Origin of the sequence: Frondihabitans sp. Leaf304 (assembly GCF_001423105.1) — a bacterium.
Lineage (GTDB): Bacteria > Actinomycetota > Actinomycetes > Actinomycetales > Microbacteriaceae > Frondihabitans.
This window is the reverse complement of record NZ_LMNV01000002.1, coordinates 447,758-505,428: the sequence shown is the minus strand read 5'-3', so window position 1 is coordinate 505,428 and position 57,671 is coordinate 447,758. Positions and strand designations below refer to the sequence as shown.

General features: G+C 68.7%; 46 protein-coding genes and 3 tRNA genes (1 of these 49 cut by a window edge). 37 read left to right on the top strand and 12 right to left on the bottom strand.

Features of this window, described 5'->3' with window-relative positions:
- The 5 genes in view from ASF54_RS02230 to ASF54_RS02210 are tightly spaced (at most 7 nt apart) and all read left to right on the top strand, a layout consistent with a single transcriptional unit that may run on beyond the window.
- Nucleotides 1-881: the 3' portion of an ABC transporter permease gene (locus ASF54_RS02230; RefSeq protein ID WP_423263762.1), read on the top strand. 202 nt of this gene lie to the left of the window's left edge; only the last 881 of its 1,083 coding nucleotides appear in the window; the start codon falls outside the window, past its left edge; the stop codon is at nt 879-881.
- 2 nt (nt 882-883) lie between these two features.
- Nucleotides 884-1,927, top strand: coding sequence for an ABC transporter permease (locus ASF54_RS02225; protein ID WP_055958293.1), 1,044 nt, complete (start codon nt 884-886; stop codon nt 1,925-1,927).
- Nucleotides 1,924-3,594 carry a dipeptide ABC transporter ATP-binding protein gene (locus tag ASF54_RS02220; protein WP_055958290.1) on the top strand — a complete coding sequence of 557 codons (1,671 nt, stop codon included), beginning with the start codon at nt 1,924-1,926 and terminating at the stop codon, nt 3,592-3,594. Before ASF54_RS02225 ends, ASF54_RS02220 begins: the two co-directional genes overlap by 4 nt.
- A 2-nt stretch (nt 3,595-3,596) precedes the next feature.
- A complete protein-coding gene (locus ASF54_RS02215; protein ID WP_055958287.1) occupies nt 3,597-4,451 on the top strand; it encodes an ATP-binding cassette domain-containing protein in 855 nt (284 codons plus the stop codon).
- 7 nt (nt 4,452-4,458) lie between these two features.
- Nucleotides 4,459-5,478, top strand: coding sequence for a D-isomer specific 2-hydroxyacid dehydrogenase family protein (locus ASF54_RS02210; protein WP_055958284.1), 1,020 nt, complete (start codon nt 4,459-4,461; stop codon nt 5,476-5,478).
- 179 nt (nt 5,479-5,657) lie between these two features.
- Here the strand turns inward: ASF54_RS02210 and ASF54_RS02205 are convergent.
- Nucleotides 5,658-5,730: transfer RNA gene (locus ASF54_RS02205), tRNA-Asn, on the bottom strand.
- 74 nt (nt 5,731-5,804) lie between these two features.
- Nucleotides 5,805-6,371 carry a peptide deformylase gene (gene def, locus ASF54_RS02200; RefSeq protein ID WP_055958281.1) on the bottom strand — a complete coding sequence of 189 codons (567 nt, stop codon included), beginning with the start codon at nt 6,369-6,371 and terminating at the stop codon, nt 5,805-5,807.
- Nucleotides 6,372-6,423: 52 nt separating this feature from the next.
- Here def and ASF54_RS02195 point away from each other — a divergent pair, with 52 nt between their 5' ends.
- The 10 genes from ASF54_RS02195 (at nt 6,424) to ASF54_RS02150 (ending at nt 22,254) form a co-directional block, all read left to right on the top strand.
- Nucleotides 6,424-7,338, top strand: coding sequence for a DMT family transporter (locus ASF54_RS02195; RefSeq protein ID WP_370275191.1), 915 nt, complete (start codon nt 6,424-6,426; stop codon nt 7,336-7,338).
- Nucleotides 7,339-7,454: 116 nt separating this feature from the next.
- The gene (locus ASF54_RS15990) at nt 7,455-8,756 is read left to right on the top strand and encodes a glycosyltransferase (protein ID WP_084816115.1); all 1,302 of its coding nucleotides are present in this window, start codon (nt 7,455-7,457) and stop codon (nt 8,754-8,756) included.
- A tRNA-Ile gene (locus ASF54_RS02185) sits at nt 8,747-8,820 on the top strand. Before ASF54_RS15990 ends, ASF54_RS02185 begins: the two co-directional genes overlap by 10 nt.
- Nucleotides 8,821-9,016: 196 nt before the next feature.
- Nucleotides 9,017-9,898 (top strand): hypothetical protein, encoded by an 882-nt coding sequence (locus ASF54_RS02180; RefSeq protein ID WP_157509984.1) that lies wholly within the window; start codon nt 9,017-9,019, stop codon nt 9,896-9,898.
- A complete protein-coding gene (locus ASF54_RS02175; protein WP_162237087.1) occupies nt 9,888-11,408 on the top strand; it encodes a serine/threonine-protein kinase in 1,521 nt (506 codons plus the stop codon). The genes ASF54_RS02180 and ASF54_RS02175 overlap by 11 nt, the downstream gene beginning before the upstream one ends.
- Nucleotides 11,409-11,410: 2 nt before the next feature.
- Nucleotides 11,411-17,170, top strand: a complete 5,760-nt coding sequence (locus ASF54_RS02170; protein ID WP_055958269.1) for an Ig-like domain-containing protein — start codon at nt 11,411-11,413, stop codon at nt 17,168-17,170.
- Between the two features lie 59 nt (nt 17,171-17,229).
- The gene (locus ASF54_RS02165; RefSeq protein WP_055958266.1) at nt 17,230-18,222 is read left to right on the top strand and encodes an AAA family ATPase; all 993 of its coding nucleotides are present in this window, start codon (nt 17,230-17,232) and stop codon (nt 18,220-18,222) included.
- Nucleotides 18,219-19,598, top strand: coding sequence for a DUF58 domain-containing protein (locus tag ASF54_RS02160; RefSeq protein WP_055958263.1), 1,380 nt, complete (start codon nt 18,219-18,221; stop codon nt 19,596-19,598). The genes ASF54_RS02165 and ASF54_RS02160 overlap by 4 nt, the downstream gene beginning before the upstream one ends.
- Nucleotides 19,490-21,916, top strand: a complete 2,427-nt coding sequence (locus ASF54_RS02155) for a transglutaminase-like domain-containing protein (protein WP_326934237.1) — start codon at nt 19,490-19,492, stop codon at nt 21,914-21,916. The genes ASF54_RS02160 and ASF54_RS02155 overlap by 109 nt, the downstream gene beginning before the upstream one ends.
- Entirely contained in the window at nt 21,913-22,254 is a 342-nt protein-coding gene (locus tag ASF54_RS02150; protein WP_055958257.1) for an FHA domain-containing protein, read from the top strand. The genes ASF54_RS02155 and ASF54_RS02150 overlap by 4 nt, the downstream gene beginning before the upstream one ends.
- Before the next feature lie 304 nt (nt 22,255-22,558).
- On the opposite strand, the gene ASF54_RS02145 is transcribed toward ASF54_RS02150, so the two are convergent.
- Both ASF54_RS02145 and ASF54_RS02140 read right to left on the bottom strand, forming a co-directional pair.
- Nucleotides 22,559-27,013, bottom strand: a complete 4,455-nt coding sequence (locus ASF54_RS02145; RefSeq protein ID WP_055958254.1) for an FtsK/SpoIIIE domain-containing protein — start codon at nt 27,011-27,013, stop codon at nt 22,559-22,561.
- Nucleotides 27,014-27,017: 4 nt separating this feature from the next.
- Nucleotides 27,018-27,995 carry an Ig-like domain-containing protein gene (locus tag ASF54_RS02140; RefSeq protein WP_162237086.1) on the bottom strand — a complete coding sequence of 326 codons (978 nt, stop codon included), beginning with the start codon at nt 27,993-27,995 and terminating at the stop codon, nt 27,018-27,020.
- Between the two features lie 195 nt (nt 27,996-28,190).
- Between ASF54_RS02140 and ASF54_RS02135 the strand changes: the two genes are divergently transcribed.
- The 5 genes from ASF54_RS02135 to ASF54_RS02115 all read left to right on the top strand — a co-directional run bounded on the left by ASF54_RS02135 (nt 28,191) and on the right by ASF54_RS02115 (nt 32,238).
- Nucleotides 28,191-29,090 carry a hypothetical protein gene (locus ASF54_RS02135; RefSeq protein ID WP_157509982.1) on the top strand — a complete coding sequence of 300 codons (900 nt, stop codon included), beginning with the start codon at nt 28,191-28,193 and terminating at the stop codon, nt 29,088-29,090.
- 416 nt (nt 29,091-29,506) lie between these two features.
- On the top strand, nt 29,507-30,886 hold the full coding sequence (locus ASF54_RS02130; protein WP_055958244.1) for an MFS transporter: 1,380 nt from the start codon (nt 29,507-29,509) through the stop codon (nt 30,884-30,886).
- 270 nt (nt 30,887-31,156) lie between these two features.
- Complete coding sequence (locus ASF54_RS02125; protein ID WP_055958241.1) at nt 31,157-31,447, top strand: WXG100 family type VII secretion target; 291 nt, start codon at nt 31,157-31,159, stop codon at nt 31,445-31,447.
- A 99-nt stretch (nt 31,448-31,546) separates the two neighbouring features.
- Nucleotides 31,547-31,951 (top strand): WXG100 family type VII secretion target, encoded by a 405-nt coding sequence (locus ASF54_RS02120; protein WP_084815876.1) that lies wholly within the window; start codon nt 31,547-31,549, stop codon nt 31,949-31,951.
- Nucleotides 31,951-32,238, top strand: a complete 288-nt coding sequence (locus tag ASF54_RS02115; RefSeq protein WP_055958235.1) for a WXG100 family type VII secretion target — start codon at nt 31,951-31,953, stop codon at nt 32,236-32,238. Before ASF54_RS02120 ends, ASF54_RS02115 begins: the two co-directional genes overlap by 1 nt.
- Before the next feature lie 100 nt (nt 32,239-32,338).
- On the opposite strand, the gene ASF54_RS16590 is transcribed toward ASF54_RS02115, so the two are convergent.
- The gene (locus tag ASF54_RS16590) at nt 32,339-32,494 is read right to left on the bottom strand and encodes a hypothetical protein (protein ID WP_162237085.1); all 156 of its coding nucleotides are present in this window, start codon (nt 32,492-32,494) and stop codon (nt 32,339-32,341) included.
- Nucleotides 32,495-32,561: 67 nt separating this feature from the next.
- Between ASF54_RS16590 and ASF54_RS02110 the strand changes: the two genes are divergently transcribed.
- From ASF54_RS02110 to ASF54_RS02060, 10 genes are all read left to right on the top strand, one after another.
- Entirely contained in the window at nt 32,562-33,908 is a 1,347-nt protein-coding gene (locus ASF54_RS02110) for a glycohydrolase toxin TNT-related protein (RefSeq protein WP_162237084.1), read from the top strand.
- Nucleotides 33,908-34,252 carry a hypothetical protein gene (locus ASF54_RS02105; protein ID WP_055958229.1) on the top strand — a complete coding sequence of 115 codons (345 nt, stop codon included), beginning with the start codon at nt 33,908-33,910 and terminating at the stop codon, nt 34,250-34,252. Before ASF54_RS02110 ends, ASF54_RS02105 begins: the two co-directional genes overlap by 1 nt.
- A gap of 215 nt (nt 34,253-34,467) precedes the next feature.
- Complete coding sequence (locus ASF54_RS02100; RefSeq protein WP_055958227.1) at nt 34,468-34,779, top strand: hypothetical protein; 312 nt, start codon at nt 34,468-34,470, stop codon at nt 34,777-34,779.
- A 527-nt stretch (nt 34,780-35,306) separates the two neighbouring features.
- Entirely contained in the window at nt 35,307-35,612 is a 306-nt protein-coding gene (locus ASF54_RS02090; RefSeq protein ID WP_055958223.1) for a hypothetical protein, read from the top strand.
- 80 nt (nt 35,613-35,692) lie between these two features.
- Complete coding sequence (locus ASF54_RS15985; protein ID WP_084815875.1) at nt 35,693-36,088, top strand: excalibur calcium-binding domain-containing protein; 396 nt, start codon at nt 35,693-35,695, stop codon at nt 36,086-36,088.
- Nucleotides 36,089-36,335: 247 nt separating this feature from the next.
- Nucleotides 36,336-37,433, top strand: a complete 1,098-nt coding sequence (locus tag ASF54_RS02080; protein WP_055961869.1) for an LLM class flavin-dependent oxidoreductase — start codon at nt 36,336-36,338, stop codon at nt 37,431-37,433.
- A 19-nt stretch (nt 37,434-37,452) separates the two neighbouring features.
- Nucleotides 37,453-38,079, top strand: a complete 627-nt coding sequence (locus ASF54_RS02075; protein ID WP_055958220.1) for an FMN reductase — start codon at nt 37,453-37,455, stop codon at nt 38,077-38,079.
- A gap of 152 nt (nt 38,080-38,231) precedes the next feature.
- Complete coding sequence (locus ASF54_RS02070) at nt 38,232-39,101, top strand: DUF1684 domain-containing protein (protein WP_055958217.1); 870 nt, start codon at nt 38,232-38,234, stop codon at nt 39,099-39,101.
- 35 nt (nt 39,102-39,136) lie between these two features.
- Nucleotides 39,137-40,783 (top strand): bifunctional 3'-5' exonuclease/DNA polymerase, encoded by a 1,647-nt coding sequence (locus ASF54_RS02065; RefSeq protein ID WP_055958216.1) that lies wholly within the window; start codon nt 39,137-39,139, stop codon nt 40,781-40,783.
- Nucleotides 40,784-41,178: 395 nt separating this feature from the next.
- On the top strand, nt 41,179-41,694 hold the full coding sequence (locus ASF54_RS02060) for a DUF3145 domain-containing protein (RefSeq protein WP_233573134.1): 516 nt from the start codon (nt 41,179-41,181) through the stop codon (nt 41,692-41,694).
- 120 nt (nt 41,695-41,814) lie between these two features.
- On the opposite strand, the gene ASF54_RS02055 is transcribed toward ASF54_RS02060, so the two are convergent.
- The 6 genes from ASF54_RS02055 to aceE form a co-directional block, all read right to left on the bottom strand.
- On the bottom strand, nt 41,815-43,074 hold the full coding sequence (locus ASF54_RS02055; protein WP_055958213.1) for a beta-ketoacyl-[acyl-carrier-protein] synthase family protein: 1,260 nt from the start codon (nt 43,072-43,074) through the stop codon (nt 41,815-41,817).
- Between the two features lie 88 nt (nt 43,075-43,162).
- Nucleotides 43,163-43,411, bottom strand: a complete 249-nt coding sequence (locus ASF54_RS02050) for an acyl carrier protein (RefSeq protein ID WP_055958210.1) — start codon at nt 43,409-43,411, stop codon at nt 43,163-43,165.
- Between the two features lie 117 nt (nt 43,412-43,528).
- A complete protein-coding gene (locus tag ASF54_RS02045; RefSeq protein WP_055958208.1) occupies nt 43,529-44,545 on the bottom strand; it encodes a beta-ketoacyl-ACP synthase III in 1,017 nt (338 codons plus the stop codon).
- Nucleotides 44,542-45,480, bottom strand: coding sequence for an ACP S-malonyltransferase (locus tag ASF54_RS02040; RefSeq protein WP_055958205.1), 939 nt, complete (start codon nt 45,478-45,480; stop codon nt 44,542-44,544). Before ASF54_RS02040 ends, ASF54_RS02045 begins: the two co-directional genes overlap by 4 nt.
- 97 nt (nt 45,481-45,577) lie before the next feature.
- Nucleotides 45,578-46,867 (bottom strand): PucR family transcriptional regulator, encoded by a 1,290-nt coding sequence (locus ASF54_RS02035; RefSeq protein WP_055958201.1) that lies wholly within the window; start codon nt 46,865-46,867, stop codon nt 45,578-45,580.
- 7 nt (nt 46,868-46,874) lie between these two features.
- Nucleotides 46,875-49,619 carry a pyruvate dehydrogenase (acetyl-transferring), homodimeric type gene (aceE, locus tag ASF54_RS02030; RefSeq protein WP_055958198.1) on the bottom strand — a complete coding sequence of 915 codons (2,745 nt, stop codon included), beginning with the start codon at nt 49,617-49,619 and terminating at the stop codon, nt 46,875-46,877.
- Nucleotides 49,620-49,899: 280 nt separating this feature from the next.
- Here aceE and ASF54_RS02025 point away from each other — a divergent pair, with 280 nt between their 5' ends.
- From ASF54_RS02025 to ASF54_RS02005, 5 genes are all read left to right on the top strand, one after another.
- On the top strand, nt 49,900-50,373 hold the full coding sequence (locus ASF54_RS02025; protein WP_055958195.1) for a peroxiredoxin: 474 nt from the start codon (nt 49,900-49,902) through the stop codon (nt 50,371-50,373).
- Between the two features lie 156 nt (nt 50,374-50,529).
- Nucleotides 50,530-50,602 (top strand) — tRNA-Val (locus ASF54_RS02020).
- A gap of 247 nt (nt 50,603-50,849) precedes the next feature.
- Nucleotides 50,850-51,428 carry a hypothetical protein gene (locus tag ASF54_RS02015; RefSeq protein ID WP_055958192.1) on the top strand — a complete coding sequence of 193 codons (579 nt, stop codon included), beginning with the start codon at nt 50,850-50,852 and terminating at the stop codon, nt 51,426-51,428.
- A gap of 57 nt (nt 51,429-51,485) precedes the next feature.
- Nucleotides 51,486-52,418 (top strand): alpha/beta hydrolase fold domain-containing protein, encoded by a 933-nt coding sequence (locus ASF54_RS02010; RefSeq protein ID WP_055958190.1) that lies wholly within the window; start codon nt 51,486-51,488, stop codon nt 52,416-52,418.
- 134 nt (nt 52,419-52,552) lie between these two features.
- Nucleotides 52,553-53,188, top strand: a complete 636-nt coding sequence (locus ASF54_RS02005; RefSeq protein ID WP_084815874.1) for a ScbR family autoregulator-binding transcription factor — start codon at nt 52,553-52,555, stop codon at nt 53,186-53,188.
- A 324-nt stretch (nt 53,189-53,512) separates the two neighbouring features.
- On the opposite strand, the gene ASF54_RS02000 is transcribed toward ASF54_RS02005, so the two are convergent.
- Nucleotides 53,513-55,129, bottom strand: a complete 1,617-nt coding sequence (locus tag ASF54_RS02000) for a GH25 family lysozyme (RefSeq protein ID WP_055958184.1) — start codon at nt 55,127-55,129, stop codon at nt 53,513-53,515.
- Between the two features lie 283 nt (nt 55,130-55,412).
- On the opposite strand from ASF54_RS02000, the gene ASF54_RS01995 reads away from it, so the two are divergent.
- Nucleotides 55,413-56,777 (top strand): hypothetical protein, encoded by a 1,365-nt coding sequence (locus tag ASF54_RS01995; protein ID WP_157509980.1) that lies wholly within the window; start codon nt 55,413-55,415, stop codon nt 56,775-56,777.
- A gap of 25 nt (nt 56,778-56,802) precedes the next feature.
- Nucleotides 56,803-57,627, top strand: coding sequence for a Nif3-like dinuclear metal center hexameric protein (locus ASF54_RS01990; RefSeq protein WP_055958178.1), 825 nt, complete (start codon nt 56,803-56,805; stop codon nt 57,625-57,627).
- Nucleotides 57,628-57,671: the final 44 nt, after the last annotated feature.

The window sequence follows — 57,671 nt, the reverse complement described above, 5'->3', positions numbered from 1 at the left end:
CTCAGCTCCAGGAGCGCCTGCACGCTGCCGGTTACGACCGTCCGATCATCGTGCAGTACGGCGAGTACCTCGGGCAGCTGCTGCGCGGTGACTTCGGCACGACGCTGACCGATCACCGCAAGATCAGCGACATCCTGCTGACTTACGGTGGCGCCACGGTCGAGCTCGTCTTCTACGCGCTCATCATCGCTCTGCTCATCGGCATTCCGCTCGGAATGCTCGCCGCATACCTCCGCGACCGCTGGCCCGACGTGATCCTCCGCGTCTTCGCGATCTTCACCTACGCCACCCCCGTCTTCTTCGCCGGGCTTCTCCTGAAGCTCGTCTTCTCCGTCTGGCTCGGCTGGTTGCCCCTCGGCGGCAGGGCGAGCACCCGCATCGAGCTCGCCCTCGGAACCGTGCCGAACCCGACCGGCATCTACCTGATCGACGCCCTCCGCACCGGCAACTCGATCATCATCAGCGACGTACTGCTGCATGCGGTCATGCCGGCCCTGGCCCTCGGCCTCATCACCGGTGGCATCTTCCTTCGTCTGGTCCGCACGAACGTCATCGGCACGCTGGGCTCGGAGTACGTCGACGCGGCCCGCTCGCGCGGTGTCTCCGAGGTCCGCCTGGTGCGCACCCATGCTTTCAAGCCTGCTTTGATCCCGATCATCACCGTCATGGGTCTGCAGATCGCGATGCTTCTCGGTGGTTCTGTGCTCACCGAGACCACCTTCGGCTGGCGCGGCCTCGGCTTCGAGCTGCAGCAGTATCTCTCGGCCCGCGACTTCGTGGCCGTCCAGGGCATCGTGGCCCTGCTGGCCGTCATCGTGGCGGTCACCAACTTCATCGTCGACATCGTCGCGGCGTTCATCGACCCGCGCGTGAGGTACTGATCATGACGACCACTCTCGCCGCCGCCAAAGACCGGCGCGCCCCCTGGTTCTCACGCCTTCCCATCGTCGCGCAGCTCCGACGCAGCGTCGGCCTCCAGCGCGGAATGCTCATCACCGGCATCGTCATCTGCCTGGTGTTCCTCCTCGGTGCGATCTTCGCCCCGATCATCGCGCCCTACGGGTTCGGTCAGCTGAGCGACGACGCCGGATCCTTCCCCCGCCAGGCCCCGCCCTCGTCCGACCACATCTGGGGCACGACCGTCGGCGGCTACGACGTCTTCAGTCGTGTCGTCTGGGGTGCGCAGACCGCCATCGCCGTCGTAATCGTGGCCGTCATCCTGTCGGTGCTGATCGGCGTGACGCTCGGCCTCGTGTCGGGCTACCTCGGTGGGTGGCTCGACCGGATCCTCGTCGTCATCGCCGACGCGGTCTACGCGTTCCCGTCGCTCCTGCTCGCGATCGTCGTCTCGATCGTGATCTCGGGAGGCCAGTCCAGTCTCGTCGGCGGAATCGTCGCCGCGGGCATCTCGATCACCGTGGTGTTCGTGCCGCAGTACTTCCGCGTCGTCCGCGCCGAGGCGGTCCGCCTCAAGTCGGAGGCCTTCGTCGAGTCGTCGAAGGTCGTCGGCTCGTCGACCGCCCGCATCATGTTCAAGCACGTGCTGCGCAACGCCACGCGCAGTCTCCCGCTGATCCTGACCCTCAACGCGTCCGAGGCGATCCTGACGCTCGCGTCGCTCGGCTTCCTCGGCTTCGGCATCGGGCCAACGGCGGCGGCCGAGTGGGGCTACGACCTCAACCGGGCACTTTCCGACACCGCCAGTGGCATCTGGTGGACGGGTGTGTTCCCCGGAGCCGCGATCGTCCTGCTCGTGCTCGGCGTCACGCTCGTCGGCGAGAGCCTCAACGACCTCGCCGACCCGCGCCTGCGCACGCGCCGGCGGGCCAAGCGCCGCAAGGCCGTAACTAGCGCCTCCAGCGACCCCGCCGTCGGCGACGACAAGACCCCCGGCAGCACCACCGCCCCCGAAGGAGGACGCGCATGAGCGACATCGTCCGCGATGACCGTCACACGGCCGTCGACATCAAGAACCTCGAGGTCACCTTCGCCACCGACGGCGGCGATGTCAATGCCGTGCAGGGCGTCAGCCTGACGGTCCGGTCGGGTGAGGTGCTCGCGATCGTCGGAGAATCAGGATCCGGCAAGACCGTCACCGCCAAGACGATCCTCGGCCTGCTCCCCGAGACCGCCGTCGCCTCCGGCGCCGTGCTCCTCACCGGCGAAGACGTGCTGACCGTCGGGCCGAAGCGCGTCCGCGAGCTCCGCGGCACCGACGTCGCCATGGTCTTCCAGGAGCCCTCGACGGCGCTGAACCCGGTCTTCACGGTCGGGTGGCAGATCGCCGAGGGCATCCGCGCCCACGGCAAGGTGTCGAAGAAGGAGGCGCGGAAGAGGGCCATCGACATCCTGTCGAGGGTCGGGATCCCGGATCCTGAGACCCGCGTCGACTACTACCCGCACCAGTTCTCGGGCGGCCAGAAGCAGCGTGTGGTCATCGCGATGGCGCTCGTGCTGAACCCCTCGGTGATCGTCGCCGACGAGCCGACCACGGCGCTCGATGTGACGGTGCAGGCCGAGATCCTCGATCTGCTGCGCCGGTGCCGCGACGAATTCGGCGCCGCGATCGTGCTGATCACCCACAACATGGGTGTCGTCGCCGACCTCGCCGATCGAGTGGCAGTCATGTACCTCGGCAAGGTGGTCGAAGAGGCCGACGCGAAAACGCTGTTCGCAGACCCACAGGACGACTACACCAAGCGCCTCCTCGGCAGCGTGCCTCGACTCGAGGCCCGCGGCCACCAGGCTGCTCCGTCGGCCGACGCCGAGATCGTCGTGAACGCCCGCGGGCTCGAGATCGAATACCCCGGACGTCTCGGTCGTGCGGGATTCCGTGCGGTGAAGGGTGTCGACTTCACGATCGCCAAGGGCCAGGTGCTCGGGTTGGTGGGGGAGTCCGGCTCGGGCAAGACCACCATCGGCCGCGCGATCGCGGGACTCACCCGGGTCACCGGTGGCTCGCTCGAGGTGCTCGGCGTCGAGATGAACGGCGTGCACGAGCGCGACTTCAAGCCGAAGCGGGCCGAGATCGGGTTCGTCTTCCAAGACCCGGCCTCGTCGTTCAACCCGCTGCTGACGATCGCCGAGGCCGTCGCCGAGCCGCTCATCGTGCACGGCCGCGCCGGAGACGCCCGAGCCGCACGCGCGCGCGTCGACGAGCTGATGGAGGCCGTCCAGCTGCCCAAGGCGTTCGGTGACCGCTACCCCCACGAGCTGAGCGGTGGCCAGCGCCAGAGGGCCAGTCTCGCGAGATCGCTTGCGCTGGATCCTGCGCTCCTGATCGCCGACGAGCCCACCAGCGCGCTCGACGTCTCGGTGCAGGCGCGGGTGCTCGAGCTCTTCGCCGAGCTGCAGAGCGACCTCGGATTCGCGGCTTTGTTCATCAGCCACGACCTCGCGGTAGTGAACCTGCTCGCCGACCGTATCGGCGTGCTCTTTCACGGCGACCTGGTCGAGTCGGGGCCGAACGACCAGGTGCTCGGCGCGCCCGAGCACGACTACACGAAGCGACTGCTCGCCTCGCTGCCGGTACCCGATCCTTCCGAGCAGGCCGCGCGCCGCGAAGCGCTGAGAGCTCTGACCCGTCAAGCTTAGGTATGGCCGACACCGACGCACCCGTCCTCGTCGCCGACGATCTCTCGCTGCTCTACCCGGCTCGCGCCGGGCGCCCGGAAGTACGCGCCGTCGACGGTATCTCGCTCCAACTGGCTCCGGGGGAGATCCTCGGGGTGCTCGGAGAAGCAGGATCCGGCAAGTCGACGCTCGCCCGAGCCTTCGCGGGCCTGGCCTACGCCTCGAGGCCCCCCGAGGGGTCGGCGACGATCGCGGGTGGCGAGTTGTTCGTGCTCGGCGAGCGGATCAAGACGATCTCGAAACGGCATCGTGACCGCCTCACGGGGGCCGTCGGCTATCTGTCGCAGTCGGACGGCGACAACCTCAACCCCGATCTCACAGTGGGGGAGGCTGTAGCCGAGCCTCTCTACGAGCGTGACAAGAAGTTCGATCGCAAAGAGGCCGGTCGGCTGGTGTCGACCCTCGTCGACGCTGTGCATCTGCCGCTTTCGACCATGCTCAAGCAGACGTGGGAGCTCAGCTCGGGTCAGCGGCAGCGCATCGCGCTCGCCCGCAGTCTCGTGCTCTCGCCGAGCGTGCTCATCGCCGACGAACCGGCCCGCGGGGTCGACGTGCTCGTGCGCCAGTCGGTCTTGGAGCTGCTCCGCGGCATCCATGAGACGCGGCAGTTCTCGGCCGTCGTCGTCACCTCGTCGGTGAACGAGGCTCGCGCGGTGGCCGACCGCATCGCCGTGCTCCGCTCCGGGCACCTGGTCGGCCTGGGGACCATCGACGACGTGCTCGCCACGACCGTCGACCCGTACGTGAAGGTCCTTTCGCAGACGTCTCCCATCGACATCATCCCGTCGTCCGACCGCACCCCCAAGAAGCACCGCTAGGAGCACTTTGTCTTCCGCCACCCCCGCCTCCTCGTCCGCCCGCGGTCACCGGGCCGTCCTGACCCCGTCCGCGACCGTGCCCGCCGAGCACCGTCCCACGCCCGGGCCCATCGCCATCGGGCCGAAGCCACTGCAGCACGTCGTCGACGCCGTCGAATCGGGCGGAGGCACCCTCGGCCCCCTCAACGAGTCGACGCGAGGCCTGATGTGGCTGTCGCACACGAAGATCGACGAGCTTGACGACGCGCTCACGACCTACCCCAACATCGAGTGGGTGCAGCTGCCCATGGCCGGGGTCGACATGTTCGCCCCGATCATGGCGAAGTACGCGTCGTCGCCGCGTCCGCTCTGGACCAGCGCCAAGGGCGCCTACTCCGAGCCGGTCGCCGAGCACGCAGTGGCTCTCACGCTGGCCCTGCTCCGGGTGTTCCCCGAGCGGGTACGTGCCAGCTCCTGGGCAACCGAGCCGAAGGGCATCTCGCTGTACGGGCTCGACGTCGTCATTGTCGGCGCCGGCGGAATCGCCCTCGAGATCATGCGCCTCCTCGCGCCATTCGACCCGCGCATCACCATCGTCCGCCGCAGTTCGTCCCCCGTCGACGGCGCGGCGCGCACGGTGCCGGCCGCGCAGCTCGACGAGGTGCTGCCGACCGCCGACGTCGTGATCGTCGCGGCGGCCATGACCGACGACACCGCCAAGATGTTCGGCGCGTCGCAGTTCGCCGCCATGAAAGACACCGCCGTGCTGGTGAACATCGCTCGCGGCGGACTCGTCGACACCGACGCCCTGGTCGATGCGCTCGACTCCGGGTCGCTGTGGGGTGCGGGGCTGGACGTGACCGATCCGGAGCCGTTGCCCGAGGGGCACCCGCTGTGGACCAACGACCGAGCGCTGGTCACCCCGCATCAGGCCGACACGCCCGACATGGTCGCGCCGCTGCTGGCCGAGCGGATCCGGCACAACGTGAGGGCGCTCGAAGGCGATGGGGAATTCATCGGCGTCGTGGATCCTGCCGCCGGCTACTGAGCTCGTCGCCCCCCCTTGCAAATTTGAAGGAGATTTCGACTCGCGACCCCGGTGGATCCTGATGTTTCCGCTGGGGTCGCGGCGTTTTTCCTTCGAATTCGGAGGCGGAGGCGGAGCAGGGTTAGGACACACCGCGCGCACTAAAAAGGCCCCCACGGGTGGAGCCGTGAGGGCCTTCGCTCCCCGAGTTGGACTCGAACCAACAACCTGCCGGTTAACAGCCGGCTGCTCTGCCAATTGAGCTATCGAGGATTACAACTCCCGTTCGATTGGCGCTGAACGAGCGACCACAACTCTAGCAAAGGTTTTGGCCCTCGATGTACACCTCAGCCTTCGGGGTGGTCGAGCCCCGGGGTCCAGGTGTGGCCGGGGCCGCCCCAGCCGTTCTTGCGGACGGCCTTCGCGGCCGCCTTCGAGAACGGGTGCTCGAGGCGGTCGGCGTAGAGGATGCCGTCGAGGTGGTCGTATTCGTGCTGGAAGATGCGGGCCAGCCAGCCGTGCGCCTCGATCTCGAAGGGCTCGCCCTCGAGGTCGACGGCCCGGAGCAGGACGCTGTCGGCACGACGCAGCGGGAAGCGTTCGCCCGGAATCGACAGGCACCCCTCCGACTCGTCGTCGTCGTCGAGGTCGTCGAGGGTCAGTGGGCTCTGCCAGAGCTCCGGGTTGATCGCGACACCGCGCCACGACCCGCCCTCGTCGTCGGCCCAGGAGAAGACGAAGACGCGCAAGGCCACCCCGACCTGCGGGCCGGCCAGGCCGACGCCCGGCGCTTCGTCCATCGTCTCGAACATGTCGGCGACGAGAGTGCGGAGCTCGTCGTCGAAGACGGTGACGGGGGAGGCGACCTCGTGGAGGACGGGTTCGCCGGTAATCGTGATCGGTCGGACAGCCATTCACTCAGCCTATCGGCGGGCCCGGCGCCGGGCCTCACGGTACCGTGAGAGCGTGCCTCTGCCTCTCGACGTCCTCACCGAGCCGGTGACACTCGACTCTCAGACCGCGATCGGCATCCCGCTCGCGCTGATCGGCGCGATCTTCCTCTCGGTGGGCGCGCAGCTGCAACACCGGGGTGTGACGAAGGTGGAGCGTGCCTCCGGCGGTGCCTCGAAGGGGCTCAATGTCAGGCAGGTGCTGCGACTCCTCGGCCGGCCGTCGTGGGTGCTCGGCACCCTCATGCTCGCGCTCGCCATCGTCTTCCAGCTCACCAGCCTCAGCTTCGCTCCGCTCATCGTGGTGCAGCCGCTCGGCGCCGTCGCCCTCGTAGTGACCGCCGTATTGAACTCGCGGACCACCAGGCAGCGACTCGATCGACAGTCGAAACGCGCGATCCTCTTCTGCGTCGGCGGCGTCGCGCTGTTCGTGCTGGTGGCCGCACTGACAGCAACCGAGCCCGTCATCACCCAGGGGCAGCTCATCACCGTGTTGGTGATCCTCGCGATCGTCTTCGCGCTGCTCCTGACCGCGTTCACCCTCTTCCGGCGCAAGATCCGGGCGTTGTTCTACATCATCGCCGCCGGGTTCCTCTACGGATTCGTCGCCACCCTCGCCAAGGTCGTCATCAACCGCGTCGAGTCGCACAACTTCGACATCCTCACCGCCGTCTGCATCCTGTTCCTCCTGGCCGCGGGCGGTCTCGGAGGCTACTTCGTGCAGAACGCGTATGCGTCGGGCCCGCCCGACCTCGTGATCGCGGGCCTCACCGTCGTCGACCCCTTGGTCGCGGTCGGCATCGGCATCCTCGTACTCGGCGAGGCCTCGCAAGCGCCCTGGTGGGCCGGCATCTTCTACGTCGTCGCGGGGGCGATCGCCGTCTACGGCGTGTTCCAGCTGGCGAAATACCATCCGCAGGCCAAGGGCTGAGCTAGCCTGACTGGTGTCGGCCCCGACACGGGGGCCGCAGCACAAGACGCCCGGATCACCGGCCGCCCACTCCGCGGCCGCACCGCCCACGGCAAGGACGCAACCGACAAGTGACGATCGACCATCACGATGAGACGACCGCGAGGTCTTCCGATACCAGGCCGCTTCGGATCCTGATCGCCGGAGACACCTTTCCGCCCGACGTCAACGGCGCGGCGAACTTCACCGAGAGGCTCGCCGTCGGCCTCGCCGAGCGGGGTCACGATGTGCACGTGGTCGCGCCTGCGCCGACCCGTCGCCACGGCACGTTCGAAGAGCAGCATGCCGGTGCGACGCTCACCGTGCACCGACTCAACTCGACCCGCTGGCCGCTGCACGACTGGCTCCGCTTCGCGACGCCGTGGACGGTCAAGCACAACACCAGGCCGATCGTCGACTCGTTCCGGCCCGACGTGGTGCACATCCAGTCGCACATCATCATTGGCCGCGGGCTGACCACGATCGCGAAAGAGCGCGGCATTCGTGTGATCGCGACGAACCACTTCATGCCCGAGAACCTCATCGAGCACACACCGCCGATGCCCCGCAAGCTGCTCGACTGGATCACCCGACGGGCATGGCAAGACGCCGCGAACACGTACCAGCACTGCCAGGCGATCACGACGCCGACGCGCAAGGCCGCCGGATTCCTTGAGGAGGCGACCGACATCACCGGCGTCATTCCGATCTCGTGCGGCATCGACGCCTCGCACTACACGGCGCGGCCCGACCGTCCGTCGACCAACCGGATCGTCTTCGTCGGCCGCGTCACGGGCGAGAAGCACATCGACGTGCTGCTCACCGCGATGACGAAGCTGCCCGCCGCTCTCGGCGCGACCCTCACCATCGTCGGAGGCGGCGACCTCCTCGCGAAGCTGACCCAGATGGCGGCCGACCTCGGCCTCGCCGAACGGGTCACGTTCGCCGGCTACCTTTCCGACGACGAGCTGCGCCGCACCCTCACCGACGCGACCGTCTTCGCGATGCCCTCGACCGCCGAGCTGCAGAGCATCGCGAGCCTCGAGGCGATGGCGTCGGGCCTCCCCATCGTCGTCGCCGACGCCATGGCGCTTCCGCACCTCGTCGACCACGGCTCGAACGGCTATCTGTTCACTCCGGGCGACGCCGACGACCTCGCCGCGAAGCTCACCGACGTGCTCACGAAGAGCGACGACGACTACATCGCCATGCGCCGCGCGAGCCTCGCCATGATCGAGCCGCACGACATCAACCGCACGCTCGACACGTTCGAGAAGCTGTATCGTGGGCAATCGGCGACCTCCCCGGTCGCCGACACCGCCGCTCCTTCGATCGAGTCCGCGTCCGCGCCAGGCGCTCGGGCCGGAGACGAGATCGAATCCGGCGGTTCGGGGCGGTAGCTCAGCTGGTCAGAGCAGGCGACTCATAATCGCTCGGTCACGGGTTCAAGTCCCGTCCGCCCTACTCGCGAGTGCTGCTCTCCGTCGGCCCGTGCAAATTCGAAGGAAAAACGCTCGCGCGGCGACGAAGAATCAAGGATCCGACGGGGTCGGGTACCAGGATCTCCTTCAAATTCGGGGCGGGGCCGGGGCAGGGCAGGCACGGAGCGGCAACGGGCATTTGTGCCCCGCGAGAAGTACGACCGGAGTGGGTAGTCTGGTTGAGCAAGAAACGGGGAATCGGGGGAGTGGTGCACGAGGCAGGCTGGGATCTCACGTGGGCTCGCCCGGTGACGCTGGCTCTGGTGCCCGACCACACCGACGAGGCCGCCCTCTCGATTCGCCAGGGCTCCACACGCATCGTGCAGATCACACTGGGCTCGCGGGTTCGTCTCAGCATCACCACGGGAACCGAAACGCTAGAGGTCGACGGGCGCCACCCGCCTGTCGAGCAGATCCACGGTGTTCTGGCAGTCCACCGCGACGATGTCGAGATCGCCCCCGACGAGTCCGATCTCGACTTCGATTTCGACGAGACGATCCTGACTCTCGGCGAGGAGCAGCCGAACACCCCTCACGGGACGGCGAAGCCGACTCTCGAGCCCGACTTCGACGCGACGATCCTGACGCCGAGGGCCGGTGACGCCGGGCAGACCGCCGACGGTGGCCGGAGTGCGAGCGCAGCCCCCTCGGATCCTGCGTTCTTCTTCATCGACCTCGCCGACCGCAACGGCCGCGTGCTCCACCGCGTCGACGGGACCACCCTGGTGGGGCGCGCCCCGCGCGACCGCGACGACGCCGGGGCAGCCCTGCTGGCCGTGTCGAGCGTGACCGACCACGTCTCGGCGACGCACCTCTCGCTGACCAGCTCGGGAGCGCATCTCGTCGTGCGCGACCTCGCCTCGACGAACGGCACGACGCTGATTCCCGTCGTCGGCGAGCCCTACCGACTCACTCCGCACGAGGCCGTGCCCATCGTCCCCGGCACCCGTCTGGTGCTGACCGCCGACGTCACGATCACGGTTGTCGCCGACCCCGCCGGCTCCGACCCCGCGGGCCTCGACCCCGCCGGCTCCGACCCGGGAGCCGTCGGTGCCCTCTAGGCTCCCCGAGACCGCACCCGTGCTCCCCGGCTACACCGTCGTCCGGCCGATCGGCACGGGCGGGTTCGCCGACGTTTTTCTTTACGAGCAGAGCCTGCCCCGCCGAAGCGTCGCCATAAAGGTGTTGCTGGCCGGAGTGGCCGACACCGACCGGCGGCGGATGTTCCTGGCCGAGGCGACCCTGATGGCGCAGCTCGCCGCCCACCCCGACGTGCTCACCGTCTACGAGGCGAACATCGCCGCCGACGGTCGCCCGTATCTCGTGATGGAGTACTGCCCCGAGTCGTACGGCACGAGGTTTCGCACCGAGCGGCTCGGAGTCACCGAGGTCCTCCAGGTCGCCCTGGCCGTCGGCAGCGTCTTGGAGACCGCTCACCGGGACGGTTTCCTGCACCGCGACGTCAAGCCCTCGAACATCTTGCGCACGAGCTACGGCCGGCCGGTGCTCTCCGACTTCGGTATCGCGGCGGCCCTCGCCACCGACGACGACCAGACCCGCGGACTCTCGGTGCCGTGGTCGGCCCCCGAGGTGCTTCGGGGCACGACCGGCGGCACCGTTCTGAGCGAGGTCTACGCGTTCGCGGCGACGATCCACGGGCTCCTGGCCGGTCGGTCGCCGTTCGAGGTGGTCGGCGGCGACAACTCGATGGAGGCGATCCAGCGGCGGATCGTCGGGAGAAACGCAGCCCCCACGACCGGCCGTGCCGACGTTCCGGCGCGGCTCGAACAGGCACTCGCCCGCGCCCTGTCGAAAGACCCCGCACGACGCCCCGCACGCATCGTCGACCTACTGCGCGAGTTCCAGCTGGTCGAGGCCGAGCTCGGCGCGAGGCCCTCTCCGCTCCTGCTGCCCACCGAGAGTGTGCTCGACTCGTCGTCGCTCGATCTCCAGGCCGACATTCCGGCCCTGTCGTTTCGCGCAACGGCGTCCGGCACCCCGCGCCGTCCGAGGTCGGCGTCGAGGCGGACAGAACAAGGATCCGACACGGCCGACACGGGCTCTCGCTCCCGCTCGCGAGTGGGTCGTGCCCTCGCGAGTCGGCCACCCGCGGCAGTCGCTCCCGTGACCGCGGCACCGGTGTCAGTACCTGACCGGACGGTGGTGCGTTCGGCCGACGACGACTCCGCTCTGACTGGACGGTCTCGGGTCTCTCTGCCCATTCGGGTCGTGGCGATCTCGGTGGCGGCTCTGGTCGTGCTGGCCGGTATCGGAATTCCGCTCGAGCTCCATGCGAGGGGCGGGGCCGATGTGCCCCGCGTCGGCACGGTCGCTGCCGACACCACGACCACCGGTTTCCGCTTCTCGTGGGACGACCCCGGCCTCTCGAAGGGCGACGCCTATCGCGTACGGCTCGACGGAGGCGCGGGCTCGCGCTCGACGACGCAGACCGGCACGTCGTTCGAGCTGGAGCGCTCCGCGACGACCGGTGCTCGCACCTGCGTCACGGTGACGGTGGTGCGCGACGGCCGAATCGGCCCGGCGAGTGACCCGACCTGTGTGGGCGGCTGAGAGTGCCGAACGCCTTCACCCGAGCCGCGAGTCGCGTCACGTCCCGGTTCACTCGCCTCAGCCCTCGCCGCCGCACCGCCATCGGCACGGTCGCCGGCGTCGTCGTGGTCGCGACGGTCGTGGCGGCCGCGATCGTCTCTCCGGGCTACGAGCGCCAAGACCACCACCTCGACGACGGTTCGGTGTGGGTGGCGAACGGCAGCGACCGACTCCTCGGCACGGCCAACACCGAGATCGGCGCCCTCACTGCGACCGTCGCGACCGACGGCTCCGACATGGAGCTCCTCCAAGACGACACTCACGTCGTCGTCCACGACACCGGGGCCAACACACTCCAGCTCGTGGATCCCGCCCAGGGCACGGTGACCGACACCGTGCCATTGCCCGAGGGCACCCCGCGCGTGGTCGGGTCCGGCAGGTGGGCGGCGATCTACCGGGCCTCGACGGGCGACGCCTGGGCCTCGACGCTCGGCGACCTGTCGAAATTCGAGGCGACGAGTGCGCCCACGTTCAGTCTCGGATCCTCGGCGACCCTCGCAGTCGACGCCGACGACGGCTACGCCGGCTACAGCGCCAAGACCGGCACCCTCGTCACCGGATCGCTCGACCCGACGAGCGGCCGCGCCGCCTCGTCGCGGGCCGTGCGCTTTCCGGGGGCGGCGCCGAGCGTGCAGGTGACCCTGGTCTCGGGTCGCCCGGTGCTCTTCGACGCCGTGTCGGGGCGGCTGTGGGTCGACGGCGGGTTCGTCGATCTGACGAGCGGCCAGGCTACGGGCACGACCGGTACGGGTGGTGCCACGGGGATCGGCGACCCGGGGTCGGCCCGACTGCAGCAGCCCTCGACGACGGGCAGCCGGATCCTTCTCTCCGATTCGACGCGCCTGCTCGCCGTCGACCCGGGCGACCGCCGCGTCTCGGTGGTCGGTACTGGCGGTCGGGGCACTCCCGCCGCGCCGGTCCGGCTCGACGGCTGCGACTACGCGGCCTGGTCGGGCGGCATCGCCCTTCGCCAGTGTGGCGACGGATCGACGCCGACCACCGAGACGCTCGACCGGGCAACGAGCGCTGCCCCGCTGGCGCTGCTGGTGCGCGGGCACCACCTCGTCGCCAACGATGCCCTGTCGGGGCGCAGCTGGGCGCTCCAGCACGGCGGTCAGCTGATCGACAACTGGAGCGACTTCGTCGACGAGACGAAACGGAAGACGACGACCGAGTCCCGCGAAGACGTGCCACCGAAGCTCGACCCCGCCCAGAAGGCCCCCGTCGCCCGGGCGGACTCGTTCGGCGTGCGAGCGGGGCGCGCCAACACGCTCCCGGTGCTCCTCAACGACAGCGATGCGAACGGCGATGCCCTGGTCGTCACCCGCGCGACTGCTCTGCCGACCGACTTCGGCCGGGTCGACATCGTCGAGGACGCGCAGAAGATCCTCGTCACGACACGCGACGACGCACGGGGCAGCCGGAGCTTCCGTTACACGATCAGCGACGGCTACGGGCACGAGGCGTCGGCACGGGTCACCGTGGAGGTTCACGGCGACTCGGTCAACGGCGCCCCAAAGCAGGTCCGCGCCACTCGCACCTCGGTCGCCGCCGGTGGTACCACCCGCACGAGCGTGCTGGCCGACTGGGTCGATCCCGATTCCGACCCCATCTTCTTGCGGTCGGCGAGCACGGCCAGCCCCGACTCGGTCAACTTCTTGCAGGACGGCCTGGTCACGTTCACCGACTCCGGCTCGGCAGCCAAGGCCAAGGGGTCTCTGAAGTCGGTCGCCCTCTCGGTCTCCGACGGGACAGACCAGGGCGCAGGATCCGAGACGGTCACCGTGGGCGCGCGAGGCAGCGTTCCGATCATCGCCGAGTCGTTCTCGCTGACCGGGTACACCGGCGAGCAGCAGTCGGTGGCCCCGCTCGGAAACGCGCGCGGCGGCACGGGGACGCTGCGGCTCGACGGCGTCACCGCGGCCAAGGGCGACGAATCGGTGACGCTCGAGCCGGACTTCGCCGACGGTACCTTCACCGTCTCGGCCTCTCGAGCAGGAACCCATCATCTCCGCTACTCAGTGACCGACGGAACGAAAACGGCCAGTGGCTCGATCCGCATCGACGTGATCGATCCGCCGAGTGCGAACCTGCCTCCGATCACCGTGCCGACCACGGCATTCCTCTATCTGCAAGACACGAAGACGGTCGATCCGCTGGCGACCGACAGCGATCCGGCCGGCGGTGTGCTGTCGCTCGTGTCGGTCTCGGGCATTCCTGCCCGATCGGGCGTGACGGTCGGCATCGTGCAGAAGGGCACGTTGCGCGTGACCCTTACCCGCTCTCTCGACGGGCCGGTCACCTTCGACTACACGGTCACCAACGGCAAAGCCGAGGCGACCGGAACGGTCACCGTCGTCGAGACGCCGGAGCCCGATCGCCTGCAACCCCCGCAGGCCGTCGGCGACGCGAGCGTCGTGCGGGTCGGACAGGTCGTCGACATCCCCGTGCTCGCGAACGACCGGCAGCCGAACGACAAGCCGCTCCAGCTCGCGCCGACTCTCGAGCAGCCTGTCGCCTCGAACGGCGGCCTGCTGTTCGCGGCGCAGGATCGCCTGCGCTACCTGGCTCCGGCGAAGCCCGGCCGATTCACCGCGAAGTACCGCATCACGCAGTCCGACGGCCAGTACGCGACCGCCTCGGTGTCGCTCACCGTGAAAGCGCGAGACGACGCCGACAACCGGGCTCCCGCCCCGCAGACGGTCACCGCTCGGGTCACCGCCGGGGGAGCGGTCACGATTCCGATCCCGCTCTCCGGCATCGACCCGGAGGGCGACGCCGTCAGCCTCGTCGGGCAGGCCTCCGCACCGAAGCTCGGCGCCGTGGCCTCGGTCGGCACCGACTCCATCACCTATCGGGCCTCCTCCTATGCCTCGGGAACCGACACCTTCGAGTACTCGGTCGTCGACGCGGTCGGCGCCGTGGGCACCGGGACGATTCGCGTCGGGGTCACTCCGTCGTCGGGGGTCGTCGCGCCGCCGATCGCCCAGGACGACCTCGTGCGCACTCGGCCCGGAACCAAGCTCTCAGTGCACGTGCTCGACAACGACAGCGCTCCGTCGGGTGGCGACGTCGAGGTGACGGGCGTGGAGGCGACGAGCTCCGCCGTGCGGCCGAGCTTCACCGCGAACTCGGTGGCACTGACCGCACCCGAGAAGGCGGGGAGCTACGGCGTCCTCTACTCGACCCGCGATTCGCGCGGTGGCTCGGCCTCGGCGTGGCTCTACCTCGACGTGTCGAAGTCGGCGCCGCTCGCCGGCCCGGTGGCGCGAGACATCGTGCTGAAGTCGAGCGACATCGCCGGCCGATCGAGCGTCGAGGTCCGTCCCTTTCGCTCCGTGACGTTCTCGGAGGGTTCGTCGGCCGATCTCGATCTGTCGCTCCTGCCCGGGTACTCGTCGGGGGCCTCGGTCACGGGTGGCGTGGTGACGATCGCCGTGGCGAAGTCGAGCCGAATCGTGCCGTTCCGGGTCTCGCGCAAAGACTCGGCGGCGACGTCGTCGATCGCCTTCGTCTGGGTGCCCGGCACCGACGACGGTAGGCCCGAGCTCCGGCCCGATGCGCCCGCACTCACCGTCGTCAGCGGGTCGACTCTGACGATCCGACTCGCCGACCAACTGCAGGGGGTCTCCGGCCGTGCCGTCCGGATCACCGGGTCGTCGAGCGTGTCGGCGACCTACTCCAACGGCTCCAGCCTCGTCGTCGACGACCGGACCCTCCGCTTCACCTCGCGGACCGGCTACTTCGGGCCCGCCTCCATCACCCTGACGGCGACCGACGCCCCGGCCGGGCGGGCGGCGTCGTTCTTCGACCAGGCCACGCTCACGATTCCGATCACGGTGACCCCGAAGACCGACGAACCGCCCGTGGTCAATGGAGCGGACCTGCCGCTCGAGGCCGGCGCCTCGACGACCGTCGACCTCCAGGCCCTCACCGACTACCCGTATCCCGACCGCTATGGCGAGCTCCGCTACTCGGCCGTCTCGGGCACGCCCGGCGCGGTCACGGCCAGCGTGTCAGGGGCGAAGCTGTCGCTCCGGGCCGTCGACGGCGGCACCGTCGGCACCACTGCCCGCGTCGTCGTGTCGGTGCGCGACTCGAAGGGGGCGGGCAAGTCGGGCGTCGTCACGGTCTCGATCGTCCGCTCCACCAGGCCGATCGTCGAACCGATCCCCGACAGCGTCACGCTCCGCCGCGGATCCTCGACCAGCGTCTCCGTCCTCGCCAACGACCAGGCCACCAACCCGTTCCCGGGGCACCCCCTTCGCGTCGTGTCAGTCGGCCGGGGTGCCCGCCTGCCCGCGGGAGTCACCGTCAGCCCGAGCGCCGACCGCAGCGTCGTCGCCCTCCGCGTCGCCAAGACGGCCAAGACCGGAACGGTCACGGTGCCGTACGAGGTCGCCGACGTGACCAACGATCCGTCCCGCTACGCCTCCAGCACCATCTCGCTGACCATCCAGGATGTTCCCGACGCCCCCGCACAGGCTCCCGCGATCGCGGCGAAAGACACCGACAAAGCGCAGGTGACCCTGAGGATCCCGCACGCGTTCCCCAACTACTCGCCGGTGCGCGCGTACACCGTGACCTCCACCGACAAGTCCGTCACGGCCCGTTGCGCCAACCCGGACGCGTGCGTCGTCCGTGGTCTCGCCTACGGCACACCGTTCGCGTTCACGGCCACTGCCGACAACGCTCTCGGCACGAGCAAGCCGAGCCCGGCGAGCGACACCGTCGTCATCGACGGCACGCCCGGGGCACCCCGCGACGTCTCTTTGACCGCGACCGCAGCCGACGCCGGCGGCCACTCGATGCTGGCCCGCTGGAGCGCCCCGCAGGCGACGAAGGGCACGCCGGTGCAGTCGTACTCGCTGGTCTTCTCGGGGCCGGGTGTCTCGCTGTCGAAGAAGCTGCCGGCGACCGCCACGAGCCTGGCCCTCTCGGATCCTCGTATCCAGCCCGGCAACGAATACGCCATCTCGATCACCGCTTCGAACAAGACGAACACGTCTCAGCCCGCCTCGGCGCGCTCGAACTCGGTCGGGCCGCCCACCGACGTCGCGGTCAGCAGCGCCACCCTGTACGACGGCGGGATCCGCGTGCGTGTCGACTGGACGCCCGGCAGCGCGAACGGCGGCCAGGCGCTCGTCTACTCGGTGACCCCGGTCACCGGCGACACTCCCGACTCCTGCCGCCCCGAGTCGATGCCGGGCACGAACGTCGGCTCGGCCACCTCGTGGACGGATCAGGATCCGGGCTTCGGCCGCTCTCGCTACGCCGTCTACGCTTCGAACGGCCTGTTCTGCGCGCGGTTCACCTCCGGGGTCGCCGACACGAACCTGCCCGCCGCGCCCTCCGGCGAGGCGACGCTCGAGAAGCAGACGCCGGGCGGCACCGAGGTCGCCACCGACATCCGCGTGGGACGGCTGAGAGACTCGAGCAGCCGGGTCGACCACTACGAATACAGCCTGGTCACGGCCGGTCAGCCCTCGGGCAACTGGCAGCGCATCGATCAGGACGGCGGCTTCATCACCGGCGTCGGCACACCCAACGGCAACCCGTACGGGCAGACCTTCGACGTGTTCGCGAGGGCCTGCCGGTTCCAGGGCTCCGACACCTGTGGCCCCGAGACGAAGATCGGCCAGAATCTCACGCCGGTTGCAGCCGTCACCCCGCCGCCCACGACTCCGCCCGCGACCCCACCGCCCACCGCTCCGGCGCCCTGAGCCGTGACGCACTCCGACGACCGCCGAACGCCGATGACCACCACCAGAAACGAGAACCGATGACTCCCGAACAGCCCGACGAGACGATGACTCTCGAACAGGCCGCCTGGTTCAAGGAGGTCTTCGACCGCCTCGTCGAGAACGTCGAGCAGGTCGTGCTCGGCAAACCGCACGTCGTGCGCCTGGCGTTCACGACCCTGGTCAGCGAGGGGCATCTGCTGCTCGAAGACTTCCCGGGCACCGGCAAGACGTCGCTCGCTCGGGCCATCGCCCAGACGGTGGGCGGCTCCAGCTCGCGAATCCAGTTCACCCCCGACCTGCTGCCGGGCGATGTGACCGGCATGAGCATGTACGACCAGAAGAACGGCGTGTTCGAGTTCCACACCGGGCCGGTGTTCGCCAACATCCTGCTCGCCGACGAGATCAACCGCGCCTCGCCCAAGACGCAGTCGGCACTCCTCGAAGTGATGGAGGAGTCGCGGGTGACGGTCGACGGCGTGACGCACTCGGTGCCGAACCCGTTCATGGTGATCGCCACGCAGAATCCGATCGAGCAGGCCGGCACCTACCGTCTGCCCGAAGCGCAGCTGGACCGTTTTCTGCTGAAGACGAGCCTCGGCTACCCGGATGCGATCTCGACCCGGCGGATCCTCGAGGGAGCGCGGGTCAAGTCGCATCACCGGGTGATCGAGCCGGTGATCGGCGTGGCCGACATGCTGGGGCTGATCGACGCGGCGAAGCTCGTGGTCACCGACGCCGCGATCCTCGACTACGTGTCGCGACTGGTCGACGCCACCCGGCTCGCCGACGAGGTTCGGCTCGGCTCGAGCGTGCGGGGAGCCCTCGCGCTCGTCCGGGCGTCGATGACCTGGGCCGCGAGCCAGGGGCGCACCTACGTCTTACCCGACGACGTCAAAGCACTCGCGGAACCCGTGCTCGCCCACCGGCTGGTGCTCGACCCCGAGGCCGAATTCGACGGGGTGACCGGCACGAGCATCGTCGGCCGGATCCTGCTCGACGTCGCGCCGCCGACGAGACGGCTGCCCGTGTGACCCCGACCTCCGACACGAGCACTCGCACCGGCCACACGACTCGCACGGGGCACACCGCGGCGACGAGTGCGACGGGCACTGCGGCGACGTCGCGGGGCTCGGATCGTCGGCCCACGCGTCGCCTCGCGCGCCGTCTGCGTCGCTTCCGCCGGTTTCGCCGTCGGACGGCCGTGCGCGTCTTCTCTCTCGCGCGACTCGTCGGCAGCGTCATCACGCCGTTCGGCTGGGCCGCGCTCGCAGCGACCGTCGTAGCCCTGGCCGTCGGATACGGCCTCGGCTGGTTGGAATTCGCCGCCGCGGGGCTGGCACTCGCGTTCCTGCTCGTTCTGTCGGCGCTGTTTCTGATCGGGCGCACCCGATTCACCGTCGCGCTCGAGGTGCCCGTCGTGCGCACCGTGGTCGGGTCGCCCGTGTCGGGGCGCGTCGTGCTGGGCTCCGAAGGGCGGCGTCCGCTCTGGGGTGCTCGCCTCGAGGTGCAGATCGGCGAGTCGGCGGTGCCGGTCCAGTTCGGCGCCGGGGCCTCGTCGACAACGGAGTTCAGGATCCCGGCCGACGCCCGCGGGGTCGTCCGCGTGGGGCCGGTCCGCACCGTTCGCGGTGATCCGCTCGGCCTCTTCCGTCGCGACGCCCTCTGGACCGACACGGTCGACGTCTTCATCCACCCGGCGACCGTGGCGGTGCCGCCGACGAGCAACGGCTTCATCCGCGACCTCGAGGGCACGTCGACGCGCGATCTCACCACCGACGACATCTCGTTCCATGCCCTGCGCGAGTACCGACCGGGGGACGACCGCCGGCACATCCACTGGAAGAGCACGGCGCGCACGGGCCAGCTGACGGTCCGCCAGTTCGAAGAGACGCGCCGAAGCCACGTCGTCATCGCCTTCGGTCTGGCCGAGACCGACTTCCGCGGTGCGGACGAGTTCGAGCTCGGCATCGGCGCCGTAGCCTCGATCGCCGTTCGTGCCCTGCGCGACGGGCGCGACGTGACCGTGGTGACGAGCCCCCCGGCCTCGGGCGACGACGTCGACGGCGTTCGCGAGCCGAGACTCGTGAGCACGCGCGGCCGGCAGCGGCTCCTCGACGAGCTGAGCACTCTCGACCAGGGGTCGTCGGGCGTCGGCCTCGGCCTGGTCTCCCGCCTCGCCACCGATCGCGTCTCGGGTGCGTCGCTCGTCTTCCTGGTCTGCGGATCGACGCCGACCCTGCGCGATCTCCAGTCGTGGTCGCTGCGGTTCCCGCTCGGCGTCGAGGTGGTCGCGCTGGTGTGCTCGCCCGAGCAGAAGCCCGGGTTGCAGCGGTTCGGCGAGCTCGGCGTCGTGACGCTCGGGTATCTCGACGATCTCCGCGGATCCTTCGCCGGGGGCGTCTCGTGAGCGGGCGTCGTGTGGTGAGCGGGCGCCGTGTCGGGGCCGGGCACGCTGTTCTGACCGCGCGCCGCCTGATCCACTCGGGGTTCGCCCTTCTGCTCCTCACAGTCGCGACAGTGCCCCTCGCGACGGTCTACCAGGATCCAGCACTCGTCACCCTCGCCATCACCGCCTGCGTCGTCGGATCGCTCCTCGCCGGGATCGCCGCCGTGCGCGCCTGGCCCGCGCTGCTCGTCGTGGTCGCGACCCTCGTCGCCTACCTCCTCGTCGGGGTCCCGCTCGCCGTGCCGTCTCAGGCAGCCTTCGGGGTGCTGCCGACGGGCGGCGGTCTCCGTGCCCTCGTGATCGGCACCGTCACCTCCTGGAAGCGCATGCTCTCGGTCGACCTGCCTCTCGGCCGCTACGAGGCCCTGCTGGTGCCCGCGTTGGTCGTGCTGCTCGCCGCGGTCGTGGTGGCGGTGTCGCTCACGCTTCGCTCGCGACGGCCGGGCCTCGCCGTCGTGCCCGCCGTCGCCGTCCTGGCGGCCGGGATCGCCCTCGGTGGCACCACGACGACCCTGCCGCTCGCCGTCGGCGGGGCGTTCGTGGTCGTCGCGCTCGCCTGGGGTGTGTGGTCGGGCCTCGGAGCCGGTGCCCTTTCGATGACACGGGTGATCACTGCCGCCCTCCTCGTCGCCGTCGCCGTCGGGGGAGGAACGGCCATTGCGATGACCAGGCCGCCGTCGTCCGACCGGGCCGTCCTCCGCGACGCGGTGGCCCCGCCGTTCGACCCCGATCACTACGTCAGCCCCCTCGTCGGCTATCGGACGAGCGTTCTGCCGCCGAACGCCGTCGAACCGATGCTCCGGGTCACCGGCCTGCCGGACGGCGCCCTCCTGCGCGTCGCCACGCTCGACTCATACGACGGATTGGCCTTCACCGTCGGAGACGGTCGCGACACGGCGTCGTCGGGCACCTTCGCCCGGGTTCCGTCCGCCGTCGACCGCGGCACGGTCGACGGCGAGCGGGTCTCCCTGGGCGTGAGCGTCGAAGGCTACCGCGGGGTCTGGCTGCCGACCGCCGGCGACGTCTCGCGGGTTCGATTCGACGCGAACGCCCCCGACACCGACTACTACCTCAACGCCACCACGAGCACCGCGGCTCTGCCCGGGGGAGTCGTCTCGGAGGAGCGGTACACGGTCGACACGGCGATCGCCGGCGCGACATCGCTCGACCGGCTCGCCGAGCTGCGACCCGGCAGTGCGACACAACCCGTGTCGTCGGCGCTTCCCGCTGCGCTGGCCGCGACCGTCAAGGCCCACTCCGACGGTGCGACGACCCCCGGCGGTCGTCTCGCCGCCCTGACGCGCTGGCTCCGCTCCGGGTACGTGAGCGACTCGGGCGACGGCGAGCCCTTCAGTGCCGCCGGGCATTCCGCGGGCAGGATCCAGAAGCTCCTCACCTCGTCGCCCGTCCTCGGCGACGCCGAGCAGTACGCGCCCGCTCTTGCCCTCCTCGCACGCCAGGTCGGATTCCCGTCCCGCGTGGTCGTCGGCTACGCGAAGTCCGGTTCCGACGACGACACGAGCACGGCGGGCGCCGCCGGCAGCACGACGTTCACGGGTGCCGATCTCACAGCACGGGTGGAGGTCGAGACGTCGGGCGGATCCTGGGTGTCGATCGATCCGAACCCCGAGAAGGGCCCGGTTCCGCCCACCGAGACGACTCCGTCGGAGTCGGTCGCCCGGCCGCAGACGGTTCTGCCGCCGCCACCGCCCGAGAAGAACGACGCCGCGGTCTCGCAGAACCGCGATGGGCAGAAGGCCAGCCGCGAGCCGGCGGCGGCTGGCTGGCTCGAGGTACTCGCGGCGGTGGCGCGCGTCGGCCTGCCGATCGTGCTGGTGCTCGGGATTGTGACCGCGCCGCTCTGGGCGATCGCCCTCGCGCGACTGCTTCGTCGACGCCGACGTCGCGCGGCGGATACCCGAGAGGTCGCGGCGTCCGGCGCCTGGGATGAAGTGCGCGACACCATCGACGACGCCGGCTTCGACGTCGACGCGTCGGCGACGCGCACCGAGATCGCCGCTCTCGTCGGCACGCCAGAGGTGCAGCGGCTGGCAGCGGAGACCGAGCGCAGCGTGTTCTCGACGCAGGTGCTCGATTCGGCCGACGTCGATCGCCTGTGGCGCGAGGCGGACGCCGCCAAGCTCAGTGTCATCGCGCTGGCTCCGACGCGCTGGCAGCGCCTCCGGTTCCGTCTCACCGCGCGGTCGCTGTGGGCTTCGGCCCGACGTCTCTTGAACGATCTCCGCCCGAGACGTTCTCGCACCAGAATGGGACGGTGATTCCCCTGCTCCTCACCTTCAGCGACGGTCAGACTCTCGAGGCCGCCGGCTCGGTTGTGGTCGGTCGCAATCCGCATCTGCACCAGCTGGCGTCCGAGCTCGACGAGGGCCCCGTCGACCTGGTCACCCTGGTCGACCCGCTCAAGTCGGTGTCGCGAGTGCACCTCGCATTCGGCACCTTCGACGGCGTGCCCTGGGTGCTCGACGCCGATTCGGGCAACGGCACGCGCCTGATCTACCCCGATGGCAGCGCCTTCGCTCTCGACTCGGGTGTGCGCTACGAGCTCGACCCCGGATCGCGGGTCGAGTTCGGGTCGTTCAGCGCGCTGGTCGGCTAGCCCTGGTCGGCCAGCGCTGTTCGCTGACGCTGCTGCCTCAGGTCGGACCGGTTTCACCTGCTACCCACTGGAACCCTCTCCACCGGCGTTTGAGGTGGTCCTAGGCAGAGTTCTCCGGCCATTCGCGAGGGTTTGTGCCGAGACTGCCGGGACGTGACTCCTCCCCGGAGACGTTTTGCGCCGCCTCAAATGTGATCGCGCGCAAAACGCCTCTACGAAGGTGCCCACCCCGGAGAGACACGAGCGGATCACGCGAACCGGCCCACTCACCTCGACCGAGGGCCGCGCCGCACAAAGCGCCCCTTTACGGCAGAGGCAGAGGCAGAGGCACCTGCACCTCGACGTACCCGCCTTCCCAGAACAACGCACCGCGGCCGGGAGCCGCCTGCCCCTGCAACGACCGAGGCAGCGGAGCACCGAACGTCTGGGTGCCGTGCATCGCCGTCGACGCGGACAGCAGGATCCCGCGGCGTGCTTTCTTGGCCTCGGGGAACGGTCCGCGAAACAGTCCGCCTGCCTCGTCGACGTGCGCCGACACCAGGAACGCGAAGCGGGCCCGGGCGTCGAGCACCTCGCGCTCAAGGGCGGTGTCTTTGAGCGTCTCGACGTCGTCGATGAGGAGGGCGACGACCGCTCCGACGCCCTCGAGCAACGACGTGGCGGGCGCGACGACCTCGTCGAAGGCGGCCCCGGCGAGGTCGGCGTCGGTGATCAGCGGGATGCCGAGTGACCGGGCCGTGTCGCGCAGGGGTGACTCGCGCAGTGCGACCGCGACGACCGGGAGTCCTGCCGCGGCGAGTTGCGTCGCGACGAGCGCGAGGGTCGTCGAACGCCCGGTGCGGCGGTCGCCGACGACGATCAGCCCGCGGTTCTCCAGTACGTCCACGGCATAGCGCGACAGCTCGTCGCCCCCGACGCCGAGCACGACGGCCGAGCGGGGCACGCTCCCGGATCCGAGGCCGGAGCCGGGGCCGTCCGTCTTGAGGGGGAGCCCACCCGCGGCCTCGAGGCCGATCTCGGCGGGGAGGACGTCGACGCGGAACGGGCGGATCTGGGCGCCAGTGTCGGCGGCGGTGTCGCCGGGTCCTGCGCTTTCCCCTGTCGCGGACGCGTCCGACGCGACCGACGCCACGACCGCCGCGACGACCGCGCGCAGCGCAGCGCTCTGCGCCTCGCCCGAAGGCCCGCCGGGTAGCAGAGCGAACTGGGCTTCTCGCAGCGGCGTGCCGAAGTAGGTGCGCCCGGGCAGGATCTCGGCGGGCAGGCCGCGGACGGGGATGCCAGCGGTGCGGTAGTCCTCGCGGTCGGTCATCGGCAGGAGGTACTTCGTGTCGATGAATGCCGAGACCTTGTCGTTGATGAGCGCTCTGTCGCCGGCGATCACGAGGCGCACGCCGACCGCGGGGCCTTCGCGAAGCAGCCGCACGATCTCGTCGCGGAACGAGACCATGGCGTCGGCCCCCAGGTCGCTCGTCAGCCGCTCCCATCCGTCGATGACGACCACGGCGTAGGGCAGACGCTCCTGGCGGGGCACGGCCGCCCGCTGCTCGCGCACGTCGCCGAACGACCCGCGCGAAAGCAGGTTCTGGCGGCGTCCGATCTCGTCGCCGAGACGGCGGATGAAGCGTGGCAGTCGGCCCGACTCGAGAGGCGTGACGACGGCGCCGGTGTGCGGGAGGTCACGGATCGGTCCGAGCCCGCCGTTGCCGAAGTCGATGGCGTAGAGGTGCAGGTCGTCGGGGGAGTTGTGCTCGGCGAGCTGCGCGACGAGCGACCGGAGTGCCGAGGTGCGGCCCGACCGGGCGCCACCGACGAACTCGAGGTGTGAGTTGTCGGCGGGGTTCCAGGTCAGCGGACGCTGCGTCTGCTCCGACGGAACGTCTTCGAGGCCGAGGATCACGGATCCTTCGGCCACCAGCGAACGGTCGAGCGCCGGATGCGCGAGATCGAGCGCCGTCGGCAGAGGGTCGAGCCACGGCGAGGGGTTCTTGGCCACGCCGAGCGCCTCCGTGGCCGACGAGATCACGTCGACGAGCGCGCGCAGATCGGTGTCGTCGTGATCGATCGGGCCGGCGTGAGACGCCCGCTTCGGGAACACCACGGGCAGGCCCACGTCGCGCCACGAGCGGGTGACCACCCGCGGCGCATCGGCGGAGGAGGCCTGCACTCCCGGGCGGCGTCCGGCGACACGCGCCGTCTGGAATCCAGCCGGAGCGGCCCCTGCCCCGCGTCGGGCATAGCCGCGCCCGGGCGTCGACGTCGAGATCGACGCCGCCTCGGGCGATCCGAGCACATCGGTCGAGTCGCCGCGGTCGGTGACGCGCAGAGCCACCCGGAGGTTGGTGTTCGACTGCATCTCGGGCGTGATCGCCCCGGCCGGCCGCTGCGTGGCGAGGATGAGGTGCACCCCGAGCGACCGACCGACCCGGGCGATGCGCACGAGACCGTTGACGAAGTCGGGTAGCTCGGTCTTCAGCTCGGCGAACTCGTCGATGACCAGGACGAGACGGGCGAGGCCACGGGCGGCCGCAGCAGCCGGATCCTTGTCCCAGGCCGCATCGGCGTCTTTGGCGCCGAGGTCTTTCAGCACTCGCTCCCGGCGCTTGAGTTCGGCGTCGAGCGACTCGAGCGCGCGCTCCGTCTCACGGCCGTCGAGGTTCGTGACCAGGCCGACCGTGTGCGGCAGTCGCTCGCAGTCGGCGAAGGCCGAGCCGCCCTTGTAGTCGACGAGCACGAAGTTCAGCGCGTCGGGGCGATTGACGAGAGCCAGCGAGACGACGAGGGTCTGCAAGAACTCCGACTTGCCCGCGCCGGTCGTTCCGGCGACGAGGCCGTGGGGGCCGTCGCTCGCGAGATCGATCGCGAACTCACCGTCGGCCGAGGCGCCCACGACGGCCCGCGTCTCGCGCGGTGCGTACGACCAGCGGGAGACGATCGGCTGGGGGTCGTCGAGGTCGATGCCGCGCAGTTCGGCGAAGCGGACGGACGCGGGCAGCAGGTTGTCGTCGCCGACTCCGCCGACGTGGACGATGGGCGCCAGGGCTCTAGCGATCCGGTCGGCGCGCTGGGCTGTCGTGCTGTCGAGCAGGACGCGCGCGTGAGGTGCGGTCGCCGACTCGACGCGACCGAGTGTCAGGGCCGCCGGATCGACGAGGATCTCGGTCACCGCCTCCTGTGGCAGCCGCGACCGGTCGTCTTCGATCGCTACGACGTGCACGCCGAGGGCCGGCCCCTGCTCGAGCAGGGTGACCATGCCGGGCAGGGTGCGGAGCGTCCGCGCCTGATCGATCACCACGACGACGTCGGTGTCGAACCGCACGTCCGAGCGCGAACCACGGGCCGCACGGCGCCCCTCGATCAGAGAGCCGAGCTCGCGGAGTCGGGCCAGCCGCGTGTCGGACGTGTTGCCGATCAGGGCGAGCGCCCCGTCGGCCGCCTCGACGTGCGGGAGCCACCGGGTGAAGGCCCAGTCGGCCTCCGACGCCTGATCGCACAGCAGGATCACGCCGAGGTCACGGGGAGACCGCGTCACCGCGAGGTTGACGACCAGGGTGCGGGCGATGCTCAGAGCGACAGCCCGCGGGCCGGCGATGCCGACGACGCCTCGGGCGAGGTCGACCGAGACGGGCACGGGAGAGACACCGGCCCGGAACGGCTCGGACGAGGATCGAGTGCCCGCGCCCTGATAGTCGGCCTCCAGCGGCAGCTCGGCGACCCCGATTCGCGCCGTGAGCGCGTCCGGCTCGCCCTGCCGGCGTTCCCAGAGCCGGTCGGTCGGCGTGGTCGCGATGTCGTCCACCGCCACCGGATCGGGCGCGTCGGCCCAGCCGCGAGCTCGCTGTTCCTCCGCTGCCGCCTCGATCGCCGCGCGGGCCGCCACCACCTCGGAGCGCCACTTCTCGATCGTCCGCTTGCCCGTGCGGCGCGCGGTGCGCCGGCTAGTCACGTTGTTGCCGATCACCATGATCGGCGAGGCCGCCGCCATCACGAGCATCACGGGGGTGCGGAAGGCGAACGCCATGACGACACCGATCACGACCGGCAGCATCGCCGCGAGCCACGGCACCGGCGACTTCTCGGCCGCCGTGGGCTTGTCGCCCGGCAGCGTCACGACGGGCGTCGTCGGCGCAGGGTGGATTCGCGAGGCCCGGTTGTAGGCGAGGCGCCCCAGAGTGTCGGGGGAGACGTCGGCGTTCCGCGCGGGTTGACGGCCGATCCGGAGCACGCTCGACCCGAGCTGCACGAGGTCGTCACCCGTGACGGTCGTCGCAGCGTCGATGCGCCGGCCGTTCACCGTGACCACGGCATCGTCGCCCGACGGCTCCACGATCATCGACACGGGAGCGGCCTGCCCCCACCCGGGTGCGGCCGGGGTCGCATTCTCGCGTGCCGCCGTGAGTGTCGCGTGCTGCGCCAGCAGAGCGGGGTCGAGAATCTGCACGAGCTGGTCGGCACCGCTGCCGAGTGTCGCGACCGATCCCGCCGGAAGCCCGACGACCTCACCGGAGAACGGCCCGCCGACGACCTCGAGCCGCACCGCGCCGACCGGCAGCAGCACGGGCTCCGCGCTCGGGATGGTCGCTCCGACGAGTAGGCCGACCTCGGTCGCCGGCACGGCAGGATCCTGCCCCGGAGCCACCGACGCGACCGGCACCCCGAGCGCCTCGGCGAGCTCGCCCACCGACACGGTCGGCTCTGCGTCGACGACGAGATCCGAGGCTCCGAGGGGGTCACCCGGTGAAGAGAAGGTCAAGCGCACGGGGTCATCCGTTCTGGTCGGTGTCGCGGGGCGGCGTCAGCGGCGACACCGCTTCGCGGGAGGGCTCGGCGGCGAGGGCGCGGGCCGGGTTGTTTGTGGAGGAGCGGCCGACGCCGACGACGACCGAGCCGACGGCCTGGTCGCCGCTGCGGTCGGCGTAGACGAAGTACGAAAACTGGTCGATGCCGGTGAAGCCGGTGTCAGGGTGGTAGACGAACGTGCCGTCGGCCTTGCACTCGACGCTGCCGTTCTGCGGCTGTCCGCAGCGGCTCAGGGTGATCGGGTAGCCGCTCGCCACTGTGTCGTCGACCACGGCCGACCCCGAGACCGCCGCATTCTTGGCGGTTCGCGCCGTGGCACCGGCGATCGTCGGCGCGTGCGTCATCCCCGGCACGACCGCGACCTCGACGCTCGTGGGCGCCGACCGCTGGCCGACCGGGTCATCGATCCGGTAGTGGATGGTCGCCCGCCCGCTGAAGTCGGGTGCCGACTGGAACACGATGCCGCGAGGGCCAAAACTCGCGGCCCCGGCACGAGCCGGAGTGACGGTGGCTCCGGCGAACGTCGGCCCGGTCGTCGTGCAGCTCGCGCAGGTCGCCGGCAGCTCCGAGTAGGGGATCGTGGCGAGCGACCCCTGCGCCAGCGGAACGTCGTGGAACGCGGGGGCGGGTGCCGAGAGAGTCGGGGGGGCGAGGGCGACCCGGTAGGTCTCGGCGCGGGTCTCGGATCCTCGTCTCAGAGCGATCACGACCTTCTGCGTGCCGACACCGCGGTCGTAACCGGCGGCAGCGAAGGTGACGGCCCGGTCGTCACAGCGCACCGTGATGAGATCGGGAGTGCGTCCGGTCGGGCACGCCGTAACCGTCCAGCCCTTCGGCAGGGCGCTCTGCTGGGAGCCGCGAAAGGGAATGCTGAGCACGTCGTCGCTGACCGCCGCATGCGCGGGCACGAGCTCGGTCGATAGCGCGAGAGCTGCGACCACGACCGCCGCGAACCGCACACGGCCACGACCGAAACGGCGCCGTCGACGGCCAAAAGACAATCGAACCCCCGCCGATCTGTGTGCTCGCCCTGCTTCGTGCGTCTCGCCGGGAGTCTGTCGACCCGGGGCGGGAACACCCGTAGGTTAGCATCGGGGTCGTTCGAGACGAGCGACGACAGCGTGAAGGGGGATTCCGTGGCAACAGACGACCAATCCCAGGATCCGCGCCGACCCGTCCGCCCGACCGGCGCCCCGGTGCGTCCCGCCGGTGCTCCACCCCACGGTCGCCGTGCTCGCGTCGAGACGCCTGTCGACGCCGCTCCCGAGGTGCGAGCCGTTCCGCGGCGCGTGCTGCCGGTGGCGCCGCCTGCTGCCGCTTCGGTTGCGCCTGCGCCGGTTGCTTCTGCTCCGGTTGCGCCTGCCCCGGCTGCTCCCGCCCCGGCTGTGCCTGCCCCGGTTGCACCTGTTGCCGCCCCTCCTGCCCCGGTCGCTGCACCCGCCGCGCCGGCGCCGACCGCGGTCGCACTCGCTCCTCGACGCGAGGTCACCGCTCTCACCCACCGCGTCATCGGTTCCGCCGCATCCGCCGGGCTTGTCTCCGGCATCGGCTCCCCGTCGGCGGTCACGCTTGAGACGCTCCCGGATCTCCTCCCCGAGCCCGGTGTCGACGACAGCACTCCACCGCTTCGCAAGCAGCCCGCTTTCATCGTCTCGCTGATTGCGGCCGGCGTGATCCTTCTCGGTGTCGCCGCCTTCTTCGTGCTGCAGCACGTACTCCGCGGGCCGGATGCCGTCGAGGGTCTCACCGTGCTCGACGGCGGCAACAACTACGTGCTGCAGTGGAACGGCCCCGACGTGCCCTACTCGGTCTCGGTCACGACGAAGGCGTCGACGACCATCGACGTCACCCGCTTCGTCAAGGGCGGACGCCAGGCATTCGTGCCGAAGTCGGGCCTCGGCCTGACGGATGCCTCGTGCTTCGTGGTCCGCAGCACCGCCGAGGCCACCGAGCACCCGACCGTGCCGACGTCGCGGGCTGATCTCTCGACCGCTGGCGCCCAGCGCTTCTGCGTCGCCGACATCCCCTCCCAGTAGCCCCGCCTCTCGTCGGGCTCTCGTGAGTGTCCACGATCGGCTAGTCCTCGGTCGCAATCATCAGCAGATCGCGGACACTGACCAACCCGTGGGGCGATCAACCCGAGAGCAGCTACCTGTGAAATACCAATAAGTGCGGGAGTGCCCAGGATGGGTGCCTTGCGCCGGGGGAGGGGGTGCGTGTCAGACTGGATACACGTCACTCGTCGTGGAGTGGTCTGTCCATCCAATCCGAAAGTCGATCGCTTCAGCCTCGCGGCCAACCCCGAGGCACGATCGCAGAAACAGAGTCCACGGCGAGACGCCCGGCCCCGACAGGGTCCGATCGAGTGCGGCAGCGCTCGTGTTTTGTCGTGCACCCGAGGAGACCCGTGTCCGACACCACAGCACCCGCGCGCACCGGGTCAGTCCGAAGCGTGCCCACCCGAACCGGCGCCGTCCGGTCCGTCACCGACCAGGCCCACACCCTGACCCCGAAGGCCGTCGTCGGCATCGCCGTCCTCGGCCTCGCGACCTTCTTCGCCATCACCACCGAGCTCATGCCCGTCGGCCTCCTCGGCCCGATGAGTGCCGACCTCGGCGTCAGCGTCTCGCAGATGGGCCTCGTTGTCACCGTCTACGCGCTCGCCGTCGCGCTGCTCGCACTGCCGCTCACCGTGGCGACCTCGCGCTTTCCCCGGCGAGCCGTGCTCATCGCGACGCTCGGCGGGTATGCGGTCTCGAACCTCCTGATCGCCCTCGCCCCGACGTTCGCCGTGGTCTGCGCCGGCCGCGTCATCGGCGGTGTCGCGCACGCTCTGTTCTTCTCGGTCGCGTCGGCGTACGCCACCCGGATCGTGCCGCCGCGCCTGGCCGGCCGCGCAATCGCGTTCGTCTATTCCGGCAGCTCGCTCGGCTTCGTGCTGGGCGTGCCGCTCGCGACCACGGTCGGCGAGCACAGCGGCTGGCGGCTTGCCGTCGGCGGGGTCGCCGTCGCGTCGGCCGTGCTCGCTCTCGTCGCGGTCGCCTTCTTGCCCTCGGTGCGGGGCGAAGCACAACCCCACCTAGGATCCCCCAAATCGTGGGCCCGCTCCGGCCTCCTCGCGGTGGGTGTCGCCGACCTGTTGCTCTTCGCCGGCCACTACGTCGTGTACACCTACGTCGGGCCGTACCTCGAGGGCGCTGGGCTCGGCCACGACGCCATCGGTGGCGCGCTCCTCGTTCTGGGTGGCACCGGAATCATCGGACTCCTCGCGGCCGGATCCTTCGTCGACCGAGCCCCGCGCCAGACCCTGCTCGTCGCCGTGGCCGTCATGGCTCTCGCTCTCGCGGCACTGCCGTTCGTGCACGGGTCGCTGGTCGGCACGTTCGTCGTCGCCGGCATCTGGATGGCGGCCAACGGCACGACCGGCACGCTGTTCATGGCCGCGGCGATCCGCACCGGGGGAGTGAGCCCCGACATCGCGGGCGCGCTGATCAACGGGGCCTCGAACGTCGGCATCGCCGCCGGTGCCGCAGCGGGTGGTGTCGTGTATGGGTCGGCCGGTCTCGGTGCGCTGCCGCTGGCGGCCGCCGTCGTGCTCGCCGCGAGCTTCGGCGTGGTCGTCGTCGCGCGCAAGGGCTTCCCGCTGCATGGCCACGCGCAGGCGACCCTGTCGACCACGAGCATCCCGGTGATCACGACGTCGATCCAGACAATCACGACGTCGATTCCCACCCTCGTCACGTCGTCGATCCGCACGATCAAGACGCACACATCGTCCATCCGCACGATCCGCACTCCCGACACTGCGACCGGGTCGACGCGTCTGCCGTAGGTCGGCGACCCGCTCGCGCCGCCCGCCCTGCTTTCGAATTTGAAGGAAAAACTGGGCGCCGACCCCCGCCGATCGGCATAAAGTCGTCGCCCTCCGACCGAATCTCCTTCGAATTTGCATGCCGTCGCCGTTGCAAACCGGGGGCACATGTACCCACACGAATCAGTTGTGGCGCGCAACGCCCCGCGTGTAGCGTCGTTACCGCGTGGTCGTCACACTCCAGGGGGATTCGCCTCCGCGCGGCACGTCCGAAGAAGGGTCAGGGCAGTCATGGCACAGTACAAGGTTTCCAGCGAGAGCCTCGCGTCGGCATCGAGCCAGCTTTCGAACGGCTCGAGCGACGTCCAGTCGACTCTCGCTCACCTCCGCAGTCTCGTCGAGAGCCTCGGTAGCGAGTGGGAAGGCTCTGGTTCGAGCGCTTTCAACGAGCTCTACACCGAGTTCAACACCGCCGGCATCAAGCTGAACGAGTCGCTCTCGGGCATTGCCGACCTCCTCAGCAAGGCCGCGTCGTACTACGCCGAGTCTGAGGCCAACGTCGCCAACGCTTTCCGCGGCTAGCGACAACCGGGTCGGCACCATCAGGGCCGACCCACCCGCGCGCGCTCTCGAGGGAGCGCGCGTCGGTGTGTCCGGCGGAGTGAAACAGAGGGGGAACTCGTGGCTAATGTCACAGTGTCATCGGAGGCGGTCCACGAGGCCTCTTCGCGGGTGAGTGCAATGGTCGAGGAGTTCTCGGCTCGGCACGCCCAGGCCGACCAGACGGTCCAGGCACTCGTCTCGTCGTCTTGGACGGGCGAGGCTTCCACCGTGTTCCACACCGGCTGGACCGACTGGTCGACTGGCGCCGCCAAGGTCGCCGATGCCCTGGGTGGCATCGCGACCCTCCTCGCCGAGGCGGCCGTCGAGTACGCCGAGACGGAGGCAAGCGTGACCCGGGTCTCCGTCTCGTCGACGGTCGTCTCTTCCACTCCAGCCAGTGGCGGCGCAGCAGGCGAAGCATCGACAAGCCCCCACACCGAAGGATCCGCGACACCGCCTTCCGACCCGGCCGGGCTCCGCTGATGCCCCGTTTCCACGCCGACGTCGCCGAGATCGACCAGACCGTCGTGACGCTGTCGCAGTTGGCAGAATTCTGCGCCTCCCTGCTCACCGAGATCGACACGATCCGCCAGACGGTCTCCGCCTCGTGGGACGGCGAGGCCTTCGCCTCGTTCCAAGCCCTTCACGCGGAGTGGGCTTCCGGCGCCGCCGAGATGGCGGCCGGGATCGCCATCATGCATCAGGCTGCAGTGGACTCGAGCGCCAACTACACGGCCGCGTCCGAGGCGACCCGCGGGGTGTGGGGCTGATGGCCGGGGTTCTCTTCGACGTCGACGCGACCGACTTCGTCACCGCGTCCACGACGTCTTCGTCGGCGGCGGAGTCGGCTGTCGCCGCCCGCGGGTCGCTTCAATCGGCGCTGTCGGGATCCTCGTCCATGGCCGGTTCCGACCCGACGGGCCAGAAGTGGTCGGAGTCGTACGACTCGGCCGCCGCCGACGCCGTGCGGGGCCTCGATTCGATCGTGACCGTGCTCGGTTCCGTCTCGGCGGGGCTCGCGGTCACGGGATACAACTACGCGTCGGCCGACTGGCAGAGCGCCGGTCAGGCGGGGTCACCTCCCGGGTTCACCGTGCCCTCCCTGCCGTCAGCGGTCTGCTCCGCGCCTCCGCCCTCGTCGTCGGGTGGAACGCGCGCCTCCGACATCCCCGGTTTCGAGTACGTCGCCGACTTCATCGGCACGATGTGGCCCGATGGCGACACCGGCAAGCTCACCGCAGCCGCCAGTGCCTGGACGGCCCTCGCCGACAGTCTCGACACCATCAAGTCGAGCGATCTCACCCGCGTCGTCGATGGTCTCGACGGCACCGACACCCCCGAGATGCCGTCGATCCGGGACACCATGAGCCAAGTGCAGACCGCGGTCGGCCAGCTCGCCACCGAGGCGCGCTCGATCGCCACCGGCTGCACCGACTTCGCCGCCCAGATCGAGAGCGTCCATACCCAGACTCGGCAGGAGCTCAACAATCTCCTGTTCCAGATCGAGGCCACCGTCGGCGCCTCCCTGCTGCTGACTGTGGTAACGGCGGGCGCGTCCGATGTGGTCGGCGCCGGAGTCGTCGCCGGCGAGGTGACGTTCACGGTCAGCCGGATCCTGACGATCATCGGCGAAGCCGCCGCAACGGTCGCCCGCGTCGTCGATGAGGTCGCCGTCGCCGCCGGATCCATCGCTCGCATCGCCGGTATCTCCGAGCAGGTCACCGTTCGCGTCGTGGCCTTCGCCGGCAAGTCGGTAGTCGCCGGTGTCGGCAACTCGGCCCTCAACACAGTCTCGACGGCAATCACGATGCCCGGCGCCGACCTGAACGAGGCCGCCCTCTCCGGATTCATCGGCGGGGCTGCCTTCGGCACGCTCGGGCAGGGCGTGAAGTACGGGGTCGATGCTGCACGCCCTCTCGTCCAGAAAGCCAGCTACACGATTAGGGTGTCGCGCTTCCAATCGCAACTCACCAGGTGGGCCGCAGAAAAAGGTGAACCGGGCTACCGGCTCTACGGCTCTTTGGCACGGGACGAATGGTTCGCCAAATACTTTCAGGGCTTTGATGCCAAATCAGGCTTTGCGCAATGGCAATGGCCCACGGGAAAGGACGGGTTCGAACTGGGTTTGTCCTCTCCGAACAGTCTCCAACCCGGGGCAACTATTACGCGACTATCTGCACGGAATAGCGATGGAGTTCTTCTTGACGGAAAGTTTGCTACGGATCCCGGCACATCTTTTTCTGCACTCTCCCTCCCACCTGATCGACTTGCTCCGAATTTCGAGGAAACTACTTACGAAGTATTGAAACCTCTTCCACGGTCTGTGCGCGAGGGCATTGTCGATCCCGGCTTCGAGCAAACCGGACGCGGAATGCAGTACTTCTTTCCGGATGGCCTTGATGTTCTCGAACGTCTTGGGTTCATAAGAAAGGTCAGCTGATGAACTACGAAGATCTCACGAGCGGCATTGCAGACATTGGATACGACCCAAATGCTGTGGTCACCTATGTCGACGAGTCCGCCGGCGAACGGGCCGGGGTTGGTCCTTCGTATTCGCTTGTGAGATGTCAAGACGGATTTACCGTCATGGCCGACGGCGGTCGAGCCGAGGTCTACGAGAAACCATTCGCTGGCCATCGTTTCGCCTCCGAGGATGAGGCAATTCAATTTCTCTGGCGCCAGATCCGCTGGAGTCGCAATCCTGATCTCCTCAATGCGGACGACAGAGCGATCATGCAGCGTGAGGATGAAGAGACTCTCCGAAGAATGGAGGGGGGGACGTGATGCTGACACGAGCTGATCTCGGCACTGTAGTGCCACGGCGTAGTTCGTGTTTCGGAACACGGAGTACCCACAACCGGTCTCTGTCGATCTTTTCACGTCGCGAGAGTTTTCACTGAGACCTTGCAGGAACGCCCGTCCCCATTCGGTACTGGCGAGTCTCGCGCGGATCGATAAAGGGGCTCGCGTCTGGCTGACTAATAGGTTCCTCGACGAATATGACCGACAGGTTCTCGAACCGTGATGTCAACACCAGACCGATTCATCACGCCGGCACTCTCGCAATGAGTTACTTCATAAACATCGACAAGCTCACGACGCGATTGGCCAGGGCCCACGTCGATCCCCGTCTCGTCTCGGTGGGGTCGTACGCCGAGGGCTGCTACTGCATTGCGCAGAATGAAAACGGAGTCTGGGAGACCTTCATCGGTGAACGCTCGCAGAAATCCGAACTGAAGGTTTGGAACAGTGAAGAGGACGCCTGCATGGCATTCCTGGGGTACCTCGCGTGGACCGAGTGGCACGACTAAGCCCGATCGGCACTCACGCGCCGATCCGGGCCGGACGGAAGGCACCGCGATGAACTACGAATCCCTCCGAACGAGCATCGCAAGCCTGGAGTTCAAGCCGCACTCCGTCGTGACCACCGGCGACGCAGTCGCCGGCCAGACTGCCCCAGTCGGTCCCTCGTACTCACTCGTGCACTGCCGTGACGGATTCACGGTCATGGCCGACGGCAGTCGAGACGACGTCTACGAGAAGCCCTTTACCGGTCAACGCTTTGCACCGGGCTGGTCGCCGTACCCTCCGCCTGCGATTCCGGCTGATTGCAGCCCCTAAGCCCACCCCCAACGCCGTTTCGTATGCCGAAGGTCCGCCGCCGCCCAAGCTGGCGCTCGCCCCGTTACCCGCCCCCGTCGGATCCTCGTCTTCAGCCGGCCCGTCGGCCGCGAGACTCCACAAGTTGCCCGTGCGCACGGCACTTCATAGGCACATCGTGGAGTCTCGATACCCGCCGCACGGGTGCGCGAGCGACAGCAGGTGCGAGAATGGCCGCATGTTCGGCAAACGCCTCCGCGGGACTGACTCGCCCATCACCCGCGACACCGGCTTCGGCATCGGGGCGCAGGTCTACGTGGTCGACTCCGACGAGGATCCGACCTCACCCTTTCCAGACGGGCCGACCGGGGTGGTCGTGCGCCCCGGGGGATCCGCGTGGCAGCCGGTCTCGGTGATCGGCGGATCGTCCCGCGTGTGGACCATCCAGTTCGACACCCCGCAATACACGGCCGAGCTGCACGGGCCGATCGCGATGGTGCAGCTGCCCGAGCGCTACCTCCGGCTGGCCCCGCCCGTCGAGTAGCGGGCTTCGGGGACATCCCCATACGGGGGCCACTCGTTCTGGGACTAGGGGGCGAACCCCGGCATCGATAGCGTCAGGGCATGATCTCACCCCGGCTGGCCCTCGCTGCCACTTTCTTGACCGTGGCTATCGCCGTGCCGTCCGTTGTCGTCGCTGCCGAGGCGTCGTCCGCGAGCACCTCGTCTGCAAGCACTTCTGCGCGCACAGCGTCCACAAGCACGAGCACGACCGCGGTACACACGACCTCGTCGCGCCTCGCGAAGCCCGCCGCCAAGGAGTACAAGAACTGCACCGCCATCAAGAAGGTGTACTCAGGCGGCATCGCCAAGAAGGGCGTGAAGTACAACGTCGTCAAGGTAAATGGCAAGAAGACCAACAAAGCTCTCAAGGGCAAGGTCAAGTTCGACACTGCCCTCTACAACGCCAACAAGAAGTCCGATGCCGACAAAGACGGAATCGCCTGCGAGAAGAGCTGAGCGGCGTTTCGCCGGATCCTCGTCGCCCTCCCATCCTCTCGAGGCGGAGGGCTTCGTTCTGCCCCCTGCTGCCCCGCGCCGCGCCTGGCCCAACCGCGCCCGCGAGTGCCGCCAAATGCACGCCGGCCACCGCCCAAAGCAGCGTTTGCCGCCACTCGGGAATAGACCCGACCCCACCGCGTTGAACCCAACTGTATGCAGACGCATACAAATGACGTAGGGTGAGAACATGGAAAACAAGAGCGGCATGCAGTTCGGCGTCTTCTCCGTCGGCGACATCACCACCGACCCGACCACCGGTATCACGCCGACCGAGCACGAGCGTCTCAAAGCGATGATCACGATCGCGAAGCATGCCGAAGAGGTCGGCCTCGACGTCTTCGCCGCAGGTGAGCACCACAACCCGCCGTTCGTGAACTCCTCGACGACCACTCTTCTCGCCATGATCGCGGCTCAGACCGAAAAGCTCCTGCTCAGTACGGCGACCGCCCTCATCACCACCAACGATCCGGTGAAGATCGCCGAAGACTACGCGCTCCTGCAGCACATCACCGACGGCCGTATCGACCTGACCCTCGGTCGCGGAAACACCGGCCCGGTCTACCCCTGGTTCGGCAAGGACATCCGCCAGGGCATCAACCTCGCCATCGAGAACTATGCCCTGCTGCACCGCCTCTGGACGGAGGAGGTCGTCGACTGGAAGGGTCACTTCCGTACGCCCCTTCAGGGCTTCACTGCGACCCCGCGCCCCCTCGACGACGTGGCGCCGTTCGTGTGGCACGGTTCGATCCGTTCGACCGAGATCGCCGAGCAGGCCGCGTACTACGGCGATGGATTCTTCGCGAACCACATCTTCTGGCCCGCCTCGCACACCGCCCAGATGGTCAAGCTGTACCGGGAGCGCTTCGAGCACTACGGCCACGGCACCGCCGCGCAGGCGATCGTCGGCCTCGGCGGCCAGGTGTTCATGGCGAAGAACTCGCAGGACGCCGTGAAGCAGTTCCGCCCCTACTTCGACAACGCGCCCGTCTACGGTCACGGCCCCTCGATGGAAGACTTCACCGCGCAGACCCCCCTCACCGTCGGCAGCCCGCAGGAGGTCATCGACCGCACGCTCGGATTCCGCGACTACGTGGGCGACTACCAGCGCCAGCTCTTCCTCATCGACCACGCCGGATTGCCGCTCAAGACCGTCCTCGAGCAGCTCGACCTGCTCGGCTCCGAGGTCGTGCCGGTGCTGCGTCGCGAGTTCGCCGTCGGACGCCCCTCCGACGTTCCGGATGCGCCCACCCACTCGTCGCAGGTCGCAAAGCGCGACGCTGCCCTCGCTGTTTCCGCGCTCTAGACACCAAGGATCCGCCACCATGCCTCTCAAGCACATCGCCGTCGTGGCTGCCGGCCTAAGCCAGCCCTCCTCGACACGCCTGCTCGCCGACCGTCTGGCCGAGGCCACCGTCCGCTCCCTCGCGGAGCACGGCGACCAGGTCGAGGTCACCGTCGTCGAGTTGCGCGACCTCGCGCACGACATCACCGACAACCTGCTGACCGGGTTCCCCTCACCCGCGCTCGACACTGCCATCACCGCCGTGACGTCGGCTGACGGCGTCATTGCCGTCACTCCGGTCTTCACCGCCTCGTACAGCGGCCTGTTCAAGTCGTTCTTCGACGTGATCGACAAAGACTCGTTGTCGGGCACGCCCGTCCTCATCGGGGCGACCGCCGGAACCGCGCGCCACTCGATGGTGCTCGACTTCGCGCTGCGCCCCCTGTTCTCGTACCTCCGCGCGGTGGTCGCTCCGTTCGGCGTGTTCGCGGCCTCGGAGGATTGGGGCTCGGGGGACGAGACCACGACCACCCTGCCCGACCGGGTAGCTCGGGCGGGCGCCCAGTTCGCCGATCTCGTCTCGGGTCACTCGACGGCTCGCGACGACGCGTTCGACGGCGTGGTGCCGTTCGAGGAGCAGCTGCGGCGTCTCTCTGCCGACAGCTAGGCATCGCCGACACCACCTTTCGGCCGCGCACCCGCCTATGGGCGGTGTCGCGGCCGATCGGTGGTGTCAAGCACTGCCTGTTGTCAGGCACCGCGTGGTGACGCGCCGGTCCTGGCGGAAATGTCGGGGGCACCTTCTACGTTGGATCCATCATGACTGAGACGAGCAGCGCCGACAGCAGCCCCGCCGAAACCAACGCAGCCGACCCCGAGGCCGACCTCGCCGAGTTCCACCAGCGACGCCTTCGACGAGCGCAGAGCCCCCAGGGCCCGCTCGCGCTGACGAACACCCAGTGGGTCGAGTCCGAGCAGCCGATCTACGGGGTGCCTGGGCGGTGGGCTCCTGCACCGAAGGGTCTCGGCGGCCTCGCCGTCACCGCAGCGGCCGCCGACGGCATCATCGTCGACGGCGATCCCGTCGACGGCACGGTCTACGTCTCGGGCGACGATGCAATTACCCCCTCGACGATCGCTTTCGCCGACGGCTCCACCGGCACTGTGATCGCTAACGACGACCGCAGCACCTACGCTCTTCGGGTCTGGAACCCCGCCGCCGAGGCCGTCGAGGCGTTCGGCGACATCGACGCATTCCCGTTCGATCCGTCGTGGGTCGTGACGGCCGCGTGGGTACCGACTGCGGAGGGAACCGAGGTCGACATCCGACACCAGAAAGACCTCGACCTCAGCCGTCCGAAGCCCCTGCCCGGCCTCATCCGCTTCAGCCGTGGCGGGGTCGACTACGAGTTGGCCGCTTTTCCCGCGGGCGACGGAGACCTGCTGCAGCTGGTGTTCGGCGACGCCACCAACGGCGACTCGACCTACTCTGTCGGGCGCTTCCTGTTCCCGACCCCGAACGACGATGGCACCATCACCCTCGACTTCAACCGCGCCGTTCTGCCGCCGTGCGCCTTCTCGTACAACTTCAACTGCCCCATCCCGCCGAAGCAGAACCGTTTCGCCGTAGCCATCGAGGCGGGGGAGAAGAACGTCCTCTCCAAAGACGGCTCGCTCCTGCACGAATAGCAGTCCAGACGCGCCCGCCACCTAGAATCGAACAAATGTTCACGTGTCTCGTTCGTCTGCCCGACGAGTCGATCGAGGTGACGGTGATCGGGCGTGACGAGGCCGGGGCACTTCGGTCGGGGTCGGTGCGCCGGATCCTGGGCTCCGATCTCGCCGGCGAAATCGAGCGCGGTGAAGCGGTCGCCACGCGGTGGGTCTGGGACGACACCGCGCGGTGGTATCCCCAGCTGCTCGCAAACGGCCTCCACGTCGATCGATGCGTTGACCTGCGCCTCGCGCACGCGATTCTGCGGGCCTCCGAATTCACGATCGGCTCCGACATTCATCGGGGCGGTGCGGGCCCGTGGGATGCCGGCCAGGCTCCGCCGGTATCCGCCGACGCGCTGTTCGTCGTCGAGCGCGAGTCGCTGCCCGATCCGGTCGGCGAGTTCCTGCTGCAGCGTGCGGCCATTGAAGCCTCTTCCCAGCGCGGTCAGCTCGAACTGCTCGTCGCCGCCGAGTCGACGGGTGCCCTGATCGCCGCCGAGATGCGAGCGCGCGGCATTCCGTGGTCGGCGTCGACGCACGACGCCCTCCTCACGGTCGCCCTCGGCCCCAAGCCGCACCCTGGCCAGCGCCCTGCCCTGATGCTCACCGATCTCGCGGCTGTCCGACGCGAGCTCGGAACGCCCGACCTCAACCCCGATTCGCCGGCCGAGTTGATTAAGGCCCTGCGAGGCGCCGGGCTCGCGGTACGCACGACCCGGCAGTGGGAGCTCCAGCAGCTCGATCACCCGGCAATCCCGCCCCTGCTCGCCTACAAGAAGAAGCAGCGCCTCCTCGTCGCCAATGGCTGGGCCTGGCTCGACGCCTGGGTCGCGGGTGGGCGTTTCCGGCCCGACTACGTCCCGGCCGCCGCAGCGACCGGCCGCTGGGGTACCTCGGGCGGGGGAGCCCTGCAACTGCCGAAGGCGGTGCGCGGCGCCGTGGTGGCCGACCCGGGGTGGGCCCTCGTGGTCGCCGACGCCTCGCAATTGGAGCCCAGGATCCTGACCGCCCTCTCCCACGACGACGCCATGGCGCGGGCCGGCGCCGGAGACCTCTACGAGGGGATCGTCGCGTCCGGCGCCGTGGCGACCCGCGCCGAGGCGAAAGTCGCGATGCTCGGCGCCATGTACGGTGCCACCTCGGGCGATGGTGGGCGGCTCATGCCGCGTCTCACCCGCGCCTTTCCGAAGGCGATCAAGCTCGTCGAAGACGCGGCCCGGGTCGGTGAGGGCGGCGGCGTGGTGCACACACTCCTGGGGCGCACCTCGCCCGATCCCTCGTCTGCAGCGGGCGACGACCTCGCGCCACCGCCCCCCGAGGTGGGCGTCGGCGACGTCGGGGCGGGGCGCCGCGCCTGGGGTCGTTTCACCCGCAACTTCGTCGTGCAGGGCACCGCAGCCGAATGGGCGCTCTGCTGGATGGGTGCCCTCCGCCGTTCGCTCGACACGCGGTTCGGGCATGGCCCGGACGCACCGCACCTCGTGTTCTTCCTGCACGACGAGGTCGTCGTCCACACGCCCGCCGATGTCGCCGCTGAGGTGGTCGCCCTGGTCGAGGGCGCTGCCGCCGAGGCGGGGCGGCTGCTCTTCGGGCAGGCTCCCGTGCGCTTTCCGGTGACGGTGGCGACCGTCGAGTCGTACGCCGACGCGAAATAGCCACTCGCGGCTCCCCGGTTCGGGTGCCGCCGCGCGGAGTCGTCGTCTGCTCGTTCGACTGCTCCTGACTTCAGGTGCGCCGACGCCGTGCTCCTGAGTTCAGGCGCGCGAAGAGCCGCTCCTCCTGAACGCGGGACGCAGACGCGAGGATGCGCCTGAGTCCGCGCGCGATGCTCCTGTGTTGAGCGGGGCCGGCGCCGGATCCTGAATTCCTGCCAGCCGGGGCTCCTCAATACAGGCGCGGCCCTCGAGAGCAGGCATCTGACCCCCGACCGGGCACACAGGAATCACACACTTGTCATTACCCAGCCGCATCAGCCATACTTCACGAAGTACCACGTTTGTTCCACTCACAGGTCGATGGGGAAGTCGCACCTAATCGAGTGGAGAAAACTGTGGCTGAAATAACCAACACCGCGGTGACGCGTGGCGTGCTCTTCGTCCACTCGTCGCCCAGAGCTTTGAGCCCGCATGTCGAGTGGGCTGCTGGTCGCGCCCTCGGCACGGCTGTCAACTTCTCGTGGGGCGAGCAGCCCGTGCTCAAGGGCGCCCTGCGCGCCGAGTTCTTCTGGGAGGGTCCGGTAGGCACCGGAGCCCAGATCGCCTCTGCCCTGCGCGGCTGGGAGCACCTCCGCTACGAGGTGACCGAAGACCCCTCAAGCCATGCCGACGGCGGTCGCTGGATGCACACGCCCGACCTCGGCGTTTTCTTCGCGCAGACCGACTCGGCCGGCAACACGGTCATCCCCGAAGATCGCATTCGCTACGCGATGGAGATCGCAGGATCCAACACGCTCGAGTTGCACCGCGAGTTGCGTCTCGCTCTCGGACAGGCGTGGGATGACGAGCTCGAGCCGTTCCGCCACGCGAGCGAGGGCAACCCCGTCGTGTGGCTGCACAAGGTCGGCTAGCGCGCACAGGCGTCGACCCTCCGCAAGCTGCTTCACGTGCCCTCCCGTTCGACATCGGGGAGGGCGCAAGACGAAGGCCCGACCACCCCGCGGGGTGGTCGGGCCTTCGTGCGCGTGCGGCTACGCCTGAGGCCAGCTCCGCAGCGCGATCACGGCGTTGTGGCCGCCGAACCCGAACGACGTCGAGATCGCCACGATCTCACCCTCGGCGGGGAGAGCCCGAGGCTCCGTGACGAGGTCGATGTCGATCTCGTCGTCGGTCTGCGTCGTGTTGATCGTCGGGGGAGCGGTTCGGCTGCTCAGCGCCTTCACGGTGAAGGCCGCCTCGATAGCACCCGCGCCACCGAGGAGGTGACCGGTCGACGCCTTGGTGGCCGAGATCGCGATGTTGGGCAGGTGGTCGCCGAAGACGCGGAGGAGAGCGTGGTATTCGGCGACGTCGCCCACTGGGGTCGAGGTCGCGTGCGCGTTGATGTGCACGACCTGCTCACGCTCGACGTCGGACGAGCTCAGCGCTTCGATGACGGCGCGCGCAGCCCCGGTGCCCTCGGGGTCGGGCGCGGTGATGTGGAAGGCGTCGCTCGTGACTCCGCCACCCAACACCTCAGCATAGATGCGGGCGCCACGGGCCAGGGCGTGCTCTTCTGTCTCGAGGACGAGCGCTCCCGCTCCTTCGCCGAGCACGAAGCCGTCGCGCGTGACGTCGTAGGGACGCGAGGCGGTCGCCGGGTCGTCGGCACGCGTCGACAGAGCGTGCATGGAGGCGAACGCGGCCAGGGGAAGCGGGTGGATCGCTGCTTCCGACCCGCCCGTGACGACGATGTCGGCGTGGCCGAGCTGCAGGTGCTCGTAGGCGTTCACGAGCGACTCGGTGCTCGACGCGCACGCGGAGAGCACCGTGCGGGCTCCGGCGCGGGCACCGAGGTCCATCGACACGGCCGCTGCCGGGCCATTGGCCATCAGCATCGGAACCGTCATGGGCAGCACGCGGCGGGGGCCCTTTTCGCGCAGGGTGTCCATGCCGTCGGTCAGAGTCCAAATGCCGCCGATCCCTGTCGCCCAGTCGACGAGCAGACGCTCGGGCACGACATCGGGGGAGCCGGCGTCAGCCCATGCCTCACGGGCGGCGATGAGTGCGTACTGGCTCGACGGGTCGAGTCGCTTCGTCTCTTGACGGGTGAGCACCTCGGACGGGTTGACTTTGATCTGACCTGCGAAACGGACGGGGAGGTCGTACGCCTCGACCCAGTCTGCCTCGATGGTCGAGATGCCGCTCTCTTTGGCGAGCAGGGCTTCCCAGCTGGCAGTGAAAGTGCCGCCGAGGGGCGTCGTCGCGCCGATGCCGGTGACGACGATCTTTTTGGGGGTGCTTGTGGTCACAGTGGTCTCCTAAGTGGTCGGGATGCGGCGCACCCCGGAAACAGCGCTCGGCCCGCGTCGAGAGGACGCGGGCCGAGCAGAAGGACTCTTAGCCCTGCGCCTTGGTGATGAAGTTGACTGCATCGCCGACGGTCTTGAGGTTCTTGACCTCGTCGTCGGGGATCTTGACGTCGAACTTCTCTTCGGCGTTGACGACGATGGTCATCATCGAGATGGAGTCGATGTCGAGGTCGTCGGTGAACGACTTGTCCATCTCGACGGTGTCGGTGGCGATACCCGTCTCGTCGTTGACGAGCTCGGCCAGGCCGGCCAGGACTTCTTCGGTGGACTGTGCCATTGTTTCTCTCCTTGGGGGTGACGGTGTGACCGGGTAGATCTTATTGCACGGTTACCACGCGGGTGCACGGCGCGCGGAACCGGTTCGAGTGCCCCGCGGGTGCGAGGTGCTCGGGGGTCAGGGCAGAACGACCACCTGGGCACCGAAAACGAGACCCGCGCCGAAGCCGATCTGGAGTGCCAGACCGCCCGACAGCTCGGGGTGTTCGGCGAGAAGGCGGTGCGTGGCCAGGGGAATGCTCGCGGCCGACGTGTTGCCGGTCGTCTCGATGTCACGACCGATCGCGACGGTCTCGGGAAGCTTGAGCTGCTTGGCGAACTCGTCGATGATGCGCATGTTGGCCTGGTGTGGCACGAAGGCGGCGAGGTCGGAGGCCTCGATGCCAGCCTTCTCGAGAGCCTGCTTGGCGACCTTGGCCATCTCCCAGACGGCCCAGCGGAACACGGTCTGGCCCTCCTGGCGAATGGTCGGCCAGGCGACCTCTCCCGCGCCCTCGCGGTATTCGCGCGTCGTGGCGGTCATGCCGATGGTCTCCCATTTCGACCCGTCGGAGCCCCAGACGGTGGGCGAGATTCCGGGGGTCTCGCTCGGCCCGACGATCGCCGCACCGGCGCCGTCGGCGAGTAGGAACGAGATCGAACGATCGGTCGGATCGATGACGTCGGAGAGCTTCTCGGCCCCCACGACGAGCACGTACTCGGCGATTCCGGACTTGATGAGCGCGTCGGCCTGGGCGATTCCGTAGGTGTAGCCGGCGCAGGCTGCGCTGATGTCGTACGCAGCGGCCGGGTTCGCACCGACTCGCTCGGCGAGCAGTGCCGCCATCGACGGCGTCGGCACCGTGTTGCTGATCGTCGCGACGAGCACGGCGCCGATCTTCGCGGGGTCGATGCCCGCCTTCTCGATGGCCTCCCGGGAGGCGGTCTCGGCGAGGTCGATCGCGTCGATCTCTCGGCTCGCTCGCATGCGTGTGATCACGCCGGTACGCTGCCGGATCCACTCGTCAGACGAGTTGATCGGCTCGATGATGTCGGCGTTGGGCACGACGACGTCGCCGCGGGCTGCGCCGAAGCTCAGGATCCGGGTGAACTGCCTCTGAGGATTCTGCAGCAGAGCGGGTGTCGGGTTGGTCATGCAGAAGCTCCCTCGAGCAGATCGACGGCGGCCTGGAGGTCGTCGGGTGAAGTAATGGCGACGGTCGGAAGCTTGCCGCCGTCGGGGGCGCGCAGTCCGCGCTTTGCCAGGCCCGTCAGGGCTCCGGCCGGAGCGAGTTCGATGAGGCCGGTGATACCGGCCGCCTGGAACGACTCCATGGTCTTGTCCCAGCGAACCGGGCTTGCTACCTGGCCCACGAGGAGGTCGAAGAATTCACGGCCCCCGCTGATCTCGTCGCCGGAGGCGTTCGACCAGAGCCGGGTAGCGGGGTCGCTCACCGAGACGCCCGCAACCGCCACGCGGAGCGGCTCGACAGCCGTCGACATGAAGCGCGTGTGGAAGGCGCCGGCGACCTTGAGCGGGATGACCCGCGCCTTGGCCGGCGGCGCGTCGGCCAGGGCGGCGAGGGCGTCGAGGTCGCCGGCGACGACGATCTGGCCGCCACCGTTGAAGTTGGCGGGCTGGAGGCCCAGGTCGTCGAGCAGGGCGAGGAGTTCCGCCTCGTCGCCTCCCAGCACGGCGCTCATGCCGGTGGGGGCCGCGGCCGCCGCTTCGGCCATCGCCCGAGCCCGAACGGTGACGAGAGACACGGCATCGGCCTCGGTGACGACACCGGCCAGGGCGGCGGCGGTCAACTCGCCGACGGAGTGCCCGGCCACGCCCGCGATGGCGCCGGGGGAGACGCGCTCGAAGAGAGCCCGAGCCGTGAGCAGCCCTGCGGCGACGATGAGGGGCTGAGCCACCGCGGTGTCGCGAATGGTGTCGGCGTCGGAAGTGGTGCCGTGGGCGACGAGATCGACGCCGGAGGCCTCCGAGAGCTGCTCGAGCTGCTCCTTGAGCGTCGGGTCGGTAATCCAAGAGGAGAGGAAGCCGGGGGTCTGCGAACCTTGCCCGGGGGCTACGAGAACGATCACCGGTCTATCCTGCCAATCATTCGGACCGGGGCGGTGTGGCGACTCGACCAAGAATCGGCGAAACCGTTGTGCGAAGTCGTCACACGGGAGAGTCGAATCACTTGGCGCCCGGTGCCTTGCGAGTCGACTTCGTCGGTGCATCCGGGTCGGCGATCGAGCCGAGGATGAGAGCCGACTGCAGAATGAGGGCTTCTCGCGCACCGGTGGCGTCCCAGCCGATCACGTCGGTGACGCGCTTGAGTCGATAGCGCACGGTATTCGGGTGCACGAAGAGCTCGCGGGCGGTCGCCTCGAGCGATCGACCGTTGTCGAGATAGCACCAGAGAGTCGCCAGCAGTTCGGAGGAGTGCGCCTTGAGAGGCCGATAGATGCGGTTGACGAGTGTCGACCGCGCCACAGGGTCTCCGGCGAGGGCGCGCTCGGGAAGGAGGTCGTCGGCCTGCGCCGGCCGGGGCGCGTTGCGCCACGAGCGCGCGACCGCGAAACCGGCGAGAGCGGCCTTGGCACTGCCGGAGGCGTCGACGAGGCCGGGGACTTCGTGCCCGAGCACCAGGGGCCCGTCGCCGAACCCCGGCTCGAGGGCCAAGGCGATCTCGGTGAAGGTGGGGTGGTGCTTCGTCGAGCCCGCAGAACCCGACGCCACTGCCGGGAGAGTCGTGGCGGGGGAGGCCGAGCCGGGGGATCCTTCGGTTGCATCGTCGGAGTCGGCGCGCCCGATCACGAGAACGAGCCGCGAGCCCTGCACCCCGATGAGCACGTCGGCGTCGAGGTGGCGCGCCGTCCGGCGCAGCACATCGACGTCGAGCATGCGGGGCGCCGTGCCGACGAGCACGGAGACGGCTCCATGGCCGTGCCAGCCGAGAGCCGCGATGCGCGACGGAAGCTCGTCGTCGTATTCGCCCGACAGGATCGAGTCGACGACGAGAGCTTCGAGACGGGCGTCCCACAGGCCACGAGCCTCGGCGGCTCGGGCGTACACGTCGGCCGCGGCGAAGGCGATCTCTCGCGAGTAAAGCAGGATCGCCTCGCGCAGGAAGCTGTCGCGATCTTGCACACGGTCTTCGACCACTTCGCAGGTCACGCGGATCAGCTGGAGCGTCTGCTGCAGGCTGACGCTTCGGAGCAGCTCGCGCGGTGCCGCGCCGAAGACGTCGGCGGCGATCCAAGGCGTGGCCTTGGGGTCGTCGAACCAGCTGATGAACGACGTGATGCCCGCCTGTGCCACGAGGCCGACGGCGGAACGCCGCCCCGGTGGCATGGAGCCGTACCAGGGCAGCGTCTCGTCGAGCTTCTTGATGGTCGCCGTGGCGAACTCACCCGACACCGTGCGCAACCACGCCAGCGTCTTCTGCTTCGCCGCTGGGTCTTGAGTGCGCGAGGCGCTCACGACCGGATCAGCTCTCCCCGCCGGCGGAGCCGGAGGTTCCGGCCGTCACCTCGTGGAGCTGGTAGCGGTCGATCGCCTGCTGCACGACGCTCGGGTCGACTTCGCCACGCTTGGCGAGAGCCTGCAGGGTGCGGACCACCATCGACGGGCCGTCGATCTTGAAGAAGCGACGGGCGGCGGGGCGAGTGTCCGAGAAACCGAAGCCGTCGGCACCGAGCGTGTAGTAGTCGCTCGGAACGAACTGACGGATCTGGTCTTGCACCGCGTGCATGAAGTCGGAGACCGCGATGACCGGGCCCTCGGTGCCCTCGAGCTTCTCAGTGACGTAGGCCTTCTTCGGCTCGTCGTTCGGGTAGAGGAAGTTGTGCTCGTCGGCGGCGAGGCCGTCGCGGCGCAGCTCGGTCCAGCTCGTGACGCTCCAGACGTCGGCCGCGACGTTCCAGTCTTCGGCGAGGAGCTGCTGCGCCTCGAGAGCCCACGGCACACCGACACCCGACGCGAGAAGCTGGGCACGGGGGCCGAGGTTCTCGGCCGACTTGATCCGGTGAATTCCGCGGGTGATCCCCTCGACGTCGACGCCCTCGGGCTCGGCCGGTTGCTGCATCGGCTCGTTGTAGACGGTGATGTAGTACATGACGTTGGGGTCGCTGTGCGTCGCGTTGCCCTCGTCGTCGGTGCCGTACATGCGCTCGATGCCGGCCTTGACGATGTGGCCGATCTCGTAGCCGTAGGCCGGGTCGTAGCTGACCACCGCGGGGTTGGTCGAAGCGAGTAGCTGCGAGTGGCCGTCGGCGTGCTGGAGGCCTTCACCGGTCAGGGTCGTGCGACCCGCCGTCGCGCCGATGATGAAGCCGCGCGCCATCTGGTCGCCGGCCGCCCACATGGCGTCACCCGTGCGCTGGAAGCCGAACATCGAGTAGAAGACGTAGACCGGGATGAGCGGCTCGCCCTGAGTCGAGTAGCTCGTGCCGGCCGCGGTGAACGCTGCGAACGCGCCCGCCTCGTTGATGCCGACGTGGATGATCTGCCCCTGCGGGCTCTCTTTGTAAGCGAGGAGCTGCTCACGGTCGACCGACGTGTAGGTCTGGCCGTTGGGGTTGTAGATCTTGGACGTCGGGAAGTAGGCATCCATGCCGAACGTGCGCGCCTCGTCGGGAATGATCGGCACGATGCGGTGACCGAAGTCGGGCGCACGGAGCAGGTCTTTCAGCAGGCGGGCGAAGGCCATCGTCGTGGCGATCTCTTGCTTGCCCGAGCCCTTCTTGACGATCGCGTACGAATTCTCTTCGGGCACCGGGATCTGCGTGTATTTGCTGCGACGCTCGGGGATGTACCCGCCGAGTTCGCGGCGACGCGCCTGCAGGTACTCGATCGCTTCGTCGTTCTGACCGGGGTGGTAGTACGGCGGGAGGTAGGGGTTCTCTTCGAGCGTCGCGTCGGAGATGGGGATGCTCATCTCGTCGCGGAACGCCTTCAGCCCGTCGAGGGTCAGCTTCTTCATCTGGTGGGTCGCGTTGCGGCCCTCGAACGACGGGCCGAGGCCGTAGCCCTTGACCGTCTTGGCGAGGATGACCGTCGGCTGGCCCTTGTGCTCGACCGCTGCCTTGTAGGCCGCGTAGACCTTGCGGTAGTCGTGGCCACCGCGCTTGAGGTGCCAGACGTCGTCGTCGGAGTAGTTCTTGACCAGCTCGAGGGCCTTCGGGTCGCGTCCGAAGAAGTTCTCGCGGACGTAGGCACCCGACTCGGCCTTGTAGGTCTGGTAGTCGCCGTCGGGCGTGCGGTTCATGAGGTTGAGCAACGCGCCGTCGTCGTCGCGCGACAGCAGCTCGTCCCATTCGCGACCCCAGACGACCTTGATGACGTTCCATCCGGCCCCGCGGAAGAAGCTCTCGAGCTCCTGGATGATCTTGCCGTTACCGCGCACGGGGCCGTCGAGACGCTGCAGGTTGCAGTTGATCACGAAGTTGAGGTTGTCGAGCCCGTCGTTGGCAGCGACCTGCAGCTGCCCGCGGCTCTCGACCTCGTCGAGCTCGCCGTCGCCGAGGAACGCCCAGACCTGCTGGTCAGAGGCGTCTTTGATGCCGCGGTTGGTGAGGTATTTCGCCTGCTGCGCCTGGTAGATCGCGTTGATCGGGCCGAGACCCATAGACACGGTCGGGAACTGCCAGTAGTCGGGCATGAGGCGCGGGTGCGGGTACGACGACAAGCCGCCGTCGCCGTGCGACTTCTCTTGGCGGAAGCCGTCGAGAGCGTGCTCGTCGAGGCGACCCTCGAGGAATGAGCGGGCGTACATGCCGGGGGAGGCGTGGCCCTGGAAGAAGATCTGGTCGCCACCACCCGGAGCACCCTGGGCACGGAAGAAGTGGTTGTAGCCGACCTCGTACAGCGCGGCCGAAGAGGCGTAGGTCGAGATGTGGCCGCCGACCGAGATGCCGGGCCGCTGCGCGCGGTGCACGGTGATGGCCGCGTTCCAGCGGATCCACTTGCGGTAGCGACGCTCGAGGTCTTCGTCACCGGGGAACGCGGGCTCGTTCTCGACGGCGATCGTGTTGATGTAGTCGGTGGTGGGCACCATCGGCACGTTGACGTGCAGGTCGCGCGACCTCGACAGGAGACTGAGCATGATCTCGCGAGCCCGCTCGTGGCCGTGAGTCGCGACGAGACCGTCGAGCGACTCCTTCCACTCCGCGGTCTCTTCGGGATCCCGATCGAAATCGTCGACCGAATAGGGATCCTGACCGTTTACCGACACCCTTGACCTCGTTCTTTTGTGGGGAACATGATGCTTTTTTACCCCGGGCCACATGAAAAGCCACAGAGCTGCCGGTACTTCGTCGTCCAGGGGTGAGGACGGGAGGATCCCGACCCGACCACTCTAGTGACCCGCGCCGTCAGTGCTTCTCAGCCACGTCGGATCCTCGGCCACTTGCTTTGCGGGGCTCCGGGCGTAGTGTTGTCGCTCGTGCCGCGGCCCCACCGGGTCCGGCCTCGTGAACACACCGCCAAACCCGCGGCGCGAAAGGAAGCGCGACATGGCTCTGGAGAACGACATCCAGGCACCGGACTTCGATCTGCCGAACCAGTTCGGCGAGCACATCCGGCTGTCGGAGTTCCGCGGGGTCAAGCCCGTTGCCCTCGTGTTCTTTCCCCTCGCCTTCTCGAGCACCTGCACCACCGAGCTGTGCCAACTCCGCGACAACATCGGTCTCTTCCAAGACCACCGCGTCGAGCTGATCGGCATCTCCGTCGACTCCAAGGCAACCCTGCGCTCGTTCGCCGAGGCCGAGGGCTACGAATTCAACCTCCTTGCCGACTTCTGGCCCCACGGCGAAGTCGCTAAGGAATACGGCGTCTTCTTGGAGCACAAGGGCTTTGCCAACCGTGCGACCTTCTTGATCGACATCGACGGCGTGATCCAGGAGCAGTTCGTGACCGCTCCCGGGCAGGCGCGCGACATGGCCGACTACCGCGCCTCGCTCGACGCCCTGGTGCCCGTCGTCGTCTGAGCCTGTCCTCTCCCAGAGGGGCCTGTCTCCTAAGATCGCGACCTCGCGTAAATCGGCCACCGTCACATCGCCGCGGCGCGCGACATCGGCCGATCCGCTCGAGTTCGTCGAATTCGTTCCGCTAGCATTGACGCACGCTCGTCGTCACGACGCAGCGGGCCTTTAGCTCAGTTGGTAGAGCGCCACGTTTACACCGTGGATGTCATCGGTTCGAGCCCGGTAGGGCCCACCTCAGCACAGTCAAGCGGGCCGCACAGCACCGCTCCCACACCTGGCATAGTCGAGTCATGTGGTGGAAGCGAGCAGCTGACGGTCTCGTCGTTCCTGGAGTCCCCTTAGAGCCGGGCCGGCCGGCGTCGCCTTCCAAGGCTGACAAAGTCTTCTATCGGGGCGGCGGCTATGCGCTGTCGTGGGCGGCGGAGCGCAAAACTCCCGACGACACGCGCGCCATCGTGTATTCCGAATGGCGTGGACGGATGAGATTCATCACCCAAGACACGGGTCGAAAACCAGAAGTCCTGGTTCCGCGTCCTGAGCTGTGGGACGGCGTCGTCCCCGTCGCTCTGCGGGGACGCGCCGCTGAGGTAATCCAGCGCCTCCGCGAGCATTCCGGTCACGAGGTCAGGTACGGTCCCGACCGCGACTACCCGATTCCGGAGCGACGTGACGTCAACTCGACGGAGGCGAATCGCGACTCCTGCCCGGTCTGCGATACCGAAGTAGTCGCGCCACGGCGGCCAAACGACCTTCGACCCGGCACGACCTATCTCGACATGGAAGCCGCAGACCAGGCCATCCGCGCACGCGTCGCCGATGGCCGGTTCGAAGTCATCCGCGCCGCCTACGCCATCGACGACATCGTCGCGGCAGTGATCGAGCGGGGCGTCTACACCTCCGTGGCTTTCCTCCGCTGCACGGCCTCTGACGAGACCATTTTCTGGGGCCTGTCGTCGTACGGAGATCCGATCTACGACCACCAACCGGCCAGCGCCCCCTTCACCTGGCCCTGGAACCCCGGCGAGCCGCGCATCGACAACGCCCCGTGCGGCCCGTGAGCGCAGCGCGCTCCGGAAGACCTCCTGTCATCAGACTCGCGGCCTAGGCTCGACCCCATGCCGAGCATCGCAGCCCGAGGGGTCGCCGCCCTCCTTCGTGTCGCCCGCGCCAATGCCACGTTCGTCGACGCCGAGAAGGCACGCGCCCACATCGAAGACCGAAGGATCCGCCCGCAACCCTTTGCCCCACCGGCGCGGCTTCGGGGAGTGCACGTCGCTCTCGACCGCAGCAGCGGGTGGCCGATCTACACGGTCACGCCGAGCGGGTCGAGTTCGCCCGGCTCCACGCCCGGCGCAGCCCCTCGCGTCGGCGTCGTCTACCTGCACGGTGGGGCCTGGGTCAACGAGATCGTCACCCAGCACTGGAGTCTGATCGCGCAGATCGCCCGCGAGGCCGACGTCGAGGTCACCGTGCCGATCTACCCGTTGGCACCGTTCGGCACCGCCGGCGAGGTCGTCGAGCAGGTCACTCGCATCGCCCTCGATGTCCACGGACGCCTTGGGGGAGCGGTTCTCGCCGGAGACTCGGCCGGAGGGCAGATCGCTCTCTCTGCCGCGCTCCTCCTGCAGGCCGAACACAGTGTCGCCCCGGCGCGGACGATCCTCATCTCGCCGGCCCTCGACCTCTCCTTCACGAACCCCGGCATCCCCGTCGTGCAGCCGCACGACCCGTGGCTCGCTCGACCGGGCGGCATCGTCTATGCCGACCTCTGGCGCGGCGAGCTCCCGGTCGACGACCTCCGGGTGAGCCCGCTCTCGGGCGACCTGGCCACGGTCGGCCCGATCACGGTGTTCAGCGGAACCCACGACATCCTCAATCCCGACGCTCACCTGCTCGCCGAGCGAGCCGAGGCTCTCGGCGCCGATCTCACCTACTTCGAAGCTCCCCAGCAGGTGCACGTGTATCCGCTCCTTCCGACCCCAGAGGGTCGAGCTGCACGCCGCACACTCGTCGAGCAGGTCACGGGCAGTCTCGCGCCGCGTCGCTAATCGTTTTAGGCATCGCTCACCGAATAATCGGTCAGCAATGCGTAAAACGGTGAGCGACACCGGCGTTCCCTCGGCGCCTCACCGAAACAGTCCGATCAACCTGTTTCCCTCGGCCACCCCGGTACGCTCTACTCGTGCCGACCCAGGAGAGAGCCCTCGCGACACGGGCAGCAGTGATCCATGGCGCCGCCACCGTCTTCAACGCTCGCGGTTACGCAAACGCGTCGCTCGACCTCATCGCCGACGAGGCCGGTGTCACACGGGGAGCGATGTACTTCCACTTCCACTCCAAAGACGAGATCGCGAACGCCGTCATCGACGAGCAGCACAGGGTCGCTCGCGTGGCGGCCGGCAAAGCGCTAGCCGAGGCCGAGAGCGCTGTGGAGGGGATGCTGCGCATGTGCGCGAGCCTCGCTCACCAGCTGATCAGCGAGACCATCGTGAGCGCCGGCATCCGCCTGACCACCGATGGCACGGCGTCGGAGCTCTCCGCAGAGAACCCCTACCTCGAGTGGATCGACTCGTTCGAGACCCTCGTCACCCTCGGCCAGGAGCAGGGCGACCTCTTCGAGCATCTCGACCCGCGTCGAGTGGCCGAGTACATCATCCCGAGCTACACCGGAGTGCAGCTCGTCTCCGACACTCTGCGCCAGCGACGCGATCTGCTCGACCGTATTCGCGATATGTGGGAGTTGCTTTTCCCCGCCCTCGTCCGGCCGGAGCGGATGGAATCTGCGCGACACCTGTTATCGATCGTCTCCTCTCGCTGATATTCAGGGTGCGGGTGGCCAAAACAATCCGACCGGCCCGGTTTGTAACAGTTCGATGAACTCGTTGCAAACCTATGGATTCCGGGCGCCCGAACCTCTAAGTTCGGGTTTGGGGACGACGCCCCTCTTTCTCTGAGCGGAAAGAAGGCGTCGCCACGCGGCGTGGCAGCAGTTGAGCTGAGGGCTCGAGCTGTCGCAATGCTTCGATCCGATTCGGCGGATCGAATGGAGCGAGGATCAGGCTCCACTCGAAAGAGCAGGATCCGAGACCACACGAGGTCTCGGATCCTGCTCTCTGTCGTTTCTTGGGCCGTAATCGGCAGGTCAGCCGACGAACAGCCTGGTGCCCCAGCTCGTCGAGCTTCCGAAGGCCTTGCGGGCGGCGAACGGGGTGGCGGCCTTGCCGGTTCCGGGGAACAGGTAGGTCTTGCCCGAGGTGCCGACACCGATCAGATCGGCTTTGCCGTCTCCGGTGATGTCACCCGGGGTGAAGAGGCGCTTGTAGCTGTTCCAGCCGGAGCTCGCCAGGGTCGAGCCACGGAGGCTGCCGCTCGAGGGGGTGTGCGTGTACAGAGCGAGTCGGCCGGCGGAGTCGCGCGCGAGCAGGTCGGCGTTTCCGTCTCCGGTGAAGTCGCCGGCGCCTACGAGTGCGGTCTTGGAGTTCCAGCCCGAGCCGAACTGCACGCGGCCCTTGAATGTGCCGTTGCCCGCGCCGAGGTAGGCCCAGAGCACTCCGACCTTGTCGACCGCGACGAGATCGGCGATACCGTCGCCATTGAAGTCACCGGCGGAGGTGATGTTCGACAGGGCGCTCCAGCCTTTGGCGGCGGTCACGCGAGTGCCCAGTTTGCCCGTGGCGCCGATCGGGAAGTAGTACAGCGTGCCCGACGACGACCGCGCGTAGAGGCCGGCATACCCCGACGACTTGATCTTTCCTACCGCAGCGAAGGCGTTGTACGACTTCAGGCCGGAGCCCATCGCGACACTCGACGACGAGAGGAGGTACCCCTTGGCGTTGCCCTTGTAGAAGTAGGCCCCGCCGGCCGACGACACCACGAGCAGGTCGTTCTTCTTATCGCCGTTGAAGTCGTGCAAACGCGGCGCGGTGCTCGTGCCGTGGCCGTAGGTGGGGTCGGCGAGGAGGTGGAGCGACGTGAGGGTGCCGTTGTAGACGTCCTGGTCGTAGTCGGTGCCGCCGTTGCCCGCGGTGTTCTTCCCCTCGCGCCACTGCCACATGGTCCAGGTCGCCCAGCTCGATGGGATGGCCCCGACCGTGGAGTCGTAGCTGGCCTGCCAGAGGGCGGTTCCGGCGAACGTTTTCGTCGAGTTGCCGACGCACTCTGTCCAGAAATCGCGCGAGGTGTAGATGATCGGGGTGCGGCCGACCTTCGCCGTAACCTCGGCCAAATACGACTTGATCCACGATTGGAGCTGCGTAGGCGTCATGCCGAAGCAGGCGTTGATCGTCGTCTGCTGATTGTTCTTCTCGATGTCGAGGACCGGAGGCAACGTCTGGCCCCCAGCGGACCAGAGCTTGCCCTGGGCGGTGTCAGACGCCTTTGATGCGAAATAGTCCGCCTGCGTGATCGCGTTCTTCGTCAGATTCGTCGAGGGCAGGTTGGGAGCAGCGAGGTGGTACGCACCTCGAATAAGGCCCGCGTTGTACGCGCCGTTCCACTGATCGGCGAACGCCTCGTTCGTCACCTTGTAGCCGCCGCTCGCCTTGATGAGCGCGAACTGCACACCGGCGGCCTTCTGTGCGGTCCAGTCGACGTCGGGGTTGCCCTGGAAGTGGCTTTGCCACTCCGAGACATCGATGCCCTTCGGAAAGCTGGACGACGGCGCAGCCACCGCCGCCGAAGCCCCGGCGACGGCCACGAGAGCCGACACGGTCACGGTGGCGAGGCCGACGGCGACCCGGCGGCGGATGGAACGATGCATGCGCTTCCCCCTCGGAAGACGATCTGAACAAGCCTTTGCCGACGCACGCTGACAGGCGCACGTGCAATCGGCGCTCTCACCCTAAGCGCTCACCCCCGTCACCCGCATTAGTCACTTACAGCCTCTCAGCCCGTCGGTAGCCGGGTGAGTGTCCGCGATCTGCTGATGAATCGGGCCGGGTATCAGCAGATCGGGGACAATGACGAACACTCACGGGGGAGTGAGACGAGAGTGCGCGGCGCGTCATGACAAATACCGACATGTGAGCGCATATCATTCCGCCATGGAACACCAGCGCGAGTCGAGCAGTTTAGGGGTGGTGACAGCCATCATGGAGGCCGACGAACGCCCCGCCGAGACTCCTCAGACCGACGATATCCCCACCGTGAGCGCAACCTCCGAGACCGCAGTCATCGAGGGCTCAGTCATCACCAGCCCGGTCACCGAGAGCGCAGCTACCGACGACTCGCTCGCAGCTCCGAACGACCTCGACGACTTTCCCGAAGACACCCTCGTTCCCGAGCCGGTCGAGCGCAGCTTCCCCCAGCCTCCCGAGCGCGGCTCGCTGGAAGACGAACACCTCGTCCCTCTCGTCGGACGCCACACCGACGACACCGCGACGATCGACCTGATCGGCATCTTGCAGGCGCAGATGCAGCTCCGCGCCACCGAAGCCGCGCGCTTCGCCGCCTGGGAGGCCGAGATCCGCCGGATCGGCACCGACGAGGCTCTCGAAGAGCTCGAGAAGACCCGCCTGCACTTCACCGGCGTGATTCCGATTCAGAGCGGCCCGCCCCTCATCTCCGTCGACCGCACGCCGCCGCCCACCACAGAGTCGACACCGACCGAGCTCGATGCACACGCGAGCTCAAGCAAGAACGCAGACCCGCGCGCTGACAAAGACGCCGCCGCCGCTGAGCTCGTCACGGTCGACCAGACCCCCACGGGCGAAGGACTCGTTCCGCTCCGACTCCGCAAGACGGCCGCAGAGCTCCCCGTCGTGACCGCCGGTGACATCCCCGCGGTCGACGACGCGTCGAGGAACGTCCACGCCGAGCGCGCCCGCCTCGCCGACGAAGAACTGCTCGAGCACGGAACCCCCACATCACCCGGCCAGCCCAGTGCCGAGGCGGGCGTTCCCGCCCGGGCGAGCACCAGGATCCTGGTCGCCTCGCTTTCCGCCCTCGCGGTCGTCGTCGTGATCGCAGCCGTCCTCGTCAACGCCATCGGTGCACCGGTCACCCCCTCCGCCGCGCTCGGAGCGATCGCCGTTCCGGCCGCGGCCTGGATCGGCATCGCCCTGGGGCGCATCGCGCTCCGCACCCGGGCGGCCGCGGGCAGCATGTCGAACCGCTCGTCCGGTCTGACCCTCGCTCTCGCGGTCGTCGTCGGCGTCGTCATCGGCGAAGGACTAATTCGAACCACGTCGTCCGCCTTCGCCTGGCAGGGGTACCTCCTGTCGCTGGTGCAGGTGCACGGCGTGCCCCGCGAGCTCTCCGTCGTCGGGGGTCTCGCAGCGGCGCTTGTGCTGGCATTCGTAATCGTCGTTGCTGTCGACGGTCGTAAGGGCCCGGCCGGCGACCGATTGGCCAGCGCGCCTGACGGCTCGGCTACCGATTCCCCAGGCTCGACCGCCGCCCGAGCCTGAATCGCCGGTCGACTAGGCTTGACCGGTGGTCACACTCGAAGCCGTCGGCGCAGCCGTCGAAGCACTCTGGCCCCTCTCGGGAGCCTCTGGCTGGGATTCCCCGGGGCTCGTCTCTGGTGATCCGACCGCGACTGTGGGCCGCATTCACCTTGCAGTCGACGCGGTACTCGATACCGCCGATGAGGCGATCGAGGTCGGCGCCGATCTGCTGCTCGTCCACCACCCGCTGCTGTTCCACGGTGTGACGAGCGTCGCCGAGTCCACGACCAAGGGCGCTGTGCTCGCTCGACTCATTCGCGGATCCTGCGCACTTCTTGCTGCCCACACCAATGCCGACGTCGTCGGGACCGGCACATCGCGAGCGATCGCAGCCCGATTGGGCCTCGTCGATCAAGCTCCGCTCGAGACGTCGTCTGGCGATTCCACCGGCACGACCGGGCTCGGCATCGTCGGGCGCCTGCCGCAGCGGGTCACACTCGTGGCTCTCGCCCGAGCCCTCGCCGACATCCTGCCGCCGGTCGCCGGGGGAGTCCGCGTGGCCGGGGCATCCGACCGGGTTATCCAGACCGTCGCCCTGTGCGGCGGTGCGGGCGACTCGCTGCTCGACAACCCGTCCGTCGTGGGCGCCGACGTCTACATCACCAGCGACCTCCGCCACCACCCGGCCTCCGACGCGCGCGACCGCATGCTTCTCGGGCAGGGCCCGGCGCTCGTCGACGTGTCGCACTGGGCCAGCGAATGGCTCTGGCTCGACACGGCGGCCGCAGAGCTGCGCGCCGCCCTTCCCGGCGTCGAGGTCTCCGTCTCGGAGCTCCGCACCGACCCCTGGGATTTCGCCGTCCTCCAGTGAGACCGGCTCCTTCCGCTTTCCGCACCGAACGCAAGTGAGACTTA

Coding starts and splice junctions, on each gene's coding strand:
- ASF54_RS02105 (WP_055958229.1), top strand. CDS start 33,908: ATGAACTACGAAGATCTCACGAGCGGCATTGCAGACATTGGATACGAC.
- ASF54_RS02050 (WP_055958210.1), bottom strand. CDS start 43,411: ATGGCACAGTCCACCGAAGAAGTCCTGGCCGGCCTGGCCGAGCTCGTC.
- ASF54_RS02220 (WP_055958290.1), top strand. CDS start 1,924: ATGAGCGACATCGTCCGCGATGACCGTCACACGGCCGTCGACATCAAG.
- ASF54_RS15985 (WP_084815875.1), top strand. CDS start 35,693: ATGATCTCACCCCGGCTGGCCCTCGCTGCCACTTTCTTGACCGTGGCT.
- ASF54_RS02165 (WP_055958266.1), top strand. CDS start 17,230: ATGACTCCCGAACAGCCCGACGAGACGATGACTCTCGAACAGGCCGCC.
- def (WP_055958281.1), bottom strand. CDS start 6,371: ATGGCTGTCCGACCGATCACGATTACCGGCGAACCCGTCCTCCACGAG.
- ASF54_RS02080 (WP_055961869.1), top strand. CDS start 36,336: ATGCAGTTCGGCGTCTTCTCCGTCGGCGACATCACCACCGACCCGACC.
- ASF54_RS02125 (WP_055958241.1), top strand. CDS start 31,157: ATGGCACAGTACAAGGTTTCCAGCGAGAGCCTCGCGTCGGCATCGAGC.
- ASF54_RS02070 (WP_055958217.1), top strand. CDS start 38,232: ATGACTGAGACGAGCAGCGCCGACAGCAGCCCCGCCGAAACCAACGCA.
- ASF54_RS02000 (WP_055958184.1), bottom strand. CDS start 55,129: ATGCATCGTTCCATCCGCCGCCGGGTCGCCGTCGGCCTCGCCACCGTG.
- ASF54_RS02015 (WP_055958192.1), top strand. CDS start 50,850: ATGAGATTCATCACCCAAGACACGGGTCGAAAACCAGAAGTCCTGGTT.
- ASF54_RS02025 (WP_055958195.1), top strand. CDS start 49,900: ATGGCTCTGGAGAACGACATCCAGGCACCGGACTTCGATCTGCCGAAC.
- ASF54_RS02215 (WP_055958287.1), top strand. CDS start 3,597: ATGGCCGACACCGACGCACCCGTCCTCGTCGCCGACGATCTCTCGCTG.
- ASF54_RS02115 (WP_055958235.1), top strand. CDS start 31,951: ATGCCCCGTTTCCACGCCGACGTCGCCGAGATCGACCAGACCGTCGTG.
- ASF54_RS02010 (WP_055958190.1), top strand. CDS start 51,486: ATGCCGAGCATCGCAGCCCGAGGGGTCGCCGCCCTCCTTCGTGTCGCC.
- ASF54_RS02075 (WP_055958220.1), top strand. CDS start 37,453: ATGCCTCTCAAGCACATCGCCGTCGTGGCTGCCGGCCTAAGCCAGCCC.
- ASF54_RS02045 (WP_055958208.1), bottom strand. CDS start 44,545: ATGACCAACCCGACACCCGCTCTGCTGCAGAATCCTCAGAGGCAGTTC.
- ASF54_RS02065 (WP_055958216.1), top strand. CDS start 39,137: ATGTTCACGTGTCTCGTTCGTCTGCCCGACGAGTCGATCGAGGTGACG.
- ASF54_RS02225 (WP_055958293.1), top strand. CDS start 884: ATGACGACCACTCTCGCCGCCGCCAAAGACCGGCGCGCCCCCTGGTTC.
- ASF54_RS02100 (WP_055958227.1), top strand. CDS start 34,468: ATGACCGACAGGTTCTCGAACCGTGATGTCAACACCAGACCGATTCAT.
- ASF54_RS02090 (WP_055958223.1), top strand. CDS start 35,307: ATGTTCGGCAAACGCCTCCGCGGGACTGACTCGCCCATCACCCGCGAC.
- ASF54_RS01995 (WP_157509980.1), top strand. CDS start 55,413: ATGGAACACCAGCGCGAGTCGAGCAGTTTAGGGGTGGTGACAGCCATC.